The sequence below is a fragment of the Clostridium malenominatum genome (assembly GCF_039521365.1).
Classification (GTDB): domain Bacteria; phylum Bacillota; class Clostridia; order Clostridiales; family Clostridiaceae; genus Clostridium_AW; species Clostridium_AW malenominatum.
Window position 1 is genome coordinate 1,095,755 of sequence record NZ_BAAACF010000001.1, and the last position, 57,671, is coordinate 1,153,425.

The following is a 57,671-nucleotide window of genomic DNA, read 5'->3' on the forward strand; positions in this document are numbered from 1 at the left end:
TAAAGATTATGAATAACACCTTTGCTGATAAAAAGGTAATAGCATCAGGTGGAGCGGTGCATACTATGCAAATGTTTAAGCTAAATAATCCTGCAAAACTCTTGATACTTTTACAAAGCCTTGACTATATAAAGGGGTTTTATATTTATAAAGCTTCCTTGGCATATAATAAAGCATTAGCAATTATTTCTGGAGCATTCGGTATTTTTAAAAGAGATGTTCTTTTAGAAATTGGTGGTTTTAGAGCTGGATTAGGAGAAGACATAGATATAACTATAAGACTCCAGGAGTATGCAATTAAGTATGACAAGAAAGTAATTTTCAATGAAAATGCAATTTGTTTTACTGAGTGTCCTGAGAGTTTTAAGAATTTGGTAATACAACGAATTAGATGGCAAAAAGGATTTATTGATTCAATAATAAAAAACAGAAGGTTTATTTTTAAAAATTTCTTTAAACACAATTTATGCTTTTTTTTATTAATAGATGCAGTATTAATTAACACAATCTCTATAGGAGTTCTGTTAATAAACATTTTAATTGCTTCAATAAATATAAAAAATAATATAAATAATCATTTGATTTCTTATCTTGTGATAACTGTTATTTTTAATTACCTCTACTCGGTAACAGCTATAATTAAGTCTAATCGTTATGTAGAGGGGCTGCAAAAAAAGTGGTTATACGCTGTTATAGTTATTGACATGTTTGTATTTAGATTCCTATATATATTCTTTTATATATTTGGTACTTTTCAGTATTATTTTAATAATAAGAGTTGGAATAAATTCACAAGAACAAACAATGTATATGACACATAAATAGGAATAATATTAAAGTAAAGGTGGGAATAAATATTGACAGAGTACAAAAGGATATCCAAGTATATCGACATGAAGAAAAATATTATATAAGAAAAGTGAGGGCTTTTGAGCTTTCAGGTCTTTTAAAAGCCTATATGAAAAAAGATGAACATGGGGATGGAGATGGTTCTTATTGGATACGAAGCTTATATTTTGATGATTATAGAAATAGTGACTATGTAAACAAGCAAGATGGCATAGCGGATAGGAAAAAGCTGCGTTTGCGTATTTATAATTTGGAATCAAATTCAGTTAAACTTGAGCTGAAGAATAGATATGGCATTTATATGATGAAAGAGAGTGCTACTATATCAAATTGTGATGCAAAACTTATGATATCAGGGGAAAGTTCTAATTTGTTAAACTATAATTCTGTTGTGGCTACAAAAGTCTATTACTTAATGCATAAAGCTTTATATAGACCTAAAGTCATTATAGATTATGAAAGAGAGGCCTACACATATCCCTTTGAAAACATACGTGTAACTATTGATAAAAATATTAGGGCCTCTAATAGTGACTTCAATATTTTTAACGACAAAATAAATATGCTGCCGGTTATAGAAGATGATGTATATGTATTGGAAATAAAATACGATAATATGTTTCCTGAATTTCTTCAAAAAGTAATATCTACTTATACAGTTAGTAGATCATCAGTGAGTAAGTACTGTTTAGGTAGACAAACTATCAATAGATAGGAGAGTGAACTTATGCGTAATGAAAATTTATTAAATCTTTTATTGAATGGTGCTTCAACCTTTACCATTGAAATCATATTGATAAACATGTCAATGTCCATACTCTTCTCACTTTTTATTTATTTTATATATAAAATAAGTTTTAATGGAGTAGTATATTCACAAAGTTTCAATGTTACAATTGTTATGATTTCTTTAATTACTTCTGTAATAATGATGCTTATCGGAAGCAATCTGGCTATATCCCTTGGTATGGTAGGAGCGCTTTCTATTGTAAGATTCAGAGCGGCAATAAAGGAACCAAGAGATATAGCATTCTTATTTTGGGCCATTGCTGTTGGCCTTGCAGCCGGTATAGGAGCTTTTTTGATAGCAATAATTGGTAGTATAGCCATAGCTGCTGTGTTGTTACTCTTTGGAAATAGGTTGTACAAGGATTATAACTATCTTCTGGTAGTAAAGGGAGAGGATATAAAATGCGAGGATATAAATCATATTCTAAAAGAATATAAAGCCCCCTTCAAACTTCGCATGAAAAATACAACAAAACTTTATTCAGAACTGACATATGAAATTACCCTAAAGCATGTTAATGCGGATAATCTTACGGAGCATTTTTATACTTTGGAAAATATCAGAGAAGTGCATATTGTCTCCTATAATGGTGAAGTAAGTGTTTAAAGAAGTTTTGTGAGTGGTGAAATAATGAAAAGTTTATTATATAAAAGATATGCCTTTGTACTTATTTTAGTGGTGTTTTGCGGGTTTTGTTTTTTAAAACATCCAAATAACCCCTCTGTAAGTTTTAATAACAGTAGTTTATGTATTAATGAAATAATGACTTCAAACCGAAGTAGTTTTAAGGATTCCGATGGGGATTATGAAAGTTGGGTTGAGATATACAACAAATCAGAAACTGCTATTAACTTAAAAGGCTTTGGATTGACAGATGACAGAAATAATCTTCGTAAATGGGTATTTCCTGATGTGACCATTGAAGGGAAATCATATCTCCTTATATGGACATCTAATAAAAACAGGTATGAAGGCCTCCGTGACCTCCATACCAATTTTAAATTGAAAGCCTCTGATGAGGTTTTAATATTATCCTCTTCCGATGGTAAGTGGAATAACATTGTGAAGCTAGAGAATATTTCTGATAATATTTCATATGGAAGAACCCATGATGGAGAAACTGTTTTTTCAACATTTGACAATGGAACTCCTGGAAGCAGCAATAATGTTTCGGTTCCATTAAAAGACGGCTTAAAGGCAAGTAAGCTTGATGAACCTGTATTTTCTGTGAAAGGGGGAATCTACTCAGAAGAATTTTATCTAACTTTAAGGAAAACTATGGAAGGAGTAGATATTTACTATACAACGGACGGATCCGTTCCAACAGAAAAATCCTTTTTATATAAAGAACCCATAAAAATACTTGAGAGAGATAAGGGAGGGACCATTATTAGGGCAATTGCCTGTAAGAGGGGACATAAGAAAAGCAACACAATTACCCAAAGCTATTTTATTAACAATGCTTATACCAAATATAATTTGCCAATAGTTTCTCTTGTATCTGACCCAGTCAATCTTTTTGATTATGATGAAGGTATTCTTGTACCTGGAAAAATTTACGAACGTTGGGCTAAAACCCAGACACAGGAAACTATTAATACCAGAAAAATTGAAGGCAACTTTACTCAAAAAGGCAGTAAATGGGAAAGGGAATCAAATGTGGAAGTCTTTGAATCAGGTAAAGAAATTATAAATCAAGGAATCGGTATAAGAGTATTTGGAGGATATTCAAGGAACAATCTCATAAAATCTCTGGCACTTTTTGCAAGACATGCTTACGATGATAAGGATGTATTTAATATTGCACTTACAGATAACACAAATCATCAAACAGATACGGCTTCAAGTAAACTAATGCTCAGAACACCTGCAACGGATCATTTAGGTGCTTTTTTTAGAGATGAAATGATCCAAAGCCTTGTACCCAAAACAATTAAGTTGGATACACAACGAAATAGAACCTGTATTGTATTTGTAAATGGAGAATATTATGGAATACAAAATATTAAGGAACCTTATAATAAAGATTATTTTTATAATCACTATAAAATAGATTTAGAAGATATTGTTGTACTAGAAAACCCAACAGGTGAGGCAGGTATAAACGTAAGCGAAGGGTTTGTGGGGGATGAAATGCTTTTCGATAGGATGAAGGCTTTTATAACCTCTAATGATATGAAATTAAAGGACAACTATGAATATGTTAAAACTATGATGGACATGGACAATTTTATAGAGTATAACATCTTACAGCTTTACAGTGCAAACAGGGACTGGCCTGGTAATAATATTAAGGTGTGGAGAAAAAGAACAGAAAAATACGAACCCAATGCAGCATATGGACAGGATGGCAGATGGAGATGGCTTATTTTTGATATGGATTATGGTTTTGGATTGTTTAAGACAAAAGGGGGATATGAATTTGATATGATAAGCTTTGCCACAGAAGCAAATGGACCTGTATGGCCAAATCCTCCTTGGTCAACGGCTATATTAAGGTCACTTTTAGAAAATGATGAATTCAGGTCTCAATTTATAAAGACTTTTGAGGATAGACTTAACACTATTTATAAGACTGAGGAAGTTTTAAAACAAATTGAATATTATAAGCAGTTATACTACCCCTATGTTGAGGAGCATATAAAAAGGTGGAACGAGGGTATGAATATCTCCAACTGGGAGAAAGAAATTGATTCTCTTAAAGTATTTGCTGAGAAAAGACCTGATTTTATTAGGCAACATATTGTAAACTATTTTAACCTTTCAGGCATGACAGAGATTAATATTGATGTAGGTGAAGGGGGAAAAGTAAAAGTCAATGCACTTACGATAGATAGTAACAGTTCAACCTGGAAAGGAACATACTTTAAGGGATTATATATTACTTTTCAGGCCATACCTGAGAAAGGCTATGTGTTTAAGGGGTGGACAGGAGATATAGAATCAAAGGATGAGAAAATTAGCATAGAACTTAAGGGTAATACTAACTTAAAGGCACTATTTTCTAAGAAAAGTAGTATGTAATGGGGGCTTTGTAGTGAAGGGGATAAATAAGGGTATAGCTCTATTAACAATAATTTTAGTAATCTTCATGTATCCGAGTACTTATATTTTTATGAATAGACATATAAGCAGTATAAAGAGTACTTTTAAAATTCTTACAGCAAAAGAATCTAAACAGAAAGAACTTTCTACTAAAGCTAATACTACTAGTAAAAGAGATACAAAGATAGTATTCATCTTTGATAGTGGGTATGAGTGTGTGTATGAAAAGGCCTATCCTATATTTAAAAAATATAATATGAAAGGAAATGTGGGAGTAATACCTTCCCTGACAACAGAAAAAGAATATATGGATGTTACAAAACTGACAACTCTATACCTTGAAGGATGGGACATAATTAACCAGTCATTTCCTTATGAATATGACTGGTATGATAATTCAACCAGAGTGTTAGAGGATATACAGAAAACAAAAAAGTGGATGGATAACAAATTTTTCACCCGTTCAAGCGATTCTGTAATTATGACCTATGGTGAAGTAAACCCATACCTTATAAAGCTTTTAAAAGAGAAAGGGTATAAGAGCCTTCGAACTTCAGACAATATTATTGATTTGAGCAAGTATCAAATTGAATACACGCCAATAAAGTCTATGGACCTGACTAAAAATCCTGATATAAATACTATAGAAAAATTTATAGCTGATGCACATAAAGCAAAAGCAACTATAGTTTTTATATTGAACAAAATCGATGAAACTAATGGCCATGAGGAGAAAGTTTTTAACCAATCCACACTCCTCAAGCTGCTTGAGTATATATATTTGAATAAAAATGAGCTTGAAGTAATACCCTATTCTTACTTATTCACCGAGTAGGCTTGTATCTCTAGGTGATGATAAATTAAGTCGCTTCAAGAAAAAGGCTTTGGGGTAACAATATATTTTGAAGATGATTCATTAAAGAAAAAAATGAGCTATGCTAGTAAACTAAGAGTAGAATATGTAATATTAATAGGTGAAGATGAGGTATTACGAGAAAAAGATAATTGAAGAAATTAAAAAGGTAAGCAACCTTCTTAAAAAACCAATAAAAGCAGTAAGAATATATAAAAATCTTACTGCTTTTATTGTTACATTTTTTATTGACAATTTCACATTTCATAACTATAATCTATGCACCTTAAGAAATAGTATTAAATGATTAACTAATTATCTAATTTGTAATTAGATAAGGGTTGCTATTATGAATTTAAAAACATTAAAAGGAATTTTATTATACAATTGAGAACGTATTCCAAAGAATTTTTTATGACAGAAATTACATAGATTATTAACAAAGAATCATTATAAATTATATTGACACTTTATTTATAAGAGAGTAAAATAGTTTGCATAGAAACCATTTATTTATTGATAAGGATGTGAAATCATGAAAGTATTAGAAAAAATTACGATTAAAGCGAATAAAAGAACACTTTTTATACTGGGAGGAGCTTTATGGAGTTTTTCTGGAGGCAGGATATTAACTCTTGGTTATAGAGACTTATTTAAAAATGTAAAAAATCCAATTGGTTTTTTGATTATTTCTTCGATTGTATTCTTTGTTTTTTATAAGTTTGTATTTAGCAAAATGGTAGACAAGCATAAGAAGAGAGTTATTAATAGTGATTTAGTTAAACACTGTATTTTTTCATTCTTTGATTTAAAAGGATATTTAATTATGGCATTTATGATAACAGGGGGAATATCTTTAAAAAATTCTGGCATAGTAAATCCCGTATATCTTGGAAGTTTTTACTTAGGTTTAGGGCTCGCATTATTTATTTCAGGGATATTATTTTTAGTATCTGGAGTGAACTTTAAGAAAGTAAAGCTACAATACACAAAATAAAGTGGCAATTATGAAGGTTGAGGAAGCATTAAAAAGACTTAGAAATAGAACAAAGGATGGAGATAAAAATGGATAGAAAATTATTACTTGCAATTATTACAATTACTTTTGCACTTATATTTTATACCGTAGGTGTATGGGCTGAAAGAAAGTCAAATACATTAAAAAAGTGGCATGTTATAATCTTTTGGTTAGGACTTATATGTGACACTACTGGTACCTTGATTATGGAGATAATATCAAGAACTGGTAATTTATCAATTACTACAACTCAGTCAGTTATTCATGGGACAACAGGGGCTTTAGCTATTATATTAATGATACTTCACGCTACTTGGGCAACTTGGGTACTTTATAAAAATAATGAGCAACAGAAGAGAACCTTCCATAAGTTTAGTATAGCAGTATGGATAATTTGGTTAATACCATATTTCATTGGAATGATTATAGGAATGATGACAGGAGTAAATTAATATATTAATTTAATTTATATTGTTCTTAAAATACGAAAAAGCAGTAAATAATAAAAGTTTTACTGCTTTTATTTTTGGTATTAAAAGTAATGACCTCCGAGGCAATGGAAAAAATATCTTTATTTCTGAAACTAAATGTCTTACTATTAAGTCTAATGAGTAAAGTAAGGAAAATCGCTAACTTTATTTAGGGGGAGGGGATAATTTGTGTGTGATGAGGATTTAATTAAAGCTGCTAAAAGGGGAGATGATGAAGCTTTCTATAAACTTATATCTGCCCATAAAGATAAATTATATAATATTGCCTATTGTTATTTAAAAAATGAGCAGGATGCTTTAGAAGCCATTCAAGAGGTAACCTGTAGAGCCTATGTGACACTAAATAGGCTAAAGGAACCAAAATATTTTACCACATGGCTCACAAGGATAATTATAAATTACTGTATCGATGAACAAAAAAGGAAGAATAGAGTAGTTTTTATCCATGAAGAAAGCGCTACGCATTGTAATAATATTTATGAGGATAACCTGGTGCTTCAAAGTGCTATAGAAGAATTAGAGCCTAAGTATAAAAAGGTTATAATTTTAAAATACTTTCAGGACATGACCTTAGCTGCCATTGCAAAGGTGATGGATTGTCCAGAAGGCACAATAAAGACTTGGAATTATAGGGCTTTAAAGCAGCTAAGAGAATTATTAGATAAAGGAGGGAATGGCAGTGTTTGAAAGGGAAGAGAAGGAGCTAATGGAGCTAGGAGAGAAGATCAATAATACTACTAAACCAGACTCCATAGATGAATATATAAAAAAGGGTATAGAGGAAGGTCAGATGAAAAAGAAAAGGATGAGAGCAAAAAAACTTGCTAATATAGTAGCTTTTGTAACTTTAATTACCTCTATCCGTGTTTCCCCTGCCATTGCGGTAGTTTTAAGTAAGGTGCCGGGTCTTGAGTATATTGTTAATTTAATAAACTATGACAAAGGAATTAAAGATATTGTAGATAATAATTTTGTTCAGCCTATAAATCTATCTGAGGAACATGAAGATTTAGTGTTCAGTATAAAGGATATTATCATAGATAGCTCAAAGTGCATAGTGTTTTACTCCATTGAAAATAAGGGAAATCATAGATTTGTAAACTTAAATGAGATGAAGTTTACAGATGAACTTGGTGAAGGATTAAAAGCTGCCATAACTTGGGGTTCATTTATTGATAAAGATATGAATATTGAAAAAAAACTTGAAGGAAAAGTGGAGCTAAATTTTGGCGAAGAAACCATAATACCAGATAAGCTTTTCATAGCTGTAACCTTAAGAGAAAGTGATGAAGGCAATGATTCAAGGGATAAACAAAAGATATTATCCTCTATATGGAAATTTGAAATTCCCGTAGATAAGGAAAAATTTGAAGAAATGCATAAGGTTTATGATATAAATGAAAAGTTTGAAATTGAGGGGCAAAAAATATCTTTTAAAACCTTAACTATTACCCCTACTAGAATTGCTTTAGAAGTGGAATACGATAAAAATAATAGTAAAAAAATATTAGGCTTTGACGATCTTGCCATTTTAAATGAGAAGGGTGAGGAATGGGCTAGAATAAGTAATGGAGTAATTGGAAGTAGCAAAGATGATTACAATGAAACCCTATATTTTCAGAGCAACTATTTTGCAAATCCAAAGGAACTTCATATAAAGGGAAGTAGTATAAGGGCAGTGGATAAGGATAAATTAGAAGTTATTGTAGATATGGATAAAAATGAGCTCATAAAAGCGCCAGATCATAGATTAACTCTCAAATCCATAAGTAAGGGTAATGAAGAAATTACCTTAGAATTTTCATTAATAACAGATAAGATTATGGATGAAAAACATGCTTATAATGTATTCAGCCATGAATTTAAGGATGGTAGTGGTAAAGTCTACAATAATAAGAGTAGTGGTACCCATGCTGGTGAATCTAATGAACAAGGTATTTTATACCATATTTCTAGTGAAATTAAATATAAAAATCCTATTTATTTAAAAGTATATAATTATCCAGAAAGAATTAAGGGAGAGTTTGATATTAAAGTGAAAAATTGATATTATAAAGTGAAATTAAAATACGGAGGAGTTAAAATGGAGAGAGATTTACAGGATTATAAAGGAAAAATATTTAGACATTTTAAAGGCGATTTATATTTATTATTAGATATTGCTATTCATTCAGAGACAAGAGAAGAATTGGTTATATATAAAGCACTTTACGGTTCCTGCGGAGTTTTTGCAAGACCATACCATATGTTTAATGAAGAGGTTCCAGCGGAAAAGGAAAATCCTACTGGTCAAAAATATAGATTTGAATCTGTGGAAATAGAAAGCTTGAAGAAGTAAAGGAAAGGACAATTTATATGTCAGAGAGGTTAAATATAAAAAACATAGGAATATTAGCACATGTTGATGCAGGAAAAACTACTTTAACAGAACAAATTTTATATAAAAGTGGAGTTATAAGAGAGCCTGGAAGTGTAGATAAAGGAACAGCCCATACGGACAATTTAGAAGTTGAACAGCAAAGGGGTATTTCTGTTAAGGCTTCAGAAGCAAATTTTTGCTGGAAAGATGTAGAGGTAAATATAATCGATACTCCTGGTCATGTAGATTTTTCTGCAGAAGTGGAAAGAGTGCTCAGTGTTTTAGATGGTGCTATCCTTGTAATTTCTGCGGTGGAGGGAGTTCAACCTCAAACAGAGGTTTACTTTAAAGCTTTAAAAACCATGAAAATACCTACTATAATTTTTATAAATAAAATTGATAGGATAGGATCTGATGTGAGAAGGGTACTAGGAGAGATTAAAAAACTCCTAACTGAATTTCCATTATTTTTAGAAGAGGAGAATCTCACAGAAGCTTTAGCAGAAAAAGATGAATTCCTTTTGGAAAAGTATTTAGAAGGAGAAGAAATAAGTTCTGAATTACTGGAAGAAAGGCTAGCTTTATTAATCAAAGAATGTAGTATTTATCCAGTAATCTCTGGAGCTGTCATAAAAGGAATTGGGGTTACAGAGGTTTTAGATTTATTAGTAAAGTTTATACCATCTTTAGAAGACTACAAGGAGGATGAGCTTTCTGCTATAGTTTTTAAAGTTAAACGTAACAAAAACTTAGGAAAGTTAGCCTACCTTCGCCTATATGGAGGGGAAATTCAAAGTAGGGATTCCGTTCATAATTATACTAAAGATGCAGATGAAAAGATAACACAAATTAAGAAACTTAGGGGACAAAAGGAAGTAGATTTTGGAGAAGTTAAGGCAGGAGAGATTGCTTGTGTTTCAGGATTATCAAAGGCAAGCATAGGAGATATTCTGGGAAATCCAGAAAGAATACCTGTAGTTCCAAGCATAGCCAAGCCCCTCTTAACTCTTCAAGTATTTCCTAAATTTAAGGAAGACTATATAAAGTTAGTGGAAGCTTTTCAGGAATTAGAGGAAGAAGACCCACTGCTTAATGTCCAATGGATAAAAGAAAAAAATGAACTACACCTTCAAATCATGGGAATGATACAACTAGAGATATTAGAGAGCATATTAAGGAGTAGATTTGCAATAGAAGTTGCCTTTGGAAAACCATCTATAATATATAAGGAAACTCCAAAGGCGTGGACCCTAGGCTTCGAAGCTTATACCATGCCTAAACCTTGCTGGGCTGTAGTAAAGTTTGAAATAGAACCACTTAAAGCTGGAGGGGGCTTAATATATGAATCTAAGGTAAGAACTGAAGACATAAAACTTAGATATCAAAGGGAAGTAGAAACCCAGCTTCCTATAGCCCTTAAACAAGGACTTTATGGTTGGGAAGTTGTGGATTTAAAGGTTACCCTAATAGCAGGTGAGGATCATGTAATGCATAGTAACCCAGGGGACTTTCTTATAGCAACAACCTTAGGAATAATGAATGGGTTAGCTAGTGTAGGAACCACATTATTAGAACCTATAATTAAGTTTAGAATCTCCGTTCCAGAAGAAGTTGGAGGGAAAGTTTTAAATGACATTATACAGATGAGGGGAACCTTTGATAGCCCTATGATTATAAATGGAAGCTTCACTGTTGAAGGAGAAATGCCCATTGCTACTTCAATAGATTACCCTGTAAGATTGGGAGTTATCTCTAGCGGAAAAGGGGTAATGACTACTAAGTTTTCAGGTTATAGTCCAGTGCCAATTGAACTTGGAGCAACGAGAGAAAGAACTGGAGTTAACCCATTAGATAGAGCAAAATATATATTATATGCAAGAAATGCCATTGGTTAAAAATAGTAGTAATTTTTTCGTAACTCCTCTCATAAGATTAACTATATTTAATTAAGAGGGGTGTTTATAAAATGGGTGACAAAGGTAAAAGTAAAAGCAGTTCAACTAAAAATAGTGACAAGAAAAAAGATACAAACAAAAACAAGGACAAAAATTCTAAGAAAAAATAATTAAAATGGAGAAACCGTATTAAAGAAATTTAATGCGGTTTTTATTTTTAAGTTATAAAGAAATTTATGGACTATTTCTAGACATCTAGTAAAATATAATAAAGATATGAAATATTTAATGGGGGAAGACATATGGGGATTAATAGAAAAAAATCGTTCCTAATAGTATTTATTTTTGGGGTTGCCTATTTTTTTACATATTTTCATAGACTATCACTGGCAGTAATATCAAATAATTTAATATCAGATTTAAAGATAACTATAGCAGGTTTAGGGATTTTAGGATCAGCCTATTTTTATCCCTATGCCATAATGCAGATTCCTTGTGGTTATATTACTGATAAATATGGTACAAGGAAGATTGTAGCTTTATCTTTAATAATTACAGCTATTGGTTCAATTCTATTTTCATACTCTGTAAATTTATGGATTGCTTTTGCTTCTAGAATATTGATAGGGCTAGGAGTTGCGTGCATTTATGTGCCTGCTTTAAATACCTTTTATGAATTATTCGGAAAAGAAAAATTTAGCTTCTATACGGGAATTTTATTATCCATAGGTATTTTAGGGGCCCTAGCTTCTTCTAAACCTTTATTGTTAGTTACAAACCTAATAGGATGGAGAAATATTTTTTTCATGTCGGGAATCATTTCAGCTATTGTAGCACTGGCAGCTTGGTTCATTTTAGTAGATAAAAAGAAAGAGAAAAATGATACGCAGTCAATAAAAGAATCCTTTGAATTTTCATCAGGATTAAAATCCCTAGCTTTATGGTTTTGTATTTATTCAGGTATTCAACTTTCATTTCAATCTCTCTGGGCAGCGCCATTTTTAAATAGTGTCTTTGGTTTTGGCAGCGAAACTATAGGAAACATGTTGATGTTTTTTAGTATTGGAATCGCTTTAGGAAATAATCTCTCTGGATTAATAATTAAAAAAATAGGTACAATTAAAACGCTGTTTTTTTGCGCTTTGTCCTTTTCTTTCTGCTGGCTTGTATTAGCTATGTTGCCAAAAGAAAGTAATGTGATTTCTATAACCTTATTTCTTATTTTAACGGGAGCTATTATAGGAGGACATCTTACAAGTTTATATTCCTCTGTTAGAGAAGTAGCAGGTGAGGGTAAAAGCGGGATAGCACTTGGAATTGTAAACTTTGCAGGTTTTATGGGTGGAGCGATATTTACTCAATTTACAGGGAATATAATTGGTGGACTAGCTCACTTAGGTGAAGTGAAAGTGTATAGACTGCTTTATTTATGTTATTTTATAATATCACTTTTATTAGTGATTTTGCTCCTAAGAAAACTACAGAGAGATATATAGATAGCATAAATTTAAATTTAGTAGGGACTGAAAATAGGGAGAATGAAACTTAGGCTTCATTCTCCCTTTAAAAATTTTCGTGTAAAACAATTTTAGTAAAGCCAAAATCCTTTCTTCTACGTCTAATAAATAGAAAGGGGGATAAATGTGAATAAGAATTTTAATTTAGACAAACTTGTTAAGAAAGCTCAAAAGGGAGATGATGAAGCTTACATACAGCTATTTACTAAGTATGAAGAGGAAATTTATCGTATGGCATACATTTATGTAAAAAATGAAGAGGATGCCTTAGATGTGGTTCAAGAAACAGCATATCGATCTTTTAAATCAATAGGTAGCTTAAAGAAAAGTGAGTATTTTAAAACCTGGCTTATAAAAATTGCAATATCTTGTTCTATAGATATTTTAAGAAAAAATAAAAAGGTAATTTATCTAGAAGATGTTGTAACGGAAGAAATAGAAGATGAAAATAATTCGATATTGTGCAGCGAATCCTTGATAGATATAATTAAATCTCTCCAAACAGATGAAAAAACCGTAGTTATTTTGAAGTATTATCACGATTATACATTTACAATGATTTCAGAGACATTGAACATGCCTTTAGGAACGGTAAAAACTATCCTATACAGAGCATTGAAAAAGATGCGCATGGAAAGAGAGGAGGATATAATCTATGGATAATAATATAAAAAATGAAGTGGGTAAAATAAACATACCTAGTAGCATAAGAAGTAAAAGTTTAGAGGGGATAAAAATAGCTAAAAAAGAACTAGAAAATAAAAAAGGAAAAAATAAAGGAATGGTAAAAAGAAAAGGTACCTTTGTTGCTGCCGTAATAGCAATTATATTAATTACTGGAGTAGGGGGAAGTTATACAGCATTAGGGAAAAAAATTGGCGGATACTTTAAAGATATAACCAATTGGAAGGGTGCAGTAACGGGGATAGAATATAAGGATGCGACAGATGAAATAAAAATTAAAGGAGAATGGGCAAATATTGATTCAAGGAATAATATGATAAAGCTAGAAGTAGAGTTATTAAAAAATGATGAAATTTCTTATAAACTAACTGGAGCAATGACTTTAGGAAAATATAAAATAATAACTAGCTCTGGTAGGACAATAAAAGAAAGTGAGATTATCGTAAAAGCTGAAAAAGAAGAAAAATTCACTTTTGAGATAGAGGATAGTCATAAGTTATTATCTAAATCAAAAGATGATAGTAAAAGTAATATTTACGAAGGAAAATTAATAATAGACTACAGTTTAATTAAATCAGAAGAATATATTACTGTAGTTATAGAGTCCTTATACAGTCATGCAAAGGGAGAGGCACCCTTAGAAATAAAGGGTGAGTGGAAAGTTCTGCTTAAGCTATAATTTAATTAAAGCTTACTTTTATTAAATGAACCGTACTAAATTTAACTAGTACGGTTCATTTATATAGGTATATAGTTTTTGGAAATGAACATAGTGAAAAAACGTAATTGCTTATTGCTTATTGTTGCTTATAGATTGTAAACTTTGCTCTTGAGCGGCTATAGTTAACATGAGACTGCCTATGGCTACGATAAGATTTCCAAGCACGTTTATTTCATCGGGAGTTTTGCCTTCGCTTAATGATATTGAAACTAAGGATGCTATGGCAACTAATTCTTTAGAACTTATATTATCTAAACAATCCACAATATACACTCCTTTTAGGTGCTTACTATATTAGATGCATTTATGTGATGAGTTGTTAATAAATATTATTAATCAAAGGAAATTGGGGCCAAATATTTTGAAGTACTTTCTCAGTATTTCCTTTTATTATTCATAATACTAAGTTCATATGAATATAATGTATGGTAAAAATTTCTAAGGGGATAGGACATGATAAAATTAGAGCACATTAACATTGTTGTATTTTGGGGTGCAGTTTGGGGGATAGTAGAGACTATGATAGGTCACTTAATACATTTGATATCCTTTGACATTGGCAGGCATATATGGTTTCCACTAGCTTTTTACTTTCTATATAAGGTTTATACCCAAACTAAAAGGAAAGAAGCTGTGCTATACGTAGCTTTTATAGTTTCAGGAATTAAACTGATGAATTTATTCATGGAGACAAGTCTAGATAGGGCTTTGAATCCTATAGCCACTATTATATCTGAAGCTTTGGCTATGATTGTGATATGTAAAATATTAGAGAAGGCAGAAAATGACTTTAATCTCTTTGGAATTTTAGCTGTAAACTGTATATGGAGAATAATTTACACTACTTATTTACTCCTTATGCCTGTAAGTTATATATTTTCATCCCATTTAAGAGACATAGGGCCTTCTGTTAAATTCTTTTTCATTGACAATTTAGCCAGTACTTTAGTAGCATTTATTAGCTTAGTTATAGTGAAAAAGCTATGTGAGAATAAAGAGGAAAAAAATCTAAATATACCTCCAACGCCAATAGTTTCTTTCTCTATATTAGTTTTAGCATTTATAATAAAGTGGTTCATATAATGGTTAAAGGTAAACCGTACTAAGGTTAGTTAGTACGGTTTATTCATTATTGTTATCATTATTATTTTGAGCTTCTAGGTATTCCCTTTGAGCCGCTATAAGGGAAAGTGAATCGCCTACTGTTGAAAAAAGTTGCCCTAATACTTCTAAATCGTCAGGATCTAAGTCATCAGCTATGATTATAGAAGAAATGGTGGCTAAGACTAATAATTCCTCAGGACATATATTTTTAAAAGTACCCATAAATTACCCCTCTTTAAATTCTTAATATATTAAATGCTGTATAAGTAAAAAATGTTAACAATCTTAAAAAAATACCAGTTTTAAATATGGCTGTTTGTTTTTGTATAAAACAAAGAAATAAGGAAAAACTTTACATAAGGTAAGCATATAGTTGTATTAATGGAGAGAAAAAATAGGAGTGATTAAATGTCTCATATAGTTGGTAAAGAAGCATATAAAAGCTTAGAAGAAAGATTAAATAAATTTCCCCAAGGAGCACCCCCTTCAAAGACCCTTTATAAAATACTTCAAGTACTCTTTAGTGAAAGAGAGGCTGCATTGGTTGCTCAATTGCCTATAAGGCCTTTTACGGCTAAAAAAGCTAGCAAGGTGTGGAATATGGACGAAATTTCTGCAAGGAAAGTGTTAGATGAACTTGCAAGTAGAGCAATACTCTTAGATGTAGATAATAATGGAACTAAAGAATACGTACTACCTCCACCTATGGCTGGTTTCTTTGAGTTTTCATTGATGAGAGTTAGAGGAGATATTAATCAAAAGGTACTGGGGGAATTGTTTTATCAATATCTAAATGAAGAAGAAGATTTCGTAAAAGAATTATTCTTTAGTACAGAAACAAGGCTTGGGCGAGTTTTTGTTCAAGAGAAGGTATTGACTAAAGACAATGAAATTCATATTTTAGACTTTGAAAGAGCTAGCCATATAATTAAAACCTCAACCCACATAGGAATTAGTACTTGTTATTGCAGGCATAAAATGGAGCATGTAGGGAAAGCCTGTAATGCCCCTATGGATATATGTATGACCTTTAACGGAGTGGCAGATTCTTTAATTAGGCATGGTCATGCAAGAAGAGTAGATGCTTCAGAGTGTCTTGAACTTTTGCATGAAGCTTATGAAAACAACTTAGTTCAATGTGGAGAAAACGTAAAAAAGGGTGTAACCTTTATATGTAATTGTTGTGGATGCTGCTGTGAAGCACTTGTGGCAGCGCGTAAATTTGGTATGTTAAATCCAGTGAACACCACCAGTTATATTCCTAGAGTTTTAAATGATAGCTGTGTTAATTGCGGTAAATGTGTAAAGGCTTGTCCTATCGAGGGGATTGAGAGGCTTCCAAAAGGAGTTAAAGTAAATGAAGATATATGTTTAGGTTGTGGGGTTTGCGTTAGAAGTTGTGCTTTTAATAGTATTTTATTGGAAAGGCGAAAGGAAAAAATTATTACTCCAGTGAATTCAGTACATAGGGTTGTAATGATGGCAATAGAAAAGGGAATGCTTCAAAATTTAATTTTTGATAACAACGCATTGAGCAGTCATAGAGCAATGGCAGCAGTTTTATCTTCTGTATTAAAATTACCCCCAATAAAAAGAGCTATGGCAAGTAAGCAGATGAAATCTATTTATTTAGAAAGAATAATAGAAAAACTAGGAATGTAGAGAAATATTCCATTTTTAATTAACTAAATCCTTCAAATAAAGTATAATTATATGTAATAATCATTAAAAAGGGGATTTTTTTATGAAGTTTATAGGATTTAGAACTTTGAAAACTGGCATAGGAGCGGCTCTTGCAATAATAATTGCAAAAGAACTTGGCTTAGAATATGCTGCTTCTGCCGGTATAATTACAATTTTAAGTATTCAAAAAACAAGAAAAAAGTCCTTTAAAATTGCTTTAAGAAGGATAGGAATATGTATATTAGCATTAACCATTGCTATAATTCTCTTTGGAATATTTAGCTATAATGAAATAATATTTGGAGCTTTTTTGTTAATATTTATACCTCTAGCGGTTAAATTTAATGGAGAAGACAGCATTGTAGTTAGTTCAGTGCTAGTTTCTCATTTGTTAGTAGAAAAGTCTATAGAACTCCCTTTGATTTGGAATGAACTAGCTCTTATGTTTGTAGGAGTTTCAGTTGCTTTAATTTTGAATTTTTATATGCCAAACCTTGAAGAAAGAATAAAAGAAGAGCAAGTTTTTATTGAAAATGCCATAAAAGAAATTTTGCTTAGAATGGCTGAGGTGATGAGAGGGGAAAATATCTGTGAAGAAGGAGATGTAGTATTTACAAGCCTTGAGGATAGATTGCGTGCAGCTCGTAAGCTTTCATATATAAATTTAAATAATAATTTTATAGCAGACGAAAGTTATTACGTGAAATATATGGAGATGAGAATGAGGCAACTAGCTGTATTAAAAGATATGAGAGAGCATTTTAGAGATGATTTTGCTAACTATGAGCAAGCAATAATTATGGGGAATTTTACTGATAAGGTAGCCAGTTCTATATATGAGGAAAATTCAGCAGAAGGCTTGCTTAGTGATTTGTATAAATTAAGGGAAACCTATAGAAATATGGAATTACCAAAGTCTCGTGAAGAATTTGAAAGCAGGGCTTCTCTATTTCAATTTTTGAATGATATAGAACAGTTTTTAAAAATAAAAAATGAGTTTATAAGAGAAATTAGGTGAGTTTAATGATAGATATAACACTGTTAGGATGTGGAGGAGGTATGCCCATGCCAAAAAGGTATTTATCTTCCCTACTTATAAATTATAGGGGAAGTAAAATACTTATAGATTGTGGTGAAGGCACTCAAGTATCAATGAAGATACTAGGCACAGGATTTAAAACTATAGATATTATATGTATAACCCATGGTCATGGAGATCATACAGTGGGACTACCAGGGCTTTTAGCTACCATTGGTAACAGTGGAAGAACAGAACCTTTAACAATTATAGGACCTGAGGGGATAAGAGAAATAATAAAGGGTATTAGAGTTATAATTCCTTATCTTCCTTACGAAATAAATATAATAGAGAATCCTAAAGAAATAGTTGAAGTAGGTGATATAGCAATTTCCGCTATGGAGCTTGAACACTCAATATCTTGCCTAGGATATAGCTTTTATGTAAAAAGAAAGGCTAAATTTAATGTGGAAAAAGCTATAGAAAATAATATTCCTAAGATTTTGTGGAGTAAGCTACAAAAGAATGAGAAGGTTATCTACGAAGGTAAAACCTATGAGGCGAATATGGTTTTAGGAGATGAAAGAAAAGGAATTAAAATAAGTTATATCACAGACACAAGACCAATTCTTCCTATAGTAGATTTTATTAAAGAAAGTGATCTATTTATATGTGAAGGAACCTATGGAGATGAAGAAGATTTACATAAGGCAATAAAAAATAAGCACATGACTTTCAGTGAAGCGGCAAAGCTTGCAAAAGAGGGGGAGGTTTTAGAACTTCTACTTACCCACTTTAGTCCTGCCATGATAAATGCTGAAGAATATAAGAAAAATGCTACAGAAATTTTTAGAAATACTATAATTGGTGAAGATAGGCTTGTAAAAAGACTTAACTTCAAGGAGTAAAAACACATTCTTAATTCTTGCTTAAACTTTATTTTAATATAATATATCATATATTATAAATGATATACTAGAATAAAAACTATTAACGAGGTTAGGGATGGGAAGTTATTTAGAAAATATAAAAAATAAAATTATAAGTAATTATGGAATTAGATTTTTTCCAAAGCAAAAGAAAAAGTTTAGAGAATTTATAATGAATGAATTAAATAGTTTAGATCTTGAGTGTGAAGAAATAAATGGAAACATGGTAGCTGGAAATGTGGAGGAAGCAGAATATATTATTACTGCCCACTACGATACCCCAGGCATTATGCCTCATTGGATGAACTATATTATAAAATATTTCGGACATACTAGACAGTTAAGCTTTAGTATTTTAATTGTTATTATGTTTTTTTTATTACATTATTTCCGCTTATACATAATAAATAATATACTTTTTCTATGGATTTTATTTATATTTATACCTAATAAAAATAATTATAATGATAATACATCAGGGGTGCTTACTCTATTAAATATAGCTCATCAAATATCTATGAGCAGTGAAAAGGAGTATTTAAAGGGGAAGATAGCTCTAGTATTTTTTAATAATGAAGAATGGGGATTATTAGGTTCCGCTGCCATGAAAAAGTATTGGTTAAAGAATAAAATATCCTTAGAAGGAAAGAAAATTATAAATGTTGACTGTGTTGGAGTTGGCGACATGATAATGCTTACTCATGGGGAAAAAAGCAATTTGGTAGAAATATTACAAAACACATTGAAAGATTCATCTAAAGGAAAAGAGATTGTAAAATATAAGTATAAAGTTATACCTCTCTCAGATGAATATAACTTCAAAGAGCATAATATAACAGGTATAATCTTTTGCAATAAAACAAAAGTTCCAGGAGGATATTATATCCCTTATGTACACTCATCAAAGGATAAAATAGTAGAACTTGAAAATATAAATTGGCTTACTAGAGAAATAATTAAATTAATTTAATAAGGTGAAAAGCTAGGATTATTCTTAGCTTTTTTATGTTTATGTTTAGGTGGCTAATTAAAAATAAATATAGAATCATGTTAACAAATTGTTATCATATCATATACATTAAAGTTATTGACTATGAAAAAAGAAAGTGATATTATTATAAATGCTTAGTCGACTAATTAATTTGGAGGTGAGTTCATGGAAAGTTTTAAGCCCGATTCTTTATATCATATTTTTGCGCAAGTTATAAAACTTCATTTTAATCGCACTCATCAATTACTTGAGAAAATCGGAGTATATCCAGGGCAACCACCTTTACTCATTGCCCTTCATATAAAAGATGGTAGAAGCCAAAAGGAGTTGGCTGAAAGACTTAAAATAAAACCAGCCACAATAAACATTATGGTGAAACGAATGGAAAAGGCAAACATTGTAAGGCGTTGTCAAGATGAAGAAGACCAGCGCATTATAAGAGTGTACTTAACAGAAGAAGGTAAAAAAACTTGTAGAGAAGTTTTTGAAATCATGAAAGGCTTAGAGTCTGAATGTTTTAGTAATTTTACAGCAGAAGAGGAAGTTTTGCTTCGTAGATTATTTATGCAAATGAAAGATAACCTAACTAAGGTAGTTGACAAAAAAGATGGAGATGATTGTTTATGATTAAATTGTTCAAGTTTTTAAAGCCATATACAGCATCAATAATAGCTGTACTTGTACTAGTGTTTTTCCAATCCTTATCTGAATTATATCTTCCTACGTTAATGTCAAATATAGTTGATACAGGCATAGTTAAAGGAGATACAAATTACATTCTAAAAGTAGGAGGGATAATGTTACTTGTTGCAGCTGCAGGTACTATATGCACAGTTTTTGCAAGCTTTTTATCATCAAAAATTGCAACAGGTTTTGGTAAAATTTTAAGAAATAATGTTTTTTCAAGAGTTGAAAGTTACTCACTAGAGGAGTTTGATAAAATAGGAACCTCTTCTCTTATAACAAGAACTACCAATGATATTAACCAAGTTCAGCAAGTCATAATCATAATACTTCGTATGATGGTTAGTGCACCTATGATGTGTATAGGTGGTATTATTATGGCAGTATCAAAGGAACCTAAATTATCATTAATAATTGTTGCTGTAATTCCAATTCTTGCAATTTCCATTTTTATGGTAGTAAGAAAAGGAATACCGCTATTTAAAATAATGCAGACAAAACTTGATAAGTTGAATCTTGTTTTACGTGAAGGACTTACAGGGATAAGAGTAATTCGCGCATTTAATCGTGATGATCATGAAAAGAAGCGTTTTAATGAGGCGAACTTAGATCTTACAAGTACTGCTATTAAAGTAAATAAAATAATGGCAGCTCTAATGCCTGTAATGATGTTAGTTTTAAACCTTACAACAGTAGCAATAATTTGGTTTGGTGGTAAAAGAATAGAACTAGGTTACATGCAAGTTGGAGACTTAATGGCATTTATTCAATATGTTATGCAAATAATGTTCTCCTTAATTATGGTTTCTATGATGTTTGTGCTAGTACCACGTGCTTCAGCTTCAGCTATTAGAATTAATGAAGTATTAAATATCGTTCCTCAAATAAATGATCCTGAAGAAGGTAAAGTTTCAAAAGGCAAAAGAGGTTATGTAGAATTTAGAAATGTTACATTTAGTTATCCAGGAGCAGGCGAACCAGCAATTAAGAATATTTCTTTCAGTGCAGGACCAGGAGAGGTAACTGCTATCATAGGGGGAACAGGTTCGGGAAAATCAACAATGATTAACCTTATTCCAAGATTCTATGATGTAGATAGTGGAAATGTTTTAGTCGATGATATAGATGTTAGGGAAGTATCTCAAGAAGATTTAAGGGAGAAAATTGGCTTTGTTCCTCAAAAAGCAGTTTTATTTAGTGGAACCATTGAAGAAAATATAAGATATGGGAAAGAAGATGCTTCAAAAGAAGAAATTATACATGCTTCAGAAATAGCTCAGGCAACAGAATTTATAGGAAATATGCAAGATGGATTTAATTCTGTAATTGCTCAGGGAGGTACTAACGTATCTGGAGGACAAAAGCAACGTTTATCTATTGCCCGCGCACTGGTTAGAAAACCAGAAATATATATATTTGATGATAGCTTCTCAGCTCTCGATTTTAAAACCGATGCAAAATTACGTGCAGCATTGAAAGAAGAAACAAAAAACTCCACTATGATTGTAGTTGCACAAAGAGTAAGTACTGTTATGAATGCAGATAGGATTATAGTTTTAGATGAAGGTGAAATTGTAGGAATGGGTACGCATAGAGAGCTTTTAAATAACTGTGGTATATATCGTGAGATTGTATCATCACAGCTTTCAGAGGAGGAGTTAGTATGAGCGAAGAGCAAAAACAAAATAAAGCCTCTAAAGGATTTGGAAGAGGCCATGGACCTGCAATGGGGATGCCTGTAGAAAAGGCAAAGGATTTTAAGGGAACATTAAAAAGATTGCTAGGATATTTAAGACCGCGTTCACTTCAAATAGTGACAGTGTTTTTAATGGCAATCCTTAGTACTACCTTTAGTATTCTTGCACCTAAAATAATGGGTAAAGCAACCACTAAATTGTTTATGGGAATTATGATGAAGCTAAAGGGAGTACCAGGAGCGAGCATTGATTTTGACTATATACTTAATATTCTATTAGTATTGGTAGGGCTTTATATTGTAAGTGCATTGTTTAGCTATATTCAACAGCTTATAATGGCTGGAGTTGCTCAAAAAACTGTTTTTGATATGCGTAAAGATGTAAGAGATAAACTTTCGCGTCTACCACTAAAGTTTTTTGATTCTCGCACTCATGGGGAAATATTAAGTCGTGTTACAAATGATGTAGATAATATAAGTACTACACTGCAACAAAGCATTACGCAACTTATTACATCTATCGTTACTATAATTGGAATTCTAATAATGATGTTTACTATAAGTCCTTTAATGACTTTAATTGCTTTAGTTACCTTGCCTTTATCGGTTATAGTAACTAAAGGAATAGCATCTCGTTCACAAAAGTTTTTTAAGGCCCAACAAAAGTCTCTAGGAGAACTTAATGGCCATGTGGAAGAAATGTATACTGGTCATAAAATTATAAAATCTTTTGGACATGAAGAAAAGTCTATAAGAGAATTTAAAGAAATCAACGAAAAACTCTATGATGCAGGTTGGAAGGCTCAATTTGTTTCAGGCATTATAATGCCACTAATAACTTTTGTAAATAATATTGGATATGTAGCTATATCAGTGGTTGGAGGAATACTGGTAACTAAAAGATCCATTGAAATAGGAGATATTCAAGCTTTTATTCAATACTCAAAACAATTCACTCAACCAATAGTTCAAACTGCCAATATTGCAAATATCATTCAATCTACAGTAGCATCAGCAGAACGTGTTTTTGAATTGTTAGATGAAGTTGAAGAGATTGAAGATAGTCCATATGCACAAGTTATAGAGGAGGCTAAAGGAAATGTAAGATTTGCCAATGTAGATTTTAGTTACAAAGCAGATACTCCGCTTATTGAAAACATGGATATAAACGTAAAAGAAGGGCAAACCATAGCTATTGTAGGACCAACGGGAGCGGGTAAAACTACCCTTGTAAATCTACTTATGCGCTTTTATGAAATAAATGATGGAGTAATTACCATAGATGGTATAGACATAAGGGAGTTAAAGCGTGAAGATTTGCGTAGCATGTTTGGTATGGTGCTTCAAGATACTTGGTTATTTAATGGTACAATTAAAGATAATATAGCTTATGGACGTAAAGATGCTAGTGAGGAAGAGATAATTGGAGCTTCTAAGGCAGCTCACTCACATCATTTTATTAGAACTCTTCCAGAAGGCTACGATACAGTGTTAAATGAAGAAGCTTCTAATATTTCACAAGGGCAAAAACAGTTATTGACTATTGCCCGTGCAATACTGGCAGATCCTAGAATATTAATTCTAGATGAAGCCACAAGTAGTGTGGATACCAGAACAGAGGTGTTAATTCAAAAGGCCATGACAGAACTTATGAAAGGCAGAACAAGTTTTGTTATAGCTCATAGATTATCAACTATACGTGACGCTGATTTAATTCTTGTTATGAATGAAGGAAGAATTATTGAGCAAGGTAACCATGAAGAACTATTAGAAAAAGGTGGTTTCTATGCAGATTTGTATAATAGCCAATTTACAGGAGAAGCTGTTTAATTAGGAATAAAAAAGGGAATTTTCTTTAGAGGGAAATTCCCTTTTTCTATGATATAATCTATGATATAACATTAAAAAGAGAGGAAATTATAGTGGAGTTTTTAAATAAATATATTAAATTATATTGGAAAAAGTATGTTGTCGTATTAATATTTTTAATATTTGATGCTACCTGTGATCTGCTACAACCTACTATAATGTCTAAAATTATTGATAAGGGAGTAGCGGCAAAAGATATAAATTATGTTTTTAAAATGGGAGGGGTAATGCTTTTAATCACAGCTCTAGGAGCTCTATCTGCCATTGCTCGCAATATTATATCCAGCAATGTATCTCAAAGTTTTGGAACGAAACTTAGAGGGGACCTTTTTAAAAAAATACAGAGTTTTTCCTTCCAAAATATTGATAAATTTCAGGACGCATCTCTTATGACTAGGCTCACTAGCGATGTAAATGGAGTGCAAAATTTTGCTCATGGAATGATGAGGATATTTGTGAAGGCTCCAATTTTGTGTATTGGAAGTATAATTATGGCCACCATGTTAAATCCTTCTATGGCTTTGATACTCATTGGAGTAGTGCCTGTCATAGGGATAATAATACTTATAAACATGAAGTTAAGCTATCCTTTTTTCGTGAAAATACAAAAGTCCTTAGATAGGGTAAATGGTGTAATGAGAGAATATTTATCTGGTATAAGAGTGGTTAAAGCTTTTAATAGATTTCACCATGAAAAAAATCGTTTTTCAGAGGTGAATGAAGAATTAACTTCAGTATCTATTAAAGGTATGAGGGTAATGGCAATTTTTAATCCAGCTATAGCGCTAACGGTAAATATGGGAATAATACTACTTCTTTGGTTTGGTGGATTAAGAGTAAATAGCGGTGAAATGCAAGTAGGACAGATAATTGCTTTTACCAATTACATGACACAAATTTTATTTTCTCTTACTATGATGTCCTATGTGTTTACAATGTTCATTAAGGCCAAGGCCTCGGCAGAACGCATTGGAGAGGTTTTTTCTGAGGAAAATAATATAAAAAATAAAGAAGGAGCTAGAATTCTTAAGGAAGCTGTAGGAGACATTGATTTTCAGGATGTTACCTTTTCATATTATGGTTTAAAGAGTGAACCGTTACTTAAAAATATCACTTTTAAGGCACTTCAAGGAGAAACTCTAGGAATTATAGGATCTACAGGTTCAGGGAAGAGTACCTTAGTCAATTTAATTCCTAGATTTTATGATATAAATTCAGGAGTTATAAAGATAGATGGTATAGATGTTAAAGATATAAATATAAAAGATTTGCGAGAAACCATAGCTATAGTTCCTCAAAAGACAATGCTATTTACAGGAAGTATTTTAGACAATATAAAATGGGGAGACGAAAAAGCTAATTTGGAAGAGGTGGAGGAAGCAGCTAAAATTTCTGAGGCCCACGATTTTATATCCTCTTTTAAAGAAGGGTATAATACCATATTAGGACAAGGTGGAGTAAACCTTTCCGGGGGACAAAAACAAAGAATTTCTATAGCCAGAGCATTGATAAAGAAGCCTAGAATTCTGATTTTAGATGACTGTACCAGTGCTGTAGATGTAGTTACAGAAGGAAAAATAAGAATGGGACTTAAAAGATATTTAAAGAAAACTACCTGTATATTAATTGCTCAACGTATAACTTCTGTCATGGGGGCTGATAGAATAATAGTTTTGGAAAATGGTTCTATAGTGGGAATGGGCACTCATGAAGAATTAATGAGTAAGTGTGAAATTTATAAAGATATATTTCGGTCTCAAATAGGAAAGGAGGAGATTTAAATGCAAAATAGAAGAATTTCTCGTCCTAGTAACAAACCTATTATTAAGCCTAAAAACTTTAAAGAAACCCTCCTTAGATTATGGTATTACTTTGGGAAAGAAAAGACATTACTTCTAATAACCTTTTTTCTTACAATAATAAGTTCTGCTCTTGGTCTTGCAGTACCTTATTTAATTGGAAAGGCAGTAGATACTATTTCCTTTGGAAAAGGCCTTGTTCATATTAAAAATTTGAAAATAATTGTAGGGATTTTAATTTTTACATATTTAGTAGATAACCTTATAATCCTTCTCCAAGGATGGTTCATGGCGGGAATATCTCAGAGAATAGTTTTAAGTTTAAGAGAAACCCTCTTTGGAAAATTGCAGAAACTTCCCATAGTATTTTTTGATAGTAATACTCATGGTGAAATTATGAGTAGATTATCCAATGATATTGAAAATGTCAGCACCACCATATCACAATCCACTGTTCAGCTAATGAGTAGCTCTATAAATATAATAGGAGCCTTTTTTATGATGGTCTTTTTAAGTCCACTACTCACTTTGGCTAGTATAATTACCATGCCTTTAGTTATTTTAGTAACTAGCAACATAGCTAAAAAAACTAAGGTTTTATTTAAAGAGCAACAGGTAATCTTAGGGAAACTAAATGGACATATTGAGGAATCTATATCGGGTATACATGTAGTAAAAGCTTTTAATCGTGAGGAAAAAATTAATGAAGAGTTTGATGAAATAAATAAAAAGTTATTTGAAGTAGGATTAAAGGCACAAATTTGGACTGGATTTATTATGCCTTTAATGAATGTAATTAACAATATTGGTTTCGCAGTAATAGCATTAATTGGGGGTGTTTTAGGAGTAAAGGGGCTAATTAGCGTAGGAATAATAGCAAGTTTCTTAAGCTATTCAAGACAATTTACAAGACCTTTAAATGATTTAGCCAATATATTTAACACACTACAATCCGCTGTAGCAGGGGCTGAAAGGGTATTTGAAACCTTAGATGAAAAAGAAGAAGATAAAGATTTATTAGGTGCAAAAAAATTAGAAAATGTAAAAGGAGAAGTGGCTTTTGACAATGTAACCTTTGGCTACAGAAAAGATGTACCTGTAATAAAAAATATAAATTTTACCGTACAGCCAGGGAGTAATATTGCTTTGGTGGGTCCCACAGGAGCAGGAAAAACCACCATCGTTAATTTACTTACTAGATTCTATGAGGTATCAGAGGGGGGGATTTTAATAGATGGAGAAAATATTAAAAATTATACAAGAGATAGCTTGAGAAAATGTTTTGGAATGGTACTTCAAGATACCTACCTTTTTTCAGGTACAATTAAGGAAAATATTAAATATGGGAAAGTAGATGCAACAGATAGTGAAATAGAGGAAGCTGCAATGATGGCCAATGCTCATGATTTTATAAAAAGATTATCCCAAGGTTATGATACTTTACTTGTGGAAGGAGGAGTGAATTTAAGCCAGGGTCAAAGACAGCTTTTAGCTATTTCCAGGGCAATACTTTCCAATCCTTCAATATTGATATTAGACGAAGCCACCAGTAGCGTAGACACTCGTACAGAACTAAAGATACAAGAAGCTCTCTTAAAACTTATGAATGGAAGAACAAGCTTTATAATTGCTCATAGACTTAGCACCATTAAGGACGCAGATGTGATTATGGTGATTGATAATGGGGTAATCGTTGAGAGTGGAAGTCATAGTGAACTTATAGACAAAAAAGGGGCTTATTATAGTCTCTATGAGAGTCAATTTAATCAGATAAGGACATGGGATATTTAACCATGCCCTTTTATTTTTCAAGGCTTTTAATATAGGACACTAAGGGTTCTATTGTATTTATATCTGTAAAGTCAACCTTAGCTCCATATGTTGATAACATCTCTTTATCTTCTTCTGATAATTCTTCTGGTTTCTTCTTAGATACCATTGTTTTAAGCATTGCCATCATAGATTTATGAAGAAAATTTAATTCCTTGTAATCAATTCCTCCGCGAAGGTGGAAAAACTGTATTTTTTTACGCATTTCTTTAGTGCAGTTCTTTTCAATAATTGGATTAAAAATGGATTTATCACCGGTAGAAGCAAGTCCTACAGTAAAAATAATGAGGTTCTTATTTTTAAGAGTTTCAAAGTTTTTAGTAATAAGAGATACTCCATTAATGCCACTGGCATATAGCCCTCCGCCAAAGACTATTGTGTTATATGAGGATAGATTTTCGATTTTCACGTCTGAATGCTCAAGCAAGTCCCCGCTCAGTTCTGCAGTTATCCACTCTGCATATTTTTTTGTACTACCATATTTTGACTTATATATAATTGCTACATTGTTCATAAATATCCCCCCTAGTTAATTATATTATAATGCCATTAAATGGTTAAGTAAATTATTTGTTGTATTGTACAAAAGAAAAAAATAATGAATAATTGGTATACTTTTATCAACATTTGAAAATAATAGGTTTAGTTACGTATCTAAGGAGTTGATATTAATGACGGTAGGTTCAAAAGTAAAGGGAACATTAGCTAGTCTAAAGGGAATTGAAAGTACGCTAAGAATTTATTCTCTTCAAAGCAGAAATGAAGAAGAAAGACTAGTTTATAAAGAAGAGTTACAAACAGTAGAATCAGTTATAAAGAATATAGAGGATAGACTAAAAACATTAGAGTTTGAAGAACCGCAATATAAAGGAAATTAGGGAGGAATAACATATGCAGAGCTGGATTATAGTGCTTTTAAGAACTGTAATTTTATTTTTTTTAACCTTAATTATAATTAGAATTATTGGCAAAAGTAGCTTATGGAAGACAACACCCTTCAAATTTGTAAGCTATATTGTCATTGCTATTATTGCCTCCGTAGTTTCCTTAGGATTAATACCAAATATAACATTTGGTTTTATTTCTTTAGCAGTGTGGATTCTATTTTCCATAGCGCTGGATTATTTATCGCTAAAAAGCAAATGGATTCATGATTTTATAAATGGAAGGGAAACGGTATTAATAAAAGACGGCAAGATTATGGAAGAGAATCTAATGGAAATAAGATACTCCGGTGAAGAGCTACTAAGAGAACTACGATCAAAAAATGCATTCAATTTGGCGGACGTCGAGTTTGCAGTAATGGAAACAACAGGAGAGATTAATGTTTTATTAAAATCAGATAAGAAACCAATCACTCCCCATGATTTGCAAAGGAAAGTTGCTCCGGTATCTGAACCACGAACTGTAATATTGGATGGAAATATTTTGGATGAGTCTTTAACCTCTGTAGGATTAAATAGAGAATGGCTTAAAGTTCAACTATCGAATTCTGGAGTATCACTAGATAACGTATTTATTGGTCAAGTAGATTCTTCTGGAGATTTATATATAGACTTATTTGATGACTCAATAGAAGTTACACAACCTCAAGTTAAAGAAATGCTTTATGCAACTATCTCAAAGGTTCAGGCGGATCTTATTACTTTTTCCTTAGAAACAGATAATTCAAAAGCTAAGAAAATGTATTCAGAAAATGCTCATAGAATGAAGAAAGTTATGGATAAATTAGAACCATATTTATTACGATAGAAGGTGTTTAAATTATGTCTAATAAAAAAAAGAAAAAGCTAACTCCCCTTCAGCAAGAGTATCAAGACTTTGCTAAGGATAGAGAACCTAAGCGTCCAGTAATTAAAAATTGTATAAGAGCTTTTTTTGCTGGTGGTATTATATGCACAATAGGTCAAATATTACAGTGGGTTTTTATTACGTATTTTAATTTTGATGAAAAAACTGCCGGTAATCCTGTATCTGCTGTTTTGATAATAACTTCTATTTTGCTTACAGGATTTGGAGTTTACGACCATATTGCGCAATGGGCTGGAGCAGGTACTGCTGTTCCTGTTACTGGATTTGCAAACACTATGGCCTCTGCTGCCATAGAACATAGAACTGAGGGATATGTTTTAGGAGTTGGAGGAAATATGTTCAAACTCTCAGGTTCAGTAATAGTTTTTGGAGTTTTTTCCGCTTTTATTGTTGCTATAGTGAAATTAACTATAAAATGGTTAGGTGGGATGTAAATGCTGAAAGGTCATCAAACATGGGTTTTTGAATCAAAGCCAGTAATAATTTCATCAGCGGCTGTTGGAGGTCCCTTTGAAGCTCAAGGAGCTTTAGCAGAGGATTTTGACATTCTTCATGAAGACGTATGGTTAGGACAGGATAGCTTTGAGAAGGCAGAAAAAAAGCTATTAGAGCAGGCTTGTGAAACGGCAATTAATAAGGGGAAAATGAAAAAAGAAGATGTTCAATTTTTTATAAGCGGAGATTTGATGAATCAAATTATATCTAGTACTTTTACTGCTCGTACACTAGGTGTGCCATTCTTGGGTATTTTTGGTGCCTGCTCAAGTGCTATGGAAGGCTTAGCATTGGCTTCATTGTTAGTTGATAGCAAAGCGGCTAAATATGTTGTAGCAGGTGCGTCTAGTCATAATGTAGCAGCGGAAAAACAATTTCGATATCCTACAGAATATGGGGGGCAAAAGCCACCTACTGCTCAGTGGACGGTAACAGGGGCAGGAGCGGGGCTAGTAGCTCAAGATGGTGATGGACCAAGAGTAACTTCTGCTACTATTGGTCGAGTAGTTGATATGGGACTTACAGACCCATTTAATATGGGAGCAGCTATGGCGCCAGCAGCAGTGGACACTATAGAAGCTCATTTCAGAGATTTAGATATAAAACCATCTTATTATGATTTAATTGCGACAGGAGATTTAGGAAGTGTTGGTCATAGGATTGCCGGTGATTTATTAGATAAGCATGGGTTGAAAATTCCAAGGGAAATATTTACTGATTGTGGATTGTTGATATATAAAAAGGATCAGCCTGTTATGGCTGGAGGAAGTGGATGTGGTTGTTCTGCTACAGTTACTTACGGACATTTACTTAATCGTATGAAAAAAGGTGAACTAAAAAGAATATTGGTTATAGCTACGGGAGCGTTATTATCTCCACTATCTTATCAACAAAAGGAAAGCATTCCTTGTATTGCACATGCAGTATCCATAGAGATGTAAAGGGAGGTGTGTGTTTAAATTGGCAACTTTTTTTTGGGCATTTATAATAGGTGGGGTTATATGTGTTATTGGGCAAATAATGATGGATGTTTTTAAGCTTACACCTGCTCATACAATGAGTACATTGGTTGTAGTAGGGGCAATACTCGGAGGGTTAGGTTTATATGATCCACTAGTAAAGCTTGCGGGTGCAGGTGCTTCCGTACCAATAAGTAGCTTTGGTAATTCATTAGTTAAAGGAGCTTTAGCAGAAGCTGAGCAAACAGGCATTATTGGAGTGCTTACTGGTATATTCGAGATTACAAGTTCGGGAATGTCAGCAGCAATAATTTTTGCATTTTTAGCATCCTTAATATTTAAACCTAAAGGTTAATACAAATACATATGAAATCTTTGAAGGAGGTGATATTTATGACAGTAGGAACACAAATGCAACAGGCTATAGCTGGAATTCAATCAGCATCAGCTACTATGAAAACTTTTGCATTAGAAACAGAGGATAAAGCAGCTAAAAAAGACTTTCAACAGCTAGCTCAAACCTTTGACGACGCACTAGAAGTGTTAAAGGGAAGACAAGAATATATTGAACAACAAGAACCACAATATAAAAATCAATAATTAAAAGAAAGAAGTTTATATAGGATAAACTTCTTTCTTTTAATTATGATATAAATTAAAACTTTAAGTGAACTAAGTTTTAATTTATGTTATAATTTACCGTGTGGATATAGTATAAAAATTAATATAAATCAATATAATTGAAAAAAATTAGCAGGGAGTGGTAATAATGAATCCGATTTTACAATCGTTAATTGATTCAGCCCCATATATTAACAAGATGAGAGAAAATGGATATATGGTTGGAATAACTGATAGAGAGAAGTCTTTAGTTTTTATACCAAATAAAGTAATTGATATTCATATGAAACCTAATCAATTATTACCTAATGACGATCCTATGATTCATGCAATGAATACAGGAAAACCCTTTGAAGTAAAGGTTTCAAAAGAATTATATGGAGTACCATTTAAAGCTTATTATTGTCCTGTAAGAGATGAAAACAATAATATTATAGGGGGATTTGCTTTAGGGCGTGAATTAGAAATAGAAGAAAAGGTACTTGAACTATCTGAAGCATTATCTCAATCTATAGGACAAATAACCAGTGGTTTAAATCATATAGCCAAAGGTTCGCAAAATCAAGAAGAAATCAGTGAAAAGATGGTAGAAACTGTTGAAAAGGCTACAGAAAAATATGAAGAAACGGATAATATAATAAATTTTATAAAAACTGTTTCTAATCAAACAAACTTATTATCTTTAAATGCTCAAATAGAAGCAGCTAGAGTAGGAGTGGCAGGTAAAGGTTTTGCAGTAGTTGCTAATGAAATGAAAAAACTAGGCAATAGTAGTGGACAAGCAGTAAGTAATATAGGAAATATAATTACAGAAATAAGAAAATCTAATGATACAGTAAACGAATTAGTTGATCAAAATAGCATTATTGCTAGTGAACAAGCTGCAGCAATGGAGCAAATATTAGCAAATATTCAAGAGTTAAATACTAGTATAATATCTTTAAAAAAAATATTAGCGAAATTATAATATAAATATAAAGAAAGGTGACAATCAATATATTGGCACCTTTTTTCAATAACTACAAACTAATTGTTAACAATATTTTTTCTATATAAATTAACAGCTTCTGTTAATTTATAATTATCTTTTTCTAATACTTCCATGAAATCTTTTAAAGTTTTTATGAATATACTGTCACTATCTTTTTTTATGGCATTTAAATAAGCTTCCTTTGCTTCGGGAACTATAATGTTTGTGTCATAGTTAAAAAGAGGAGTGTTATTAGCTCCGATTAGGGCAAAAGTTAAGTAATTTTTATATAGACCTTTTATATCATTAACTTTTGTAGACTCTTTATAAGTATTAATAAACTTTTCTTGATTTAAAGCTCTAGCTATTATTTCCTCCCAACCAATCATAAGTGCTGCATCCTTTGCAGGAACATTGTTGGATTCCACAGCCATTATGTCTATATATTCTTTTATATCTGAAGATACATAAGAAGAATATTTTTTATAAAATTCATAATTTATAATTGGAAAAAACACTCCCTCAGCAGCTTCTACTCTATACCCACTGTCTCGTGTTTCTACTAAAAGCTCTTTTAACTCTTTACCTTCTATAGAATCAATTTTACGAATGTCAAAGTCGGCTTCATAAACTTTTCTCATTTCTTCTTGTATTCCCTTGGTTTTATAGAACTTATCTTCTATTATAGGTAAATTCTTTTTAAGATTTTCTTCAAGGGAAATAATCATTGAAGAAGCATCTTCTTTTGACAGATCTGCAATATTATCATCGATGAATTTAATAACTTCTTGAGGTTTTGAATCCTTTGAAGTTAGGGTTTTAAATTCACTTATTATTTTTTCTTGGGAAGTCTTAGTATTATCAATATTCTTGGAGTTGGTTTGTACTCCGCATCCCGTTTGAAATACTACTAATCCAATTGTTAAAGATAATAAAATTTTCTTTAAAGATTTCATTATATTCATCACCTTCCATTAAGTTGTATAAATAGTAATACGGCATTTGTTTAAAATAGTATTAAAATAAGTAGTTAAAAATTCCAATAAATACAATAAGAATAATGATAAAGTTTATGCTACAATAAATAGGATACTTAAAATGAGGAGGTAAATTGATGCTCTTAAGAAAAAAAGTTTTACTATTTATTTGTTGCTTTATATCTGTATTGTTTATGCAGGGCTTTAAAGTATCAGCAGAGGCTGAAATCCAAAGATTTGGAGGTGCTGATAGGTATGAAACCTCCATAAAAATATCTCAAAATAACTTTGAAACTACGGATTACATTATATTAGTTTCAGGTGGAGATTTTCCAGATGCTCTAAGTGCAGCTCCTCTATCTAAAAAGTATAGTGCCCCTATTTTACTTACTAAAAAAGATGAACTAAGTGAAGAAAGTATTGAAGAAATAAAAAGATTAAATGCGAAAAAAGCCTTTATATTAGGGGGAGACTTAATTATATCAGAGAGAGTAGAAAAACAATTAGCGGATATCAATGTAAGTCCTACTAGAATATATGGAAAAGATAGATATGAGACAAGTTTAAAGGTGGCACAGGTTTTAGGGTCATGGAAAGAAGCCTTTATAGCATCAGGAGAAAACTTTCCCGATGCGGTTTCAGCAGCACCAATTGCGGCACTAAAGGGCATGCCTATAATTTTAACTAAAGGAAAAGAACTACCCAAAAGTGTCAAAGAGTTTGTTCGTGAAAATTCTTCTCCTATGTACTATATTGTAGGAGGGCAAGGTGCTGTCAGTGAAGCTGCTGTAATTAATGATATTGCTCATTATAAAAGGTTAGAAGGTAAGGATAGATATAAAACCAATGAAGCGGTAATTAATGAGTTTATTAATGAAGTAGTTTTTGAAAATACATATATAGCAAGTGGACAGGCATTCCCAGATGCATTATCTGGAGCAGCGGCAGCGGTTAAAACTTCTTCTCCTATAGTTTTGGTAAGCAAGAATTACGACGTAAGAAATTCAATAATTAAAGAAAATTTGGATAAAATACTTACGTTAACTATACTAGGGCAAAAGGGAGTCATTTCAGACCTGTTGGCCAACAATATATTGAGCGGTGGAAAAATCAAAATCGTAATAGACCCGGGGCATGGAGGATCAGATCCAGGAGCCATAGGGCCTACAGGAAAGCGTGAAAAGGATGCAAATCTTGCAATATCATTGAAACTTGGAGAAATACTAAAAGAGAATGGCATAGAAGTGGTATACACTAGAGATAGCGATAATGTCACTTGGTCCTCTGATACTAGGGAAAACTTGCAAGCGCGCGTGGATATTGCAAAAAATGAAAATGCACATTATTTTGTATCAATACATAATAATAGCGCAAGTAGCTATGCTTATGGAACAGAAACATATTATTATGGAGGAAATGAGGAGAGTAAAAAATTAGCTCAAGGCATACAAAGTGAATTGATAAAATCTACAGGTTTGTATGATAGAAAGGTAAAAACAGCTAATTTTTATGTGCTTAAAAACTCAGACATTCCAGCAGTTCTAGTAGAAGTAGCCTTCATAAGTAATGCAAAAGAAGAAAAGTTGTTATTTAGTGATGATTTCCAAAGAAAAGCTGCACAAGCAATAGCTGATGGAATACTAAATACTATTAATTAAAATACTCCTAACTAATAATTATATGATTATTAGTTAGGAGTATTTTGTTTTGCTTTGAAAGATCTCAGAGGATTATTTACATCATCCCAGGGAATAATAATTTAAAATAATATATGTAGGAGGAAAGATATGAGCAAACTTTTATATATTAAAGCTAATCCGAAGAGGGATGAGGACTCCAATACCTTTAAGATCTCTGAAAGCTTTACTGAAGCTTATAAAAAGGCTAATCCTAATGATGAAATTATTACATTAGACTTGTACAAAGAGGGAATTAAATTTTTAGATGAAGAAATGCTAAAGGATATGTTTAGTGGCAAAGACACAATAATGTTAAAGTATGCAAAAGAGTTTTTGCAAGTAGACAAATATGTTATAGCTGCTCCGATGTGGAATTTAGGTAGTCCAGCAATTTTAAAGGCATATTTTGATTATGTAACTTATGTAGGAATAACCTTTAAATATACAGAGCAAGGAGCAGTTGGATTATTACAAAATAAAAAGGCTCTATTTATTACAACAACAGGAGGAAATTATACAGAAGCTCCTATGAAAGATTATGAAATGGGGGAACGGTATTTAAAAACTATTCTAGGTTTCATGGGTGTAACAGATTTTACTACAATTTCATCAGAGTTAACTAATGTATTACAAGGAGAAGAACTCGATAAATCCATTAATGAATCTATTGAGGAAGCTAAAAAATTTGCAAGTAGGTTTTAATAAACATAAGGTTGTTGAGGATTTGTATTTATCAACAGCCTTAATAGTTTTAGGGATATTTTAAGCATTAAAGGTATTATTTACTATAAAAATCAACTTCCAAATATATCATAAGTCCTTTATAATAATTTTAGGTGAACACTATCGTAAATAAAATACGTATTATAAATAAAATGGACTTGCTTAAGATAAAAATATGGGAGGAAGATATGAAGAAGTATTTAATTTTAGTTGTAATTTTTATAACCATGTTAGGAAATAATTTTAAAGTTTATGGTAAAGAAGAAAATAAAGAGGTGAGGGCGGTATGGTTAACTACTGTATACAATATAGATTGGCCTGCCAGCAAGGACTATAATAATATAGAAGAGCAAAAATCCTCCCTATCTCAAAACATGCAATTTGTTAAAGAACAAAATTTAAACACCGTGTTTTTTCAGGTAAGAGGCATGGGAGATGCTCTTTTTCCATCCAGTTATGCTCCATGGTCAAGATATTTAACAGGAGTTTTTGGAAAAAACCCAGGATATGATCCTTTAAAACTAGCTTTATATCAAGCACATAGAAGAGGATTAGAATTTCATGCTTGGTTTAACCCATTTAGAATTGATGCTAATGACAAAACATTCAATAAAGAAGCTTACATAAGTAGTTTGCCTACAGGAAGTCCTTTAAAAAATAATCCCAATTGGATAGTAAAGTACGGTCAATATCACTGGCTAGATATAGGTATACCAGAAGTTAGGGATTATGTAATGAATATAATACTTGAAGTGGTCAAGAATTATGATGTAGATGGAGTTCATATAGATGACTATTTTTACCCTTACCCTATAAAAGGAATAGAGTTTCCGGATAACAATACCTATGCAAAATATGGTAAGGGGTATTCTAATATAGGAGATTTTAGGCGCGACAACGTTAATAAATTTATAAAAGAACTTAATAACAAAATTAAGTCCATAAAACCAGGGGTGAAATTTGGAGTGAGTCCTTTCGGGGTGTGGAGAAATGGAACAGCCTTAGGGGGAACTCCCACCAATAGTTTAAGTAGCTATGATTCTCTATATGCAGACTCAAAAAAATGGGTAGAGGAAGAGTGGATTGACTATATAGTTCCTCAGATATACTGGGAATTTGAAAATAAAACTTCACCCTATGGAATTTTAGTAGATTGGTGGTCAAGGATAGTTCAGGGGAAAAGTGTAAAGTTATATATAGGTCATGCTGCCTATAAGGTAGGAGAGAGCGCTACCTATGGAGCGGCCTGGGGAAAAGGCTCAGAGATGGAAAATCAAATTAAATATGCAAGAGATAAAAAGAACGTTAATGGAAGTAGTTTTTTCTCTCTAAGGGATTTAAAAAATAATAAGTTAGGAATGACTACTACATTAAAAAACATATATTCCTCTCCATTGAATATTAATAAGAATAGTTGGGTTATAGAAAATACTAAGGTCAAACTATATTTTAAAAAAATAAATTGGGGCTTTTAAACCTTAAATAAAAAACTGGTACCTAAATTTATAGGTGCCAGTTTTGTTTTATCTTGTCTATTTGGGTTTACTTACAAACATTTGTGTAAACATGTTGCCGTAAGGTCCTCCACCTTTAATGCCTATACCGATATGAGTATAATCAGGACTTAGAATATTTTTTCTATGACCTGGAGAATTCATTAACGCATTATGAGCGTTTTGAACGTTCTGATTACCAGCGATATTTTCTCCAGCTTGAGTGTATTTAATTCCAAAGGACTTCATCATATCAAAAGGACTTCCATATTTAGGGGAGTTATGGCTAAAATAATTATTATCTATCATATCTTGAGATTTTAGTCTAGCTACATTAGTTACTTGCATATCAATTGATAAAGCGGGTACATTATTTTGAGCTCTAGCTTCGTTTATTAGTTTAAGCATTTCTTGTTCTGCATCTGTTAATGTAGTAGCATTATTTTGTGCAGTGGGTGTCTTTGGTGATGTTGTACCTTGGGATGGTGTAACGGCGTTTTCAGCAGGAATGTCTGCTTTTTTATCATCCACTACTATAGGTTTGCATTGTTCCTTAGGTACAAAACCAATATTATTATTTGGAAGTTTTACTGCAAACCAATCTGCAACTTGACCTGTTACGTCAAAGGTACTATCCTTGCCAGGACTTTGAAGCACAGGAGCATTATCATTACATCCAGCTTTAATATTTGCTCCGTTTCCGGTAATCTTTATCTTTTCAATATTTCCCATTCTATTTACAGAAGATTCTACACCTCCTATAGGTTGCTGCTGTTGTTGCTTTTGACTTTGATTATTAACTCCGCAAGAAGTCATAAAAACACAAGAAAGTGCTAATGTTAAAGTAATAATTTTTTTATTCACAAAAATACCTCCTTAAATATAATAATTTAATTCCCTTATTATTATTAGGAGAATAGAAATTTTTATTAGTAATTTTAAAGGTTTAATTAATGGGTAGGCTATAAAGAAATTCTATATTTCATAATAGTTGGAAAATTGCAATTTCAAAAGACTGATATTTAGAGGAAATTTAAAGATAATATAGAATATAAAACAATAAATGGTATATTTTCTTAAAAGAATTAATTGCAATTGTTATACTTACTGAATTCATTAATTAGAGGGGTGAATAATATGTTAATGTATAATTTAAAAGATATATTTGATATTAGTATATTACAAGAAATTCAGGATAGATTTTGTGAATCAACTGGGTTTTCGGCAGTTACAGTGGATTATACAGGAAGGCCAATAACCCGATATAGCAACTTTTCTTCATTTTGTAAGCTTGTAAGAAAGAACGAAAAACATCTTCAATTATGTCATAGGTCCGATGCTTATGGAGGAATTGAAGCTGTAAGGAAGGGCGAGTCACATATTTATATATGCCACGCTGGGCTTGTAGATATGGCAGTGCCTATTGTTTTAAACGGTCAATATCTTGGAGCAATAATGGCTGGTCAAGTGAAAATGAAAGAAAATGAATTAAGTGAATTAGATAATATAATGGAATTTACTAAGGGGATATTAGAAGATGAAGAAATAAGGAAAGCCTATGAAGACATTCCAGTAGTCACTCGTGAGAAGGTCGTTGCTGCAGCAAAGCTTATGTATGTTGTCTCAAACTACATAGTTGAAAAAGGCGCCATTAGCTTAATGCAAGAGAAGCTAAGTAGTAAAAATAGAGAACTCATAGAGGAGATAAAGGCGCGAGAAAATCTGGAGAAAGCTTTGAAGGATAGCGAGATGAAAGCACTCCAGCTTCAAATTAAGCCTCACTTCATGTTTAATGTTCTTGATAATATAGCTAGTCTTGCCATGATAGAAAATGCTGAAAGAACAAGAGAATTAGTATATTTATTTGCGGAAATAATGAGATATATAGTAAAGAACGCAGATAAAATAGTTAAAGTTAATGAAGAAATAGACGAAATTGAAAAATACTTAAAAATACAAGCTATTAGATTTGGCGGTAAAATAAATTATAATATTGATATAGATGAAAATATAAAAGACATAGGTATACCTTCAATGATAATTCAGCCCTTTGTTGAAAACTCTGTAATTCATGGAATAGAGAAAAAGGAAGGCAACGGTTCAATAGAAGTTTTAGGATATTCTTTTGAGGAGAATATAATATTTGAAGTTAGGGATGATGGCGTTGGAATGACAAAGCACCGACTAAAGGAAGTTATGGAATCATTTGAAGCAAAGACTATTGTAGGAAAATCTACGGGATTAGGGATAGCAAACGTTAATAAAAGAATTATGTATACGTATGGAAGTGAATATAAGGTTAGTATTAAAAGCAGTCCAAATATAGGAACAACGGTTATAATAAAAATACCAAGAATTTTTACATAAGGGAGCGAGGATGTGTGTAGAATTGTTTTGGTTGAAAATGAATGTTTGACAAGGGAAGTGCTAAAAATAATTATTTCAAAAAATATAAGAGGAGCATCTATAGTAGGAGAAACTGACAATGGAAAAGCTGCAGTACATATGTGTGAAAAACTTAAGCCAGATATAATTTTTATAGATGTGAAAATTTCTGGAATTAATGGATTAGATGCTTCAAAGATTATTAGAAACAAAAATAAAGATATAATTATAATATTTCTTACGGCATATGAAGAGGAGGAAATTATACAAAACTATATAAATTCAGGAGGGAATGATTATATTTTAAAGCCATCTAGACCAGAGAAAATTATAAGCATGGTAAACAAATATATGGACAAACTTAAAAATAATGAGTTGATGACAACAGCTATGAGAAAAGAACTTATTGGATTTATTATAGATCAAGACTATAGCTCATCGAAGAAAATATTGAATGAAATTTTAGACAATCTTCAGGTTATATATAGTGAAGAAATTTATGAGTTTAAATTATCTTGTAAAGAAGTTGTTGGTGACATAATTGGAGCCTTTGATACATTGAATCTAAAAGCTGATAAATTAAAACTTGACCATATTAAGTTTTTTAGTCAAGTACCACCACTTGTAGATTATTATTTAATAAGGAGGTGGGCCTTTAAGGTGTTAGATGCGGTGTTTGAAATAATTATAGATAACAAAAAAACAAATGATGATAACAAATTGAAGGTAGCACTTAACTATATTGAAAAGAATTATTTGAAAAAAATAAATTTGTATGAGGTAGCTGAATATATAAATTTTAGTCCATTTTATTTAAGTAAACAATTTAAAAAAGAAATAGGTATTAACTTTATTGAATATGTTACAAAACTAAAAATGGAGAAAGCTAAGGAATTATTGGCTAACACCAACATGCCTATTATAAATATAGCATTGGAACTTTCTTATAATGAGCAAAACTATTTCAGTAGAGTTTTTAGGAAGCATTTTAAAATGACACCATCAGAATATAGAGATAAGATACATAGATAGAAGAGCCTGCATTTATTGCAGGCTTTTTGTTTTGAAAATTATAGATAGGTAAAGTTAATGATAATTTTTTGTCCTTTTGAATTGAAATGAAAAATTCATTAATTAAAAACAAGACATATTTTTATCCTTAGAGGACAAGTATGTGTAAAGTAAAAAACTGTAAGTGTTAGTATTATATACTATATAAACGATTTACACAGTTATAAAAATAATATTAAGTATAAGGGGGAAAGATTATGACAAATGAAGCATTGGGAATGATTGAAACAAAAGGCTTAGTTGGCGCTATTGAAGCTGCTGACGCTATGGTAAAATCAGCAAACGTTAACCTTATTGGCTATGAAAAAATTGGTTCAGGACTTGTTACAGTGATGGTAAGAGGAGACGTAGGCGCTGTAAAAGCAGCGACAGATGCAGGGGCAGCAGCAGCTGGTAAAGTTGGAGAGGTTATATCAATTCATGTAATTCCAAGACCACATAAAGAAGTTGAAAGTATATTGCCTAAAACTGTTTAAATAGTAAGGAGGTATAAAAAATGTCAGAGTTATTAGTAGAAAAAATTATGGAACAAGTAATGAAAAAGGTGGGAGAGAGCAAAGTAGAAGAAAAAGTTTGCTCAGCACCAGTAAAGAATTTTACAGCAGCAGGACTTACTGAATTTGTTGGAACAGCAATTGGTGATACTATAGGACTTGTAATAGCTAATGTAGATTATAACCTTCATGAAGCTATGGGCATTGATAAAAAATATCGCTCAATAGGTATACTTGGTGCTAGAACAGGGGCAGGACCACATATATTTGCCGCTGATGAAGCAGTTAAGGCTACAAATACAGAAATTATATCTATCGAGCTTCCAAGAGATACAAAGGGTGGAGCGGGTCATGGATCTTTAATAATATTTGGTGCAGAAGATGTGTCCGACGTAAGAAGAGCTATTGAGGTAGCATTAAAAGAATTGGACAGAACCTTTGGAGATGTTTATTCTAACGAAGCAGGACATTTAGAGTTTCAATATACAGCAAGAGCAAGTTATGCTTGCAATAAGGCTTTTAATGCTCCAATTGGAAAGTCCTTTGGAATTATTGTTGGAGCACCAGCTGCAATAGGAGTTGTTATAGCAGATACAGCTGTAAAAGCAGCTAGTGTAGAAGTAATTTCCTATTCTTCACCAAGCGGGGGCACAAGCCATAGCAACGAGTCTATTTTAGCTATCTCTGGTGATTCAGGTGCAGTAAGACAAGCTTTGATTGCAGCTAGAGAAGTTGGAATTACCTTACTTGAAGCACTTGGAGGTGCAAGTGCGCCATCATCTACAAAACCATATATTTAATGAAATAATTCCTAGAGGGAGGGAGCAAAATGAAATCAAAAAGATTTGAAGTACTTGCTAAACGTTCTGTCAATCAAGATGGATTTGTAAAGGAGTGGGCTGATGTTGGTCTTATAGCAATGAATAGCCCTAATGATCCAAAACCAAGTGTTAAAATTACAAATGGTAAGATTGTTGAACTAGACGGTAAAAAGAGAGAAGAATTTGATTTTATAGATAGATTTATTGCTGATTACGCTATAAATATTGATAGGGCTGAAGAAGTTGCTAATATAGATTCGGTTAAACTTGCAAAAATGTTATGCGATGTTAATGTTCCACGAAATGAAATTATTAAGCTTACAACTGCAATGACACCAGCAAAAGTAGTTGATGTTTTAGAGAATATGAACGTTGTAGAAATGATGATGGCTCTTCAAAAAATGAGAGCAAGAAAAACTCCATCGAATCAATGCCACGTTACAAACTTAAAAGATAACTGTGTTCAAATTGCAGCAGATGCGGCAGAAGCTGCAATAAGAGGATTTGATGAGATGGAGACTACAGTTGGTATAGCTCGTTATGCTCCTTTTAACGCAGTAGGACTTCTTGTTGGCTCTCAGACAGGTAGAGGCGGCATACTTACTCAATGTGCAGTAGAAGAAGCAACAGAGCTAATACTAGGGATGAGAGGATTAACTTGTTACGCTGAAACAGTTTCTGTTTACGGTACAGAACAAGTATTTACAGATGGAGACGATACTCCATGGTCAAAGGCATTTTTAGCATCTGCATATGCTTCAAGAGGACTGAAGATGAGATTCACATCTGGTACAGGCTCTGAAGTTCTTATGGGAAATGCCGAAGGAAAATCCATGCTTTACTTGGAAGCTAAATGTGTTTTTGTTACAAAGGGTGCAGGAGCTCAAGGACTACAAAATGGTTCAATAAGCTGTATTGGCGTACCAGGTGCAGTACCTTCTGGTATTAGAGCTGTCCTAGCTGAAAACTTAATTACCACTATGCTAGATATGGAAGTAGCATCTGGAAATGATCAAACTTTCTCTCATTCAGATATAAGAAGAACAGCAAGAACATTAATGCAAATGCTTCCAGGAACTGACTTCATATTCTCGGGTTATAGCGCAACTCCAAATTACGATAACATGTTTGCAGGCTCTAACTTTGATGCAGAAGACTTTGATGACTACAATATACTTCAAAGAGATCTTATGGTTGATGGTGGATTAAGACCTGTTTCAGAAAGTGAAGTTGTGAAAGTTAGAAATAAGGCAGCAAGAGCCCTTCAAGCTGTATTTGAAGAATTGGGCTTACCAGCAATAACAGACGAAGAGGTTGAAGCAGCTACCTATGCTCATGGAAGTAAGGATATGCCAGATAGAAATGTAGTTGAGGATTTAAAAGCTACACAGGAAATGATGAATAGAGGAATAACAGGACTTGATGTAGTAAAAGCTCTTTCAAAACATGGATTTGAGGATGTGGCTGAAAACGTTCTTAATATGTTAAAACAAAGAGTTTCCGGTGACTATTTGCATACATCATCAATTATAGATAAAGACTTTAATGTAATAAGCGCAGTAAATAATCTTAATGATTATGCAGGGCCTGGAACTGGATATAGAATTAGCAAGGAAAGATGGGAAGAAATTAAAAATATACCAAATGCTAAAGGGCCAGCAGATTTTCAATAATTAGTGTGAAGAAAGGAGATAAAATTATGGATATGAGCGAAAAAGCAATTCGTGAGATAGTGGAAGAAGTATTGAGGAATTTCAATCTTGAAAATAGTCAAGTTCAAATAGATAAAAATGAAGTCATCAAGAAGGCTGCAAGTAACGGGAAAATGAAGTTAGCTGAAAAATGTGATGCTGCCTTAGGTACTAGAAAAGACGAAGTAGTTATTGGTATAGCTCCAGCTTTTTCTGTACATCAGCATAAAACAATAATTGACTTACCTCATCACAAGGTATTAAGAGAAATAATTGCAGGTATAGAAGAAGAGGGATTAAAGTGCAGAGTTATTAGAGTATATAGAACATCTGACGTATCAATCATAGCTCACGAAGCTGCGAAACTTAGTGGTTCTGGTATAGGTATTGGGATACAATCAAAAGGCACTATCCTAATACATCAAAAGGATTTATTCCAACTAAGTAATCTAGAATTATTTCCACAAGCACCAGTATTGGATTTAAATGTGTACAGACTTATAGGAAAAAATGCAGCTAAATATGCAAAGGGTGAGTCGCCAAAGCCTGTAGAAACAAGAAATGATCAAATGGCTAGACCAAAGTTTCAAGCACTAGCAGCACTTTTACATATAAAAGAGACTGAGAGTGTAGATGAAAATAAAAAAAGTCAGGAAGTAGAAGTTAGTTTTAACTAATGGGGGTGGATTTAATGGACGAAAAAATGTTGATAGAAAAAGTAATTAGGGAAGTTATGGCGTCAATGGCAGGTAATGCTACTGAGGTTTCTCAAAATAATTGTTGTGAAAAAGCAACGTGCAAGGTTTCACTTCAGGATTATCCATTAGCATCAAAGAAACCTGAACTTGTTAAGACACCTACTAATAAGAGCCTAAATGATATAACTCTTAAAGGGGTACTTAATGGAGAAATTACTGCAAAGGATATAAAAATATCACCTGAAACTCTTGAGATGCAAGCTCAAATTGCTGAAGCGGCTGGAAGAGACGCCTTCGCAAGAAATCTTAGAAGAGCTGCAGAGCTTATAGCGGTGCCAGATGAGAGAATACTTGAAATTTATAATTCTTTAAGACCTTATCGCTCAACAAAACAAGAGCTTTTAGATATAGCCGAAGAGTTAGATAAAAAGTATAATGCAAAAATAAATAGTGCCTTTGTAACAGAGGCTGCAGAGGTTTACGAACAGAGAAACAGATTAAAGAGAGGATAAAAGCATGAAATTAGTGGCTGGTGTTGATATTGGAAATGCTACTACAGAGACTTCTATTGCAAAATTTTATAATGATAAAAAAATTGAGTTTATCTCTAGTGGCATAGTTAAAACCACTGGCATGAAAGGTACTAGACAAAACATTCATGGTATATTTTCCTCTGTAAAACAGGCATTAGATAAGGTTGGATTATCAATTGAAGATTTGAATTTAATTAGGATAAATGAAGCTGCACCTGTAATTGGTGATGTAGCTATGGAAACTATAACTGAAACTATAATAACGGAATCCACAATGATTGGTCATAACCCTTCCACTCCTGGTGGGCTAGGCCTTGGAGTTGGAACCACTATAAATATTAATAATTTACATGAAATAAGTAATAAGGACCCACTGATAGTTATTATTCCCTCTACAGTTGATTTTATGGAAGCATCAGAAAAGATAAATAGGGAATTTAATAATGGACGGAATATTGTGGGGGCAATAGTTCAACGTGATGATGGGGTGCTTATAAATAATAGAATTTTTAAAAAAATACCTATAGTGGATGAGGTAACTTTAAGCGAGAAAGTACCTTTAGGTATGAGGGCAGCTGTTGAGGTGGCTCCAGTAGGTGGTGTGGTAGAGGTGCTATCAAATCCTTTTGGAATAGCAACTGCCTTTGAACTTACACCAGAGGAAACAAAAATGATAGTTCCAATAGCTAGAGCCCTTATAGGAAATAGATCTGCTGTAGTGATAAAGACACCTAAGGGGGATGTTCAAGAAAGAATTATACCAGCGGGGAAAATTAATGTAACTGGGGAAAAGAGAAGGAAATCCATAGACGTTGATGAGGGTGCAGAAGAGATAATGAAAACATTAGAATTCTGCTCCCCTATTAAGGATATTAGTGGAGAGCCTGGCACCAACGCAGGGGGAATGCTTGAGAGAGTAAGGCAGGTAATGGCAAACCTTACTGGTCAAAATCCAGGTGCTATTAAGATACAAGATATTCTCGCTGTGGATACCTTTGTTCCACAAAAGGTTAAGGGCGGTTTAGCTAATGAATTTTCTATGGAAAATGCTGTAGGAATAGCTACTATGGTAAAGGCAGATAAGCTTCAAATGCAGGCCATAGCAAATGAACTAGAAAAACAGCTAGGAGTTTTAGTTGAAGTAGGTGGAGTGGAGGCCGATATGGCAATTAGGGGTGCCTTAACCACTCCAGGAACCAATGTACCCCTTGCAATAATTGACATGGGGGCTGGATCTACAGATGCATCCTTCATGTCAAAAGAAAAAAGAAATAAGTCCATTCATTTGGCCGGTGCTGGGAATATGGTTACTCTGATGATAAATACGGAACTCGGTCTTGATGACATTGATTTAGCAGAGGACATTAAAAAATATCCTTTAGCTAAAGTAGAAAGTCTTTTCCATGTAAGGCATGAAGATGGTACAGTGCAGTTTTTCGAAAATCCACTAGATCCTAAGGTATTTGGCAAAATAGTAATACTGAAAGAGGGGAATATGGTTCCCATTCCAGGGGATAATACCTTAGAAAGAATAAAGACTGTTAGAAGGTTTGCTAAGGAGAAGATATTTGTTACAAATGCATTAAGGGCATTAACCACAGTATCTGCCACAGGGAATATTAGAGATATTGAATATGTAGTCTTAGTAGGAGGCTCTGCTCTTGACTTTGAAATTCCTCAACTTATAACAGATGCCTTATCAAAGTATGGTGTTGTAGCAGGTAGAGCAAATATTCGAGGTACAGAGGGGCCAAGAAATGCTGTGGCATCAGGCCTTATACTATCTTATAGGAAAGAGGATGATAAAAATGAATGATCCTAAACCTTCAATAAAGATATACATTTATTCAAATAGATCTCTTTCCAACGGATTAAACAATATACTTTGGGGAATTGAAGAAGAAGGATTACTATATGAAATAAATATATTTCACATGGAGTCAGCTATAAATCTTGCCTATAAAGCAGCCTTAGACTCTAGGTTAGATGTAGGTATTGGAGTTGGAGAGGATGGAGAAGTTGTGCTTCACTATGCCAAGCTTAATGAAGAATCCCCTCTATTTATCTGCAATTTACAAAGGGGAAATGTTGTCCTTAGGACAATTGGGGCAAATGCAGCTAGATTGGTAAAAGGCATTCCTTTCAAGTTAGTGGGAGATATAGGATGAGACTTAAGCTTTTAGTAGGAGGTGAACTATTTGTCAAGACTTGCGCTAGGATTGATCGAAACAGTAGGTTTAGCAGCTGCCGTTGAAGCTGCAGACACGGCAGTGAAGTCGGCCAATGTAAAGCTTATAGGGTATGAACTTACAAAAGGTGGAGGCCTTGTCACTATAAAACTTGAAGGAGATGTAGGGGCTATAAATGCGGCAGTACAAGCTGCATCTATGGCAGCATCCAAAGTTAGTAGTGTTTATAGTAGGTTGGTTATTCCTAGGCCTCATGATGAATTATCAGCCATTGTAGTGTCAAAGGAAACTATAGGAATTGAAAAAAAATGTGTTAAAGCAGAAGATATTAAAGCTGAAGAAATTAAAATTGATAATATCAAAGTTGATGACATCAAAATCGAGGATGATAAAACTATAAAAGCATCTTGCAATTTATGCAATGATCCTCAGTGTACAAGAAAAAAAGGTGAGCCAAGAAATAGTTGTATTCATTATAGTGAAAAGAAAAGTTTAGAAGGAGGTCAAATCGATGGGTGAGGCATTAGGAATGATAGAAACAAAAGGTATGGTGGGAGCCATTGAAGCAGCAGATGCTATGGTAAAATCAGCAAATGTAAGCATCGTAGGATATGAAAAGATAGGCTCTGGTCTTATAACTGTAATGGTAAGAGGAGACGTAGGAGCTGTAAAAGCGGCTACTGATGCAGGAGCTGCAGCTGCTCAAAAGGTTGGAGAAGTTATATCTGTTCATGTAATTCCAAGACCCCATGTAGACACAGAAAAAATACTTCCAAAAGCTAATGCTTAATACGTAAAGTATACAACTAGTATTAATAAAGAAATTATATTAATACTAGTTGTATTTTAAAATTTAACTAATAGTGTATGGAGGTTTATTTTAATGGGGAACATAGACGAAGTTTTAATGGTGAAGATTGTAACGGAAGTTATGAACAGGCTTAATGAGCAGGATAATAATGAAATAAAAATAGGTGTCTCAAATCGCCATATACATCTCTCAAAGGAAGATTTAGAAATATTGTTTGGTATAGGATATGAACTAAAAAAAAGTAAGGCTTTGAATCAGCCAGGAGAATTTGCGGCAGAAGAGGCTGTTACCATAACCGGTCCTAAAGGGAGCATAAAGAATGTAAGAATACTTGGGCCTTTAAGGAAAGACACTCAGGTGGAGATATCCTTAACGGATAGCTATATATTAGGTATAAAAACCCCTATAAGAGAATCCGGCAAGATAGAAGGAACTCCTGGAATAATAATAACTGGGCCTAAAGGTTCATTAAAAAAAGATAAGGGCCTTATTGTGGCACTAAGGCATTTACACATGGGATGTGATTATGCCAAAAACCATGGAATTAAAGACGGAGATATGTTAAGTGTAAAGGTTAAGGGAATAAGAAGTTTAATATTTGATAATGTATTGGCCAGGGTGTCAGATAGATATAGCTTAGAAATGCATATTGATACTGATGAAGCTAACTCAAGTGGACTAAAGTCTGGAGATAGTGTCCAGCTTATGAAACCCTAAAGGAGAATTTATATGGATATGCTAAAGGTTAATAATTATATAAAGTCTTTTAAACATCTTATTCAAGAAAATGCTGTTAATAGCTTCACTGGAGAATTAAAAGTTGGAGTAGATTTAGGCACAGCCAATATTGTAATTTCAGTTTTGGACAAGGAGAATAACCCAATTGCTGCTGCATCAACTGGAGCATCGGTAGTTAGAGATGGACTAGTTTTAGATTATGTGGGGGCAGTGGAAATTGTAAAAAAGCTTAAAGAAGATATTGAAGAGAGATTAGGAAAGAAGCTAACTTATACAGCGGCTGCAGTGCCACCAGGTACAATTGGAGGAAATAGGAGGATCATAGCTAATATTTGTGAATCTGCCTACATGGAAGTTGTAAACATAATTGACGAACCTTCCGCCGCCGCATCTGTGCTACATATTGATGAAGGGGCAGTAGTTGATGTTGGAGGGGGTACTACAGGTATAAGTATATTGAAAGATGGAAAGGTGATATATACCGCTGATGAGCCCACGGGAGGAACTCACATGAGCTTAGTTTTGGCGGGATATTATAAAATTTCTTTTGAAGAGGCAGAAAAGTTGAAAAGAGATAATAAAAGAGAGCAAGAAGTATTTCCTATAATAAAGCCTGTGGTAGAAAGAATGGCATCTATTGTGAAAAATCATATCTCAGGTTACGAAGTAAATAAAATTTACTTAGTGGGAGGAGCTTGTAGTTTTAATGATTTTGAAAAGACCTTTGAAAGGGAATTAGGAATAGCCACATTAAAGCCTGTAGATCCTTTGCTTGTAACCCCTTTAGGAATAGCAATGAATTGCTGTAAGTGAGGTGTAGTGAATTGGAATATGATGAGCTCATTGATATTTTAGCAAATGAAGTTTTAAAGAGGCTTGGCCAATCTAAAAGAGATGTTTTGATTTTATTAAGCGAAGGCAAAGTAGATGTAGACGGTATAGTTAATGAGGTAAAAAAAATTAAAGAGGACGGCCACAATGTAAAGATACTCCTGCCAAAGAATGACGGAGGAGTCTGGAGTAATAAGCTTTTAAAGGCTGGTTTTAAAGAAGAAGAAATTTATACAGAAAATGAAGTAGTGGATGAGGATGTACTTCTGAGAAATGTTGAAATGGTCCTAATTCCAGTTTTTACAATGAATACATTGGCAAAGGTAGCCTTAGGAATATCAGATAGTGTTCTTACACTAACTATATCAAAAGCAATAATGACAGGGATTCCTATGGTAGCAGCTAGAGATAGTTGTGATATTGAAATGTTAAAAAGTATAAACATAAGCTATGCTAATATTCCCAGTGCGTATGAAAAGAAAATTAAAGATTATTTCACTCAGGTTCGGGAATATGGGATTAAATTTGTTAATTTAAATTTCCTCCACAAAACTATATGCAATAAATCAGACCATGAAATTGAACCTGATCAGGTTATAGATAAAAAACTAATAACAGAAGAAGATATTCGCCTTGCAGATAAAAGAAGTTCTAAAAAAGTTCGCATAAATAGTAGCTCAATTGTCACAGCACTTGCAAGGGATACTGCAAGAGAGTTAGGAGTTGAGATTGAATGTATATAGCTAAGGTTATAGGTAATGTTGTAACTACGCAAAAAAATGAAAATCTTATGGGTAAAAAACTATTAATTGTACAACCTTTGGACATAAAATATTTGCCTCAAGGGGAGTGTGAAGTAGCTGTAGATTCTGTTGGAGCTGGAGAAGGGGAAATAGTACTGGTGGTATCAGGAAGTTCAGCAAAGGGTGTTTTTGACAGTCCAAACTCTCCAATAGATAGGGCAATAGTGGCAATAGTAGATAGCATAGGAACTAGTTTGTAAAGGAAGTGAGGTTATGGGTAATATTTATACCCAAAAAGGTGATAGAGGCGAAACGGGACTCTTTGGAGGAAGTAAGATATGGAAGGACGACCTTAGAGTCCAGTGCTATGGAAGTATAGATGAAACCAATTCAAATATAGGGCTCGCTTATTCGTTAATAAAAGATCATGATATGCGCAGCATTCTCAACCATATACAAAAAAAACTTTTTATCCTAGGAGCAGAGCTTGCTAGTGATGACAAAGGACTTGCCTTGCTATCAGACAGAATAATGGAGAAGGATGTAGCTTATCTAGAGGAAGTAATAGATAAGTATCAAAGGGAATTAGGTGAACAAAAGGGGTTTATAGTACCAGGTAGCACCACAGCTTCCGCTATGCTTCATGTCGCAAGAACCGTGGCTCGCCGAACAGAAAGAAATCTTGTGAATTTAAATAAAAAGGAAAAGGTAACTGATTCTATAATGAAGTTCATGAATAGACTTTCAGATGCTCTATTTATAATAGCTAGAGCTGAAGAAGAAAATAGTTTAGTAAGAGAGGTAAAAAATAGGGTGCTTGAAAAGTTACAGGAAGGTAGTAGAAATAGTATAATCACTTTAGAGATTGCAAAAGAAATGGCTAAAATGGCAGAAAAAAGAGCCAATGAGCTTAGATTACCCGTAGTGGTTTCCGTAGTTGACATGGGAGGTAACTTAATGCTTATGCACAGAATGGATAATTCACTTCTTGGGAGTATAGATATTTCTATAAATAAGGCATACACAGCGGTAGCTCTTAAAACCTCCACAGATAAATTAGCTTCATTAGCTTCATCTGGGGGAAGTTTACATGGAATTCAAAACACTAATGATAACAGAATAGTAACCTTTGGTGGAGGATATCCCATAGAGTGTAACGGGGAAGTTGTTGGAGGAATAGGCATAAGCGGTGGAACAGTAGAGCAGGATATGGATATTGCTCTTTATTCGTTACAGGGATTCTACAAATAGAGGAGGTATCAAATGGGGATGAATAAAAATAATATAGAAAAGATAGTTCAATTAGTAATTGCTGAGTTAAAAAACAAATCAGAAACTGAAGTGGAAAATAAAATGGAACTTGGCATTTTTGAGGAAGTTGATGATGCCATTGAAGCAGCGGTAATAGCTCAAAAGGAACTTGTAAAATTAAGTTTGGAAAATAGGGAAAAATTATTGAAAGCCATGAGAGAGGAAATAACTAAGAATATTGAGATGTTATCAAGAATGGCTTTTGAAGAAACAGGTATGGGTAGATATGAGGATAAAATCAAAAAAAATACTTTAGTCGTAGAAAAAACACCGGGTACTGAGGATTTAAAGTCTGAAGCTTACTCTGGAGACAATGGATTAACTCTAATAGAGCTTTCACCTTTTGGAGTAATTGGAGCCATAACTCCATCCACCAACCCAACAGAAACAACTATATGTAATGCTATAGGAATGGTAGCAGCAGGTAATTCCGTAGTATTTGCCCCACATCCAAGTGCAAAAAACGTAACAATAAAAACCATAGAAATATTAAACACTGCAATTATCAATGCAGGAGGGCCTAAAAATCTTCTTACCACTATTAAAAAGCCAACCATAGAAAGCGTCAATAAAATGATGACTCATCCAAAGATAAACTTAATCTCTGCCACAGGAGGACCAGGGGTTGTAAAGGCTGCCCTTTCCTCAGGAAAAAAAGCAATTGGAGCAGGAGCAGGAAATCCTCCCGTTGTAGTTGATGAAACAGCAGACATAGAAAAAGCTGCTAAAGACATAATCGACGGCTCAAGTTTTGATAATAATCTGCCTTGTATTGCTGAAAAGGAAGTAATAGTGGTTGATAGCGTAGCGGATTACCTAATATTTAATATGAAAAAGCACGGAGTTTATGAAATAAAAGATAATGAGCTAATTAAAAAATTAGAAAAGCTCCTTTTAATAGATGGAAAAACTCCTAATAAAGATTATGTAGGAAAAAATGCCGACTATATATTGAGTAAGATTGGTGTAGAGGTTGATAGTTCTATAAGGGCAATCATTGCCGAGGTAGAAGAAGATCATCCTTTTGTTTTAGAAGAACTTATGATGCCTATACTTCCTATCGTAAGGGTTAAAAATATAGATGAAGGGATTGAACTTGCGGTTAAAGTGGAAAATGGCAATAGGCATACGGCTATAATGCATTCAAAGAACGTGGACAATCTAACGAGATGTGCAAAAGCATTACAGACAACAATATTTGTAAAAAATGCTCCTTCCTTTGCAGGTATTGGTTTTGGAGGAGAAGGTTATACCACATTTACTATTGCAGGTCCTACTGGAGAGGGGTTAACATCAGCAAGATCATTTACTAGAAAAAGAAGATGTGTCCTCGCCGAAGGACTTTCAATTAGATAGGATTGAGGATGTTTTATGGAGAATAATTTAATACAATGGATCGAAAATGCAGGAATAGTAGGAGCTGGTGGAGCTGGCTTCCCGACCCACGTTAAATTAAATGCAAGGGCTGAGTATGTAATAGTAAATGGGGCTGAATGTGAGCCATTACTTAGGGTAGATCAGCAATTAATGGATGTTTATTCTAGTGAAATAGTCATGGCTTTATCTGAGGTGGTAAAGGCTGTTGGGGCACGTCAGGGGATAATTGCCTTAAAGAAAAAGTATAAAAATGCAGTAAATAAACTTTTAAATGCAGTAAAAAGTAATAGTGAACTAGATATATTTCTTTTAGAGGATTTTTATCCAGCAGGGGATGAACAAGTAACTGTATATGAGGTTTTAAAAAGAATAGTACCAGAAGGAGGAATACCCCTTAATGTAGAAACGGTAGTGATAAATCCAGAAACCCTCCTCAATGTGTACAATGCATTAAAGAATGAACCTGTTACTGAAAAGTTCCTTACAGTGACTGGAGCGGTGAGAAATCCAATAACAGTTAAGGTGCCTATTGGTACAGCTATAAGTGAAATTATTGAAATTGCAGGAGGAGCAACCTGTGACGAGTATGCTGTAATTGAGGGCGGACCTATGATGGGAGGAATAATTAACCCAGAGCAGGCAGTGGTTAGGAAGAATACAAAAGGAATTATAGTAATTCCCAAAAATCATTCCTTGGTTATGGCTAAGAAAAAAGCCATAGAAACAATGATAAGGGAATCGAGAATTTCCTGTTGCCATTGCTCTTTATGTACAGATATATGTCCTAGAAATTTATTAGGACATAAGCTTCATCCAGATAAGTTAATGAGAATAGCGGGATACAACAGCACATGCGATGCAAATTCAAAGGTAACGGAAGCTTTTTTATGCTGCGAGTGTGGTCTTTGTGAGCAGGTTTGTGTTATGGAGCTTCAACCCTGGAAACTTAATAAGTTTTTAAAGAGAAGGTTAAGTGATAATGGAGTTAAAAATCCAAATAGTAGGAAACCTGAAAAAGTATCACAATTTAGAGAGTATAGAAAGTTTCCTGTTAAAAAGCTCATAGGAAGGCTTGGACTTGAGAAATACAACGTAGATGCTCCTTTAGTGGAAGTTAAAAAGGATATATCAAACAGGGTTAAAATAGAACTTCGTCAGCACATTGGTGTATGTGCCGAACCAGTAGTGAGCTTAGGAGATGTCATTATAAAGGGACAGCTTATAGGTGATATTCCTGAGGGCAAGATGGGAGCTAAAATACATGCTAGTATAGACGGTATAGTCACATGGGTTAGTGAAAATTCAATAGTTATAGAGAGATAATCAAGTAACGCATGAAAGAAGGGATATATTTGAAGAAATCCATTGGATTAGTTGAACTAAGAAGTATAGCTAAGGGCATAGAAGCGACGGATGAAATGCTAAAAGCGGCAAATGTGGAAATAGTATTATCTACAGCAATATGCCCAGGAAAATATATAACTATTATAAAGGGTGAAGTGGGTGCTGTAAAAAGTTCCATAGCCGTTGGAAAAGAAGTAGGGGATACCTTCCTTTTAGAGAGCTTCATAATACCTAATGTGAGCGAAGATATTTTCCCCGCATTAAGTGGAACAACAGCTATTGAACATATAGCCTCTTTAGGGGTGGTTGAGACAATGTCAGCAACGGCATCCATCATAGCAGGAGATATTCTTGTAAAATCTGCAAATGTAAAGTTAATAGAAATAAGACTTGCAAGAGGCCTTGGAGGCAAGGGATTTGTTTTAATAACAGGAGATGTATCCTCTATTAAAACCGCTATTAAATCCTGTGAAGAGGGATTAAAAGAAACTGGAAGTATAGTAAGTACTGTAGTTATACCATCACCATCAAAGGAGCTTGTTTCATCTATATTTCAAATTTGATAAGAATAAGAAATTATATGATAAGAGATATATCAGAAAGAAGGTAGACATAGAATTCTCGAATATATACTTTTAAGATTTAAATATTTTTGCTTAAATAATAGAAATACCTTAAAGGTAGATGATGAATCTCCCTTTAAGGTTTATTTTTTTAAATTAACTATTACAGTGGAATTTATATTATAATATAGTATAATAATGTATTTAAAAATAGGAGATATTTATATGAAAAAAATAATTTCAACGTTCACTAGATTATTCATAGGGCTTTTTTTATTTGCAGTAGGGATAGTTATGACAATTAATGCAAATTTAGGTCTAGCACCATGGGATGTCTTTCATCAAGGGATTACTAATGTGATTAATATTACTATAGGAAGAGCAAATATTATTGTAGGATTTATTTTACTAATATTAAATAGCTTTCTAGGAGAAAAAATAGGCTGGGGAACCATATGTAATATGATTTTCATAGGAAGCTTTATGGATTTACTAATGTTAAACCACTTAATACCCACATTTAACAGTGTATTTCCTAGTGTTATTATGATGCTAATGGGCATGTTTGTAATAGGGGTGGCAAGTTTTTACTATATCAGCGCTGGGCTGGGATCAGGTCCAAGGGATGGTTTAATGGTTGCCCTTACTAAAAAGACTGGAAAATCTGTTAGATTTATAAGAAATTCCATTGAATTAACCGCATTATTTATAGGATACTTCTTAGGAGGACACGTGGGAGTGGGCACGGTAATTATGTCCCTTGGTATAGGTTACTTTATGCAGTTTTCATTTAAAATATTTAAATTTGATGTAGCAGCAGTTGAACATAGATTTATAGATGAGGATATAAAGTTTTTAAAAGACAAGTTAATAAGAAGAAAAGCATGTAAAGATACTTCTGAAGATATAAATGAAATAAATATATAAAAAATTAGATATAGAATCCCAAATATATTTAACATATTGAAAAAACTTACGAATAATTATCATATATGATTACTTATTACTAGGAGGATAACTATGATAATTTATGGTTGGGGACGTAAAACAGTTAAAAACTATGGAGAAAAGGGGACGTACCGTTGTAACAACTGCAATAATACATCGAATTGGAGGCTAGTTAGAGTTTCAACATGGTTTACATTATTCTTTATACCTATAATTCCTTATAGCAGGAAGTTTGCATTGACATGTCCTGTTTGTGGTTCCTACATTGAGGTGCCAAAAGAAGAATTTAAAAGTTTATTGAATGAAGAGGGTATTAGTGTGGAAAGATATTCTAGAGATGATTCAGGAATACCCAAAACAGAAGTTCAAGTTAATTTTCTTAAACAAATGGAAGAGTATAAATCAGAAGAAAATAACAGTTCTGTACAAAGTATTAGTTATGATACTATAAGCTCAGAGTATAGTTCTACGTCAGATAAAAAGAACTCTACTATAACAGCATCTACTGGAGCAAGGATATTTGCAGGAATCATAGATTATTTACTAATTTTTCTCCCTTGGTTCATCATACCAGATGATGATGTTTTAATCACAATAGCTTTTTTATTTAATATTGTTATTTTAGTTATACAATCAACTTTAGTATGCATTTTAGGTCAAAGCATAGGTAAAAAACTTTTAAAAATTAAAGTTGTAAAAGTAAATTCAGATACTAAGGCAGGGTTTGTTACAAACTTTCTAATGAGAGGTTTAGTAAATCATCTTCTTTGGATCACAATAATATATCCAGTAGTAGATTTTATATTTTTAATAAGAAAAGATAAAAGGTGTATTCATGATTTTATCGCAGGAACAAAAGTTGTAAAAGAAATTCAATAAATAATAAGACAAATGAATATATAAATACTTTTATTAATGCTATAATGTATACTATGTATTTCTATAATTGTGAAAATAGAGGTGGATGACATGAAAATACCAAAGCATATAGGAATAATTCCAGATGGAAACAGAAGATGGGCTGAAGGGAAAGGATTATCTAAAGATAAGGGATACGAACAGGGGGTTGATCCAGGGCTTGAAGTTTTTAAACTATGTGAAAAAGCAGGAGTTGAAGAGGTAACCTATTACGGATTTACAGTAGACAATACTAAAAGACCCATGGAACAAAGGCTTGCATTTACTCAGGCTTGTATAGATGCAGTAAAAACCATTTCAAAAGAAAATGTAGATCTTTTAGTAGTAGGAAACACAAAATCTCCCATGTTTCCTGAAGAACTACTGCCCTATACTAAAAGGCAAACTTGCAATAAGGGAGGAGTAAAGGTTAATATTTTGGTTAACTATAACTGGAAATGGGATTTATATGAACTTAAAGGTTCCAAGTCCTCAAGTAATAATATTAATAATGAAATTCAATCTAGCGAAATATCTAGAATGGATCTAATTATACGCTGGGGAGGAAGAAGAAGATTAAGTGGATTTTTGCCAGTTCAATCCGTATATTCAGATTTTTATGTAGTAGACGAACTTTGGCCAGATTTTAGGTCCGAGCATTTTTATGATGCG

Annotated in this window: 62 protein-coding genes (2 of these 62 running past the window's edge); 57 read left to right on the forward strand and 5 right to left on the reverse strand. The window is 32.8% G+C overall.

Features of this window, described 5'->3' with window-relative positions; all coding sequences use genetic code 11:
* The 15 genes from ABDZ69_RS05515 to ABDZ69_RS05585 all read left to right on the forward strand — a co-directional run.
* On the forward strand, nt 1-821 hold the 3' portion of the coding sequence (locus ABDZ69_RS05515) for a glycosyltransferase family 2 protein (protein WP_343767483.1). It extends 466 nt beyond the left edge of the window; the window shows 821 of its 1,287 coding nt (coding positions 467-1,287); the start codon falls outside the window, past its left edge; the stop codon is at nt 819-821.
* A gap of 23 nt (nt 822-844) precedes the next feature.
* Nucleotides 845-1,564: a polyphosphate polymerase domain-containing protein gene (locus ABDZ69_RS05520; RefSeq protein ID WP_343767486.1), complete on the forward strand. Its 720-nt coding sequence runs from the start codon at nt 845-847 to the stop codon at nt 1,562-1,564.
* 12 nt (nt 1,565-1,576) lie between these two features.
* Nucleotides 1,577-2,245 (forward strand): DUF4956 domain-containing protein, encoded by a 669-nt coding sequence (locus ABDZ69_RS05525; protein ID WP_343767489.1) that lies wholly within the window; start codon nt 1,577-1,579, stop codon nt 2,243-2,245.
* Between the two features lie 24 nt (nt 2,246-2,269).
* Complete coding sequence (locus tag ABDZ69_RS05530; protein WP_343767491.1) at nt 2,270-4,663, forward strand: CotH kinase family protein; 2,394 nt, start codon at nt 2,270-2,272, stop codon at nt 4,661-4,663.
* Nucleotides 4,664-4,676: 13 nt separating this feature from the next.
* Nucleotides 4,677-5,519: a polysaccharide deacetylase family protein gene (locus tag ABDZ69_RS05535; RefSeq protein ID WP_343767493.1), complete on the forward strand. Its 843-nt coding sequence runs from the start codon at nt 4,677-4,679 to the stop codon at nt 5,517-5,519.
* 24 nt (nt 5,520-5,543) lie between these two features.
* Nucleotides 5,544-5,693, forward strand: coding sequence for a His/Gly/Thr/Pro-type tRNA ligase C-terminal domain-containing protein (locus tag ABDZ69_RS05540; RefSeq protein WP_425544643.1), 150 nt, complete (start codon nt 5,544-5,546; stop codon nt 5,691-5,693).
* A 379-nt stretch (nt 5,694-6,072) separates the two neighbouring features.
* Nucleotides 6,073-6,534: a hypothetical protein gene (locus tag ABDZ69_RS05545; RefSeq protein ID WP_343767495.1), complete on the forward strand. Its 462-nt coding sequence runs from the start codon at nt 6,073-6,075 to the stop codon at nt 6,532-6,534.
* 68 nt (nt 6,535-6,602) lie between these two features.
* Complete coding sequence (locus tag ABDZ69_RS05550; protein ID WP_343767498.1) at nt 6,603-7,007, forward strand: HsmA family protein; 405 nt, start codon at nt 6,603-6,605, stop codon at nt 7,005-7,007.
* A 207-nt stretch (nt 7,008-7,214) separates the two neighbouring features.
* Nucleotides 7,215-7,733, forward strand: coding sequence for a sigma-70 family RNA polymerase sigma factor (locus tag ABDZ69_RS05555; protein WP_343767501.1), 519 nt, complete (start codon nt 7,215-7,217; stop codon nt 7,731-7,733).
* The gene (locus ABDZ69_RS05560; RefSeq protein WP_343767503.1) at nt 7,720-9,093 is read left to right on the forward strand and encodes a DUF4179 domain-containing protein; all 1,374 of its coding nucleotides are present in this window, start codon (nt 7,720-7,722) and stop codon (nt 9,091-9,093) included. Before ABDZ69_RS05555 ends, ABDZ69_RS05560 begins: the two co-directional genes overlap by 14 nt.
* A gap of 36 nt (nt 9,094-9,129) precedes the next feature.
* Nucleotides 9,130-9,384, forward strand: coding sequence for a DUF1653 domain-containing protein (locus tag ABDZ69_RS05565; protein WP_343767505.1), 255 nt, complete (start codon nt 9,130-9,132; stop codon nt 9,382-9,384).
* 17 nt (nt 9,385-9,401) lie between these two features.
* Nucleotides 9,402-11,300, forward strand: a complete 1,899-nt coding sequence (locus ABDZ69_RS05570; protein WP_343767508.1) for a GTP-binding protein — start codon at nt 9,402-9,404, stop codon at nt 11,298-11,300.
* Between the two features lie 302 nt (nt 11,301-11,602).
* Entirely contained in the window at nt 11,603-12,796 is a 1,194-nt protein-coding gene (locus ABDZ69_RS05575; protein WP_343767511.1) for an MFS transporter, read from the forward strand.
* Between the two features lie 147 nt (nt 12,797-12,943).
* Nucleotides 12,944-13,480 (forward strand): sigma-70 family RNA polymerase sigma factor, encoded by a 537-nt coding sequence (locus ABDZ69_RS05580; RefSeq protein ID WP_343767513.1) that lies wholly within the window; start codon nt 12,944-12,946, stop codon nt 13,478-13,480.
* The gene (locus ABDZ69_RS05585; protein WP_343767516.1) at nt 13,473-14,180 is read left to right on the forward strand and encodes a hypothetical protein; all 708 of its coding nucleotides are present in this window, start codon (nt 13,473-13,475) and stop codon (nt 14,178-14,180) included. The genes ABDZ69_RS05580 and ABDZ69_RS05585 overlap by 8 nt, the downstream gene beginning before the upstream one ends.
* A gap of 111 nt (nt 14,181-14,291) precedes the next feature.
* On the opposite strand, the gene ABDZ69_RS05590 is transcribed toward ABDZ69_RS05585, so the two are convergent.
* Nucleotides 14,292-14,486, reverse strand: a complete 195-nt coding sequence (locus ABDZ69_RS05590) for a hypothetical protein (RefSeq protein WP_343767518.1) — start codon at nt 14,484-14,486, stop codon at nt 14,292-14,294.
* Between the two features lie 189 nt (nt 14,487-14,675).
* Between ABDZ69_RS05590 and ABDZ69_RS05595 the strand changes: the two genes are divergently transcribed.
* Nucleotides 14,676-15,305, forward strand: a complete 630-nt coding sequence (locus ABDZ69_RS05595) for a hypothetical protein (RefSeq protein WP_343767520.1) — start codon at nt 14,676-14,678, stop codon at nt 15,303-15,305.
* 39 nt (nt 15,306-15,344) lie between these two features.
* Here ABDZ69_RS05595 and ABDZ69_RS05600 read toward each other — a convergent pair whose 3' ends face one another.
* Entirely contained in the window at nt 15,345-15,548 is a 204-nt protein-coding gene (locus tag ABDZ69_RS05600) for a DUF6774 domain-containing protein (RefSeq protein ID WP_343767523.1), read from the reverse strand.
* A gap of 186 nt (nt 15,549-15,734) precedes the next feature.
* On the opposite strand from ABDZ69_RS05600, the gene ABDZ69_RS05605 reads away from it, so the two are divergent.
* The 9 genes from ABDZ69_RS05605 to ABDZ69_RS05645 all read left to right on the forward strand — a co-directional run bounded on the left by ABDZ69_RS05605 (nt 15,735) and on the right by ABDZ69_RS05645 (nt 27,786).
* Complete coding sequence (locus tag ABDZ69_RS05605) at nt 15,735-16,988, forward strand: 4Fe-4S dicluster domain-containing protein (protein WP_343767526.1); 1,254 nt, start codon at nt 15,735-15,737, stop codon at nt 16,986-16,988.
* 82 nt (nt 16,989-17,070) lie between these two features.
* The gene (locus ABDZ69_RS05610; RefSeq protein ID WP_343767529.1) at nt 17,071-18,027 is read left to right on the forward strand and encodes an aromatic acid exporter family protein; all 957 of its coding nucleotides are present in this window, start codon (nt 17,071-17,073) and stop codon (nt 18,025-18,027) included.
* 5 nt (nt 18,028-18,032) lie between these two features.
* Entirely contained in the window at nt 18,033-18,935 is a 903-nt protein-coding gene (locus ABDZ69_RS05615) for a ribonuclease Z (RefSeq protein WP_343767532.1), read from the forward strand.
* A gap of 97 nt (nt 18,936-19,032) precedes the next feature.
* Nucleotides 19,033-19,926 carry a M28 family peptidase gene (locus ABDZ69_RS05620; RefSeq protein WP_343767535.1) on the forward strand — a complete coding sequence of 298 codons (894 nt, stop codon included), beginning with the start codon at nt 19,033-19,035 and terminating at the stop codon, nt 19,924-19,926.
* Nucleotides 19,927-20,112: 186 nt separating this feature from the next.
* A complete protein-coding gene (locus ABDZ69_RS05625; RefSeq protein ID WP_343767537.1) occupies nt 20,113-20,574 on the forward strand; it encodes a MarR family winged helix-turn-helix transcriptional regulator in 462 nt (153 codons plus the stop codon).
* Nucleotides 20,571-22,298, forward strand: a complete 1,728-nt coding sequence (locus ABDZ69_RS05630) for an ABC transporter ATP-binding protein (protein ID WP_343767540.1) — start codon at nt 20,571-20,573, stop codon at nt 22,296-22,298. The genes ABDZ69_RS05625 and ABDZ69_RS05630 overlap by 4 nt, the downstream gene beginning before the upstream one ends.
* Nucleotides 22,295-24,157: an ABC transporter ATP-binding protein gene (locus ABDZ69_RS05635; protein WP_343767543.1), complete on the forward strand. Its 1,863-nt coding sequence runs from the start codon at nt 22,295-22,297 to the stop codon at nt 24,155-24,157. The genes ABDZ69_RS05630 and ABDZ69_RS05635 overlap by 4 nt, the downstream gene beginning before the upstream one ends.
* Nucleotides 24,158-24,249: 92 nt before the next feature.
* Nucleotides 24,250-25,977, forward strand: a complete 1,728-nt coding sequence (locus ABDZ69_RS05640) for an ABC transporter ATP-binding protein (RefSeq protein WP_343767546.1) — start codon at nt 24,250-24,252, stop codon at nt 25,975-25,977.
* Nucleotides 25,978-27,786, forward strand: coding sequence for an ABC transporter ATP-binding protein (locus tag ABDZ69_RS05645; protein WP_343767549.1), 1,809 nt, complete (start codon nt 25,978-25,980; stop codon nt 27,784-27,786).
* 10 nt (nt 27,787-27,796) lie between these two features.
* Here ABDZ69_RS05645 and ABDZ69_RS05650 read toward each other — a convergent pair whose 3' ends face one another.
* Nucleotides 27,797-28,339: a flavodoxin domain-containing protein gene (locus tag ABDZ69_RS05650; protein ID WP_343767551.1), complete on the reverse strand. Its 543-nt coding sequence runs from the start codon at nt 28,337-28,339 to the stop codon at nt 27,797-27,799.
* A 157-nt stretch (nt 28,340-28,496) separates the two neighbouring features.
* Between ABDZ69_RS05650 and ABDZ69_RS05655 the strand changes: the two genes are divergently transcribed.
* From ABDZ69_RS05655 to ABDZ69_RS05685, 7 genes are all read left to right on the forward strand, one after another.
* Nucleotides 28,497-28,703: a DUF1657 domain-containing protein gene (locus ABDZ69_RS05655; protein WP_343767553.1), complete on the forward strand. Its 207-nt coding sequence runs from the start codon at nt 28,497-28,499 to the stop codon at nt 28,701-28,703.
* Between the two features lie 13 nt (nt 28,704-28,716).
* Nucleotides 28,717-29,577 (forward strand): DUF421 domain-containing protein, encoded by an 861-nt coding sequence (locus ABDZ69_RS05660; protein ID WP_343767555.1) that lies wholly within the window; start codon nt 28,717-28,719, stop codon nt 29,575-29,577.
* Nucleotides 29,578-29,591: 14 nt separating this feature from the next.
* Nucleotides 29,592-30,071: a stage V sporulation protein AC gene (gene spoVAC, locus ABDZ69_RS05665; protein ID WP_343767557.1), complete on the forward strand. Its 480-nt coding sequence runs from the start codon at nt 29,592-29,594 to the stop codon at nt 30,069-30,071.
* The gene (gene spoVAD / locus ABDZ69_RS05670) at nt 30,072-31,073 is read left to right on the forward strand and encodes a stage V sporulation protein AD (RefSeq protein WP_343767560.1); all 1,002 of its coding nucleotides are present in this window, start codon (nt 30,072-30,074) and stop codon (nt 31,071-31,073) included. It abuts the gene before it with no gap.
* 19 nt (nt 31,074-31,092) lie between these two features.
* Nucleotides 31,093-31,446 carry a stage V sporulation protein AE gene (gene spoVAE / locus ABDZ69_RS05675; RefSeq protein WP_343767561.1) on the forward strand — a complete coding sequence of 118 codons (354 nt, stop codon included), beginning with the start codon at nt 31,093-31,095 and terminating at the stop codon, nt 31,444-31,446.
* A 38-nt stretch (nt 31,447-31,484) separates the two neighbouring features.
* Nucleotides 31,485-31,691 carry a DUF1657 domain-containing protein gene (locus tag ABDZ69_RS05680; RefSeq protein WP_343767564.1) on the forward strand — a complete coding sequence of 69 codons (207 nt, stop codon included), beginning with the start codon at nt 31,485-31,487 and terminating at the stop codon, nt 31,689-31,691.
* A 169-nt stretch (nt 31,692-31,860) separates the two neighbouring features.
* Complete coding sequence (locus ABDZ69_RS05685) at nt 31,861-32,679, forward strand: methyl-accepting chemotaxis protein (protein WP_343767566.1); 819 nt, start codon at nt 31,861-31,863, stop codon at nt 32,677-32,679.
* A gap of 59 nt (nt 32,680-32,738) precedes the next feature.
* On the opposite strand, the gene ABDZ69_RS05690 is transcribed toward ABDZ69_RS05685, so the two are convergent.
* The gene (locus ABDZ69_RS05690) at nt 32,739-33,638 is read right to left on the reverse strand and encodes a hypothetical protein (RefSeq protein WP_343767569.1); all 900 of its coding nucleotides are present in this window, start codon (nt 33,636-33,638) and stop codon (nt 32,739-32,741) included.
* 158 nt (nt 33,639-33,796) lie between these two features.
* Here ABDZ69_RS05690 and ABDZ69_RS05695 point away from each other — a divergent pair, with 158 nt between their 5' ends.
* From ABDZ69_RS05695 to ABDZ69_RS05705, 3 genes are all read left to right on the forward strand, one after another.
* Nucleotides 33,797-35,317 carry an N-acetylmuramoyl-L-alanine amidase gene (locus ABDZ69_RS05695; protein ID WP_343767572.1) on the forward strand — a complete coding sequence of 507 codons (1,521 nt, stop codon included), beginning with the start codon at nt 33,797-33,799 and terminating at the stop codon, nt 35,315-35,317.
* 129 nt (nt 35,318-35,446) lie between these two features.
* Nucleotides 35,447-36,040, forward strand: coding sequence for an FMN-dependent NADH-azoreductase (locus tag ABDZ69_RS05700; RefSeq protein WP_343767574.1), 594 nt, complete (start codon nt 35,447-35,449; stop codon nt 36,038-36,040).
* A gap of 209 nt (nt 36,041-36,249) precedes the next feature.
* Entirely contained in the window at nt 36,250-37,536 is a 1,287-nt protein-coding gene (locus ABDZ69_RS05705; RefSeq protein WP_343767576.1) for a glycoside hydrolase family 10-like protein, read from the forward strand.
* A 57-nt stretch (nt 37,537-37,593) separates the two neighbouring features.
* On the opposite strand, the gene ABDZ69_RS05710 is transcribed toward ABDZ69_RS05705, so the two are convergent.
* On the reverse strand, nt 37,594-38,418 hold the full coding sequence (locus ABDZ69_RS05710; protein ID WP_343767578.1) for a CAP domain-containing protein: 825 nt from the start codon (nt 38,416-38,418) through the stop codon (nt 37,594-37,596).
* Between the two features lie 273 nt (nt 38,419-38,691).
* Between ABDZ69_RS05710 and ABDZ69_RS05715 the strand changes: the two genes are divergently transcribed.
* From ABDZ69_RS05715 to uppS, 22 genes are all read left to right on the forward strand, one after another.
* Nucleotides 38,692-39,921: a sensor histidine kinase gene (locus tag ABDZ69_RS05715; RefSeq protein WP_343767581.1), complete on the forward strand. Its 1,230-nt coding sequence runs from the start codon at nt 38,692-38,694 to the stop codon at nt 39,919-39,921.
* Nucleotides 39,922-39,933: 12 nt separating this feature from the next.
* Complete coding sequence (locus ABDZ69_RS05720; protein ID WP_343767584.1) at nt 39,934-40,971, forward strand: response regulator transcription factor; 1,038 nt, start codon at nt 39,934-39,936, stop codon at nt 40,969-40,971.
* Between the two features lie 236 nt (nt 40,972-41,207).
* The gene (gene pduA, locus ABDZ69_RS05725) at nt 41,208-41,486 is read left to right on the forward strand and encodes a propanediol utilization microcompartment protein PduA (protein ID WP_343767587.1); all 279 of its coding nucleotides are present in this window, start codon (nt 41,208-41,210) and stop codon (nt 41,484-41,486) included.
* 20 nt (nt 41,487-41,506) lie between these two features.
* A complete protein-coding gene (gene pduB / locus ABDZ69_RS05730; protein ID WP_343767590.1) occupies nt 41,507-42,304 on the forward strand; it encodes a propanediol utilization microcompartment protein PduB in 798 nt (265 codons plus the stop codon).
* Between the two features lie 29 nt (nt 42,305-42,333).
* Nucleotides 42,334-43,998: a propanediol/glycerol family dehydratase large subunit gene (locus ABDZ69_RS05735; RefSeq protein ID WP_343767593.1), complete on the forward strand. Its 1,665-nt coding sequence runs from the start codon at nt 42,334-42,336 to the stop codon at nt 43,996-43,998.
* 26 nt (nt 43,999-44,024) lie between these two features.
* Complete coding sequence (locus tag ABDZ69_RS05740; protein WP_343767596.1) at nt 44,025-44,693, forward strand: propanediol/glycerol family dehydratase medium subunit; 669 nt, start codon at nt 44,025-44,027, stop codon at nt 44,691-44,693.
* Nucleotides 44,694-44,707: 14 nt separating this feature from the next.
* The gene (locus tag ABDZ69_RS05745; RefSeq protein WP_343767598.1) at nt 44,708-45,226 is read left to right on the forward strand and encodes a diol dehydratase small subunit; all 519 of its coding nucleotides are present in this window, start codon (nt 44,708-44,710) and stop codon (nt 45,224-45,226) included.
* A gap of 4 nt (nt 45,227-45,230) precedes the next feature.
* Nucleotides 45,231-47,063 (forward strand): diol dehydratase reactivase subunit alpha, encoded by a 1,833-nt coding sequence (locus ABDZ69_RS05750; protein ID WP_343767600.1) that lies wholly within the window; start codon nt 45,231-45,233, stop codon nt 47,061-47,063.
* Entirely contained in the window at nt 47,056-47,415 is a 360-nt protein-coding gene (locus tag ABDZ69_RS05755) for a glycerol dehydratase reactivase beta/small subunit family protein (RefSeq protein ID WP_343767602.1), read from the forward strand. The genes ABDZ69_RS05750 and ABDZ69_RS05755 overlap by 8 nt, the downstream gene beginning before the upstream one ends.
* A gap of 30 nt (nt 47,416-47,445) precedes the next feature.
* Nucleotides 47,446-47,955 carry a BMC domain-containing protein gene (locus tag ABDZ69_RS05760; protein ID WP_343767605.1) on the forward strand — a complete coding sequence of 170 codons (510 nt, stop codon included), beginning with the start codon at nt 47,446-47,448 and terminating at the stop codon, nt 47,953-47,955.
* On the forward strand, nt 47,948-48,226 hold the full coding sequence (gene pduA, locus ABDZ69_RS05765) for a propanediol utilization microcompartment protein PduA (RefSeq protein ID WP_343767607.1): 279 nt from the start codon (nt 47,948-47,950) through the stop codon (nt 48,224-48,226). The genes ABDZ69_RS05760 and pduA (ABDZ69_RS05765) overlap by 8 nt, the downstream gene beginning before the upstream one ends.
* A 93-nt stretch (nt 48,227-48,319) precedes the next feature.
* Nucleotides 48,320-48,964, forward strand: coding sequence for a phosphate propanoyltransferase (locus tag ABDZ69_RS05770; protein WP_343767609.1), 645 nt, complete (start codon nt 48,320-48,322; stop codon nt 48,962-48,964).
* Nucleotides 48,965-48,976: 12 nt separating this feature from the next.
* Entirely contained in the window at nt 48,977-49,798 is an 822-nt protein-coding gene (gene eutJ, locus ABDZ69_RS05775) for an ethanolamine utilization protein EutJ (RefSeq protein WP_425544626.1), read from the forward strand.
* An 11-nt stretch (nt 49,799-49,809) separates the two neighbouring features.
* Nucleotides 49,810-50,559 carry a flavoprotein gene (locus ABDZ69_RS05780; RefSeq protein WP_343767612.1) on the forward strand — a complete coding sequence of 250 codons (750 nt, stop codon included), beginning with the start codon at nt 49,810-49,812 and terminating at the stop codon, nt 50,557-50,559.
* Nucleotides 50,550-50,819 carry a EutN/CcmL family microcompartment protein gene (locus ABDZ69_RS05785; protein WP_343767614.1) on the forward strand — a complete coding sequence of 90 codons (270 nt, stop codon included), beginning with the start codon at nt 50,550-50,552 and terminating at the stop codon, nt 50,817-50,819. Before ABDZ69_RS05780 ends, ABDZ69_RS05785 begins: the two co-directional genes overlap by 10 nt.
* 13 nt (nt 50,820-50,832) lie before the next feature.
* Nucleotides 50,833-51,810, forward strand: a complete 978-nt coding sequence (locus ABDZ69_RS05790; RefSeq protein WP_343767616.1) for a cob(I)yrinic acid a,c-diamide adenosyltransferase — start codon at nt 50,833-50,835, stop codon at nt 51,808-51,810.
* Between the two features lie 12 nt (nt 51,811-51,822).
* Nucleotides 51,823-53,226 (forward strand): aldehyde dehydrogenase family protein, encoded by a 1,404-nt coding sequence (locus ABDZ69_RS05795; protein ID WP_343767618.1) that lies wholly within the window; start codon nt 51,823-51,825, stop codon nt 53,224-53,226.
* Between the two features lie 15 nt (nt 53,227-53,241).
* Nucleotides 53,242-54,570, forward strand: coding sequence for an SLBB domain-containing protein (locus ABDZ69_RS05800; protein ID WP_343767621.1), 1,329 nt, complete (start codon nt 53,242-53,244; stop codon nt 54,568-54,570).
* Nucleotides 54,571-54,599: 29 nt separating this feature from the next.
* Nucleotides 54,600-55,154 (forward strand): BMC domain-containing protein, encoded by a 555-nt coding sequence (locus ABDZ69_RS05805; RefSeq protein WP_343767624.1) that lies wholly within the window; start codon nt 54,600-54,602, stop codon nt 55,152-55,154.
* Between the two features lie 225 nt (nt 55,155-55,379).
* A complete protein-coding gene (locus tag ABDZ69_RS05810; RefSeq protein WP_343767627.1) occupies nt 55,380-56,081 on the forward strand; it encodes a YczE/YyaS/YitT family protein in 702 nt (233 codons plus the stop codon).
* Between the two features lie 93 nt (nt 56,082-56,174).
* On the forward strand, nt 56,175-56,981 hold the full coding sequence (locus ABDZ69_RS05815) for an RDD family protein (RefSeq protein WP_343767630.1): 807 nt from the start codon (nt 56,175-56,177) through the stop codon (nt 56,979-56,981).
* A 90-nt stretch (nt 56,982-57,071) separates the two neighbouring features.
* Nucleotides 57,072-57,671, forward strand: the 5' portion of a protein-coding gene (uppS, locus tag ABDZ69_RS05820; protein ID WP_343767633.1) for a polyprenyl diphosphate synthase. It continues 42 nt past the right edge of the window; the window shows 600 of its 642 coding nt (coding positions 1-600); its start codon is at nt 57,072-57,074; its stop codon lies off the right edge, out of view.

Bases quoted from the DNA above. Each gene is read 5' to 3' on its own strand.
- ABDZ69_RS05525 (WP_343767489.1), top strand. From the start codon at position 1,577: ATGCGTAATGAAAATTTATTAAATCTTTTATTGAATGGTGCTTCAACC.
- ABDZ69_RS05530 (WP_343767491.1), top strand. From the start codon at position 2,270: ATGAAAAGTTTATTATATAAAAGATATGCCTTTGTACTTATTTTAGTG.
- ABDZ69_RS05545 (WP_343767495.1), top strand. From the start codon at position 6,073: ATGAAAGTATTAGAAAAAATTACGATTAAAGCGAATAAAAGAACACTT.
- ABDZ69_RS05550 (WP_343767498.1), top strand. From the start codon at position 6,603: ATGGATAGAAAATTATTACTTGCAATTATTACAATTACTTTTGCACTT.
- ABDZ69_RS05560 (WP_343767503.1), top strand. From the start codon at position 7,720: ATGGCAGTGTTTGAAAGGGAAGAGAAGGAGCTAATGGAGCTAGGAGAG.
- ABDZ69_RS05565 (WP_343767505.1), top strand. From the start codon at position 9,130: ATGGAGAGAGATTTACAGGATTATAAAGGAAAAATATTTAGACATTTT.
- ABDZ69_RS05570 (WP_343767508.1), top strand. From the start codon at position 9,402: ATGTCAGAGAGGTTAAATATAAAAAACATAGGAATATTAGCACATGTT.
- ABDZ69_RS05575 (WP_343767511.1), top strand. From the start codon at position 11,603: ATGGGGATTAATAGAAAAAAATCGTTCCTAATAGTATTTATTTTTGGG.
- ABDZ69_RS05585 (WP_343767516.1), top strand. From the start codon at position 13,473: ATGGATAATAATATAAAAAATGAAGTGGGTAAAATAAACATACCTAGT.
- ABDZ69_RS05595 (WP_343767520.1), top strand. From the start codon at position 14,676: ATGATAAAATTAGAGCACATTAACATTGTTGTATTTTGGGGTGCAGTT.
- ABDZ69_RS05600 (WP_343767523.1), bottom strand. From the start codon at position 15,548: ATGGGTACTTTTAAAAATATATGTCCTGAGGAATTATTAGTCTTAGCC.
- ABDZ69_RS05605 (WP_343767526.1), top strand. From the start codon at position 15,735: ATGTCTCATATAGTTGGTAAAGAAGCATATAAAAGCTTAGAAGAAAGA.
- ABDZ69_RS05610 (WP_343767529.1), top strand. From the start codon at position 17,071: ATGAAGTTTATAGGATTTAGAACTTTGAAAACTGGCATAGGAGCGGCT.
- ABDZ69_RS05615 (WP_343767532.1), top strand. From the start codon at position 18,033: ATGATAGATATAACACTGTTAGGATGTGGAGGAGGTATGCCCATGCCA.
- ABDZ69_RS05620 (WP_343767535.1), top strand. From the start codon at position 19,033: ATGGGAAGTTATTTAGAAAATATAAAAAATAAAATTATAAGTAATTAT.
- ABDZ69_RS05625 (WP_343767537.1), top strand. From the start codon at position 20,113: ATGGAAAGTTTTAAGCCCGATTCTTTATATCATATTTTTGCGCAAGTT.
- ABDZ69_RS05630 (WP_343767540.1), top strand. From the start codon at position 20,571: ATGATTAAATTGTTCAAGTTTTTAAAGCCATATACAGCATCAATAATA.
- ABDZ69_RS05635 (WP_343767543.1), top strand. From the start codon at position 22,295: ATGAGCGAAGAGCAAAAACAAAATAAAGCCTCTAAAGGATTTGGAAGA.
- ABDZ69_RS05645 (WP_343767549.1), top strand. From the start codon at position 25,978: ATGCAAAATAGAAGAATTTCTCGTCCTAGTAACAAACCTATTATTAAG.
- ABDZ69_RS05650 (WP_343767551.1), bottom strand. From the start codon at position 28,339: ATGAACAATGTAGCAATTATATATAAGTCAAAATATGGTAGTACAAAA.
- ABDZ69_RS05655 (WP_343767553.1), top strand. From the start codon at position 28,497: ATGACGGTAGGTTCAAAAGTAAAGGGAACATTAGCTAGTCTAAAGGGA.
- ABDZ69_RS05660 (WP_343767555.1), top strand. From the start codon at position 28,717: ATGCAGAGCTGGATTATAGTGCTTTTAAGAACTGTAATTTTATTTTTT.
- spoVAC (WP_343767557.1), top strand. From the start codon at position 29,592: ATGTCTAATAAAAAAAAGAAAAAGCTAACTCCCCTTCAGCAAGAGTAT.
- spoVAD (WP_343767560.1), top strand. From the start codon at position 30,072: ATGCTGAAAGGTCATCAAACATGGGTTTTTGAATCAAAGCCAGTAATA.
- ABDZ69_RS05680 (WP_343767564.1), top strand. From the start codon at position 31,485: ATGACAGTAGGAACACAAATGCAACAGGCTATAGCTGGAATTCAATCA.
- ABDZ69_RS05685 (WP_343767566.1), top strand. From the start codon at position 31,861: ATGAATCCGATTTTACAATCGTTAATTGATTCAGCCCCATATATTAAC.
- ABDZ69_RS05690 (WP_343767569.1), bottom strand. From the start codon at position 33,638: ATGAAATCTTTAAAGAAAATTTTATTATCTTTAACAATTGGATTAGTA.
- ABDZ69_RS05695 (WP_343767572.1), top strand. From the start codon at position 33,797: ATGCTCTTAAGAAAAAAAGTTTTACTATTTATTTGTTGCTTTATATCT.
- ABDZ69_RS05700 (WP_343767574.1), top strand. From the start codon at position 35,447: ATGAGCAAACTTTTATATATTAAAGCTAATCCGAAGAGGGATGAGGAC.
- ABDZ69_RS05705 (WP_343767576.1), top strand. From the start codon at position 36,250: ATGAAGAAGTATTTAATTTTAGTTGTAATTTTTATAACCATGTTAGGA.
- ABDZ69_RS05715 (WP_343767581.1), top strand. From the start codon at position 38,692: ATGTTAATGTATAATTTAAAAGATATATTTGATATTAGTATATTACAA.
- pduA (WP_343767587.1), top strand. From the start codon at position 41,208: ATGACAAATGAAGCATTGGGAATGATTGAAACAAAAGGCTTAGTTGGC.
- pduB (WP_343767590.1), top strand. From the start codon at position 41,507: ATGTCAGAGTTATTAGTAGAAAAAATTATGGAACAAGTAATGAAAAAG.
- ABDZ69_RS05735 (WP_343767593.1), top strand. From the start codon at position 42,334: ATGAAATCAAAAAGATTTGAAGTACTTGCTAAACGTTCTGTCAATCAA.
- ABDZ69_RS05740 (WP_343767596.1), top strand. From the start codon at position 44,025: ATGGATATGAGCGAAAAAGCAATTCGTGAGATAGTGGAAGAAGTATTG.
- ABDZ69_RS05745 (WP_343767598.1), top strand. From the start codon at position 44,708: ATGGACGAAAAAATGTTGATAGAAAAAGTAATTAGGGAAGTTATGGCG.
- ABDZ69_RS05750 (WP_343767600.1), top strand. From the start codon at position 45,231: ATGAAATTAGTGGCTGGTGTTGATATTGGAAATGCTACTACAGAGACT.
- ABDZ69_RS05755 (WP_343767602.1), top strand. From the start codon at position 47,056: ATGAATGATCCTAAACCTTCAATAAAGATATACATTTATTCAAATAGA.
- pduA (WP_343767607.1), top strand. From the start codon at position 47,948: ATGGGTGAGGCATTAGGAATGATAGAAACAAAAGGTATGGTGGGAGCC.
- ABDZ69_RS05770 (WP_343767609.1), top strand. From the start codon at position 48,320: ATGGGGAACATAGACGAAGTTTTAATGGTGAAGATTGTAACGGAAGTT.
- eutJ (WP_425544626.1), top strand. From the start codon at position 48,977: ATGGATATGCTAAAGGTTAATAATTATATAAAGTCTTTTAAACATCTT.
- ABDZ69_RS05785 (WP_343767614.1), top strand. From the start codon at position 50,550: ATGTATATAGCTAAGGTTATAGGTAATGTTGTAACTACGCAAAAAAAT.
- ABDZ69_RS05790 (WP_343767616.1), top strand. From the start codon at position 50,833: ATGGGTAATATTTATACCCAAAAAGGTGATAGAGGCGAAACGGGACTC.
- ABDZ69_RS05795 (WP_343767618.1), top strand. From the start codon at position 51,823: ATGGGGATGAATAAAAATAATATAGAAAAGATAGTTCAATTAGTAATT.
- ABDZ69_RS05800 (WP_343767621.1), top strand. From the start codon at position 53,242: ATGGAGAATAATTTAATACAATGGATCGAAAATGCAGGAATAGTAGGA.
- ABDZ69_RS05810 (WP_343767627.1), top strand. From the start codon at position 55,380: ATGAAAAAAATAATTTCAACGTTCACTAGATTATTCATAGGGCTTTTT.
- ABDZ69_RS05815 (WP_343767630.1), top strand. From the start codon at position 56,175: ATGATAATTTATGGTTGGGGACGTAAAACAGTTAAAAACTATGGAGAA.